Raw genomic sequence first — 56,774 nt, 5'->3', positions numbered from 1 at the left:
AATGGCTCCTCAGCGAAACATAGAGATGGACTCAGCAAGACTGGCTGTGCGCGGGCACTCATGAACTTTCAGCGAGCTGTCGGACCCTGAAATTCCTGACCGGCGGAGCCGCTCGGACCGACATCTCAGCTTCGGTTCCGGCGATCCGGCGGACCTGTGACTTTCTGGTCTGTCGGCCTGTCGAACACTACACCTAGTGTCCGACAGCGAGAAGAGATACAACATGTTCTGAATAACAATTTTGAAATTCCCTGGTCGTAAGCCCTTCGCGCCTCCCCAGCACGGCGTGTCGCATGTCACAACACGCCGGATGCCACCACATGTGCCTAGGTGTACCACCGGGTACCGACATCGCCTGCGCATCCGGCCTCGCAGCACGCCCATACAGCAACCCGGGAATCACGTGGAGTCGCTCAGCCGGTGACCCGCTCGCCGAGCAGTACACAATCCGCCGGGCTGAGCGCGGAAGTGTCGGGCTCCGCCGTTCCCCGTCGCGTGGCCAGCGGGTGGCGCCCTCCGCAATCTCGCCGGCATCCGACGCGGCTCCGCCCAGCGCGCACGCCGCTACCCGCGCAGCCGGGGCGGCGTTCCTACTTGGCTGCATCCCAGTCTGTGTTGGTCATGACCCCACGGTGGACGTTGCCGTAAGGGGAAGGTCAACCCCGGGCGGACGAACCTTCGGAGACGCGCCCCGATGTTGACCTTCCCCCTGGGAGAGGCTTCAGGATGGCCGTGTCCCATCGCACGGGCGGTGCAACGCAGAGGAGGACGGCATGGGCGCTCAGGTCTCGATCGGAGACTTCGCGGTGATGACGAGCTTGAGCCGCAAGGCGCTACGGCACTACCACGACATCGGCATCCTCGAGCCGGCCCACATCGACTCCCACACCGGCTACCGCTACTACGACACCAGCCAGGTCGATCACGCGCACATCATCCGACGGTTCCGATCCCTCGGCATGTCCATCCCGGACATCAAGGCGTTGTTGAGCACCGAGGACGCCGCGGCGCGCAGCGAGATCATCACAAGCCATCTCGCACAGATGGAGGAGCAGCTGCAGCAGACCCGTGACACGGTCGGCGCGCTGCGCGAACTGCTCTCCCCGGTGCGCGTGCCCACCCACGTGGAGGTGCGCCGTGAACGAGCGCTCGCCGTGTGGTCCATCGGCGCCACCATCGAGACCGCGGAGATCGACACCTGGTTCGGGGCGGCGTTGACGACGCTGCGCGACGCGGTGACTGCGGCAGCGGGCGCCGATCGCGCGGTCGTGCCGGGCGGACTCTACGACCGAGCCCTGTTCCTCGAATCACAGGGCACCGCAACCCTGTTCGTCCCGGCGCCGCAATCCACCGACCCTCCGGATGGCATCAGCGCAGAGGTCCTGCCTGCAGCCGAATACGCGGTTCTCACACACCGCGGCGGTCACGACGACGGCATCGACCGTAGTTACGCTGCGCTGGGCACATACGTCAACGAACGCATGATCAGCGACCAGGGGCCAATCCGTGAGCACTACATCGGCAGCACGCCTGCACAGCCGACGACGTTTACCGCTACGGAGATCTGTTGGCCGGTCTTCAGCACCACCCCGCACCCGGACTGACAGCAGCCGTCACGGTCTGATCGCGGACCTCGTCATCGCGCCCTGAACTGCGGTCAGCTCACCTCGGCGGCGAGCTTGCCGACCACGTCGCGCACGGCGGCGGACACCTCGGCGTTCTCCCGCGGATGCTTGCCGTCGAAGGTCTTGGACGGCACCGACAGCTTCAGCGACTCCACGACACGGGGGCCGGCGATCCCGAACGACTTGCGCGTCTCGTCGTGCGCCCACACACCGCCGTACTGGCCCAGCGCCGACCCGATGACGGCCAGCGGCTTGTCCTTCAGCGCGCCGTTACCCCAGGGCCGTGACAGCCAGTCGATGGCGTTCTTCAACACGCCCGGGATCGAGCCGTTGTATTCCGGGGTCACCACCAGTGCCGCATCGGCCTGCGCCGCTGCCGCGCGCAGCGCCGCCACCGCCGGGTGCGCGTCGTCGGTGTCGATGTCCTCGTTGTAGTGGGGTAGGTCGCCCAGCCCCTCATAGACGGTGACCGTGACGCCGTCGGGAGCCGACTCCGCCGCGAGCTCGGCGAGCTGGCGATTGACCGAGGCCGCCCGCAAGCTGCCTACCAGCGCCAGCACGTTGATATCCGCCATGTCCGCAATCCTCTCAGTCGTATGCGATCCTCGCATGACAGAAACGGACCATGGTCCGGTTTATTTCCCGCTGAGCTAAAGTGTGGGAGTGAGTGCGATCTACGGGGCCAATGAGCTGTCCGTTTCCGCGCCGCAAGAACGAGGCGATGCCGCCCGCAATCGACTGCTCCTGCTCGACGCCGCCCGCACCCTGATCGCCGAACGCGGTGCCGACGCGGTCTCCATGGATGACATCGCCGCCGCAGCCGGCGTCGGCAAGGGCACCTTGTTCCGTCGCTTCGGCAGTCGCGCCGGGCTGATGATGGTCCTGCTCGACGAGGACGAGCGCGCCATCCAGCAGGCGTTCCTGTTCGGGCCGGCGCCGCTGGGTCCGGAAGCGCCTCCCCTGCAACGACTTCTGGCCTTCGGCCGCGAACGCCTGCGTTTTGTCCAGACCCACCGCGACCTGCTTCTCGACGCCAACCGCGATCCCGACTCGCGCTACAGCGCACCATTCGCCGTGATGCACACCCACGTTCGCGTCTTGCTGGATGCCGCGGGCAGCTCCGGGGATCTAGACGCACAGGCCGACGCACTGCTGGCGCTGCTGGATGCCGACTACGTCACCCGTCAGCTCCACGAGCGCGGCCACACCCTGGACAGCTTGGGCGACGCCTGGGAGAGCGTCGCGCGCAAGCTGTGCGGGACGTGACCGCACCAACAGCCCGCGACTGGGTGCTGCATGTCGACCTCGACCAGTTCCTGGCTTCCGTCGAGCTGCGCCGCCACCCCGAACTCGTCGGTCTGCCGGTAATCGTCGGTGGCAGTGGCGATCCCACGGAGTCACGCAAGGTCGTGACGTGCGCATCGTATGAGGCCCGCAGCTTCGGCGTGCACGCCGGGATGCCGTTGCGCAGCGCGGCGCGCAAGTGCCCCGACGCGACGTTCCTGCCGTCCGACCCGCCGGCCTACGACGCGGCCTCCGACCAAGTGATGGGATTACTACGGGACCTCGGCCATCCGGTCGAGGTGTGGGGCTGGGACGAGGCGTACGTCGGGGCCCACGTCGAAGACCCGGTCGAGCTGGCCGAGCGGATCCGCACGGTGATCGCCGCCGAGACCGGCCTGGTCTGCTCGGTGGGGATCAGCGACAACAAGCAGCGCGCCAAAGTCGCCACCGGCTTCGGCAAGCCCGACGGTGTCTACACGCTCACCGATGCCAACTGGATGGAGCAGATGGGCGCCCGCCCGGTCGACGCCTTGTGGGGAGTCGGTCCCAAGACCGCGAAAAAGCTTGCCGGCCTGGGTGTCACGACGGTCCGCGAGCTCGCCCACACCGACGCCGAGCTGCTGACCGCCACCTTCGGTCCGCGTACCGGACTGTGGCTTCTGCTGCTGGCCAAGGGCGGCGGGGACACGACGGTCAGCGCCGAGCCATGGATTCCACGCTCCCGCAGCCATGTCATCACATTTCCGCGAGACCTGACCGAACGCGCGGAGATGGACGCCGCGATCGTCGACCTCGCGCAGCAGGCTCTCGCCGATGTCGTCGCGCAGTCACGCATCGTCACCCGCGTGGCAGTCACGGTGCGCACCAACACGTTCTACACGCGGACCAAGATCCGCAAACTCGACGAGCCGAGCGTCGACGGCGAGCTGATCACGGCGGCGGCACTGCGGGTGTTCGACCTCTTCGAGCTCGACCGCCCGGTGCGTCTGCTCGGGGTGCGTCTGGAGCTGGCGCCGGTTTAGTCGGGGCGGGAAACAGCCCCGCGCGGGCGCAGCACCCGGGTGAAGAAGACGTTGACCCGGGTCATCGCCACGCTGTACGGCCACCACGCCAGCCGTTTGAACGCATAGAGCGCGCGGATGTCCGGCGAGGTGTAGATCAGGAAACGGTTCTTGGTGACGCCGGCCAGAATCGCGTCGGCGACCTTCTCCGGCGACACCGCGTGCCCGCCAAACCGCTTGACCCACTTCTGCACCTTCGGGTGGTCGCGATCCACACCGGCGATCTGGACGGTCTGCACCAACGGGGTGTCCACCGCGCCGGGCACCACCAGCGAGACGCCGATGTCGTGGCGGGCGAGGTCGAAGCGCAATACCTCCGAAAGTCCGCGCAGCCCATACTTACTCGCGCTGTAAGCGGCATGCCATGGCAGCGCGACCAGGCCGGCGGCTGAGGAAACATTGACCAGCTGGCCACCTCGGCCTGCGGCCACTATCGGAGGCAACAAGGTTTCGATGACGTGGATCGGGCCCATCAGGTTGACCTCGATCATCGAGCGCCAATGCCGGTGGGTCAGCTGATCAACGGTCCCCCACGCCGAGATCCCGGCGATGTTCATCACGATGTCCATCGCGGGATGTCGGGTGTGGATGTCGGCGGCGAATCCGGCGACCGCGTCGTAATCGGAGATGTCCAAGGCGCGATGCTCGGGCACCTCGGCGCCGAGCGCGCGGGCGTCGGCGACGGTCTGCTCCAAACCCTCGGCGTTGACGTCGGTGAGATACAACTCGGCACCCTCGCGCGCCAGCCGCAGCGCGGTGGCACGCCCGATACCGCTGGCCGCGCCCGTGATGAAAACCCTCTTGCCCGCGAAGCCGTCAGCCATCGATCTACTCGCCGACCTGTCCGCCCCACAGCGCGTGCAGCCACAGCTTTTCCAGGATGAGCACCGCCTCGTCCATCTTCCGCTCGGGACCGACGAACGCGGAGTCACCGGACAGCGTGAAAGCCGTTGTCGCCGCGAGGGTTCGGACCAGTCCGCGGATGTCATCACTGATCGGGGATGCGGTGCGGTTGCGCAGCTCGGCCTCGACGATCGGGACGATCTGGTCGACGACGGCCTCGTTGTAGGCGTCGAGGATCTCGCGGATCTCGGCGTCGGTGTGGCGCGCGGCATTGCAGGCCGACATCACCGGGTCGTTGTGGGCGTAGACGGCAGCGGCACTGCGCACCATGCGTTCGGCGAATGCCGTCGGCGACTCCTGCGGTCCGCGCGGGGCGAACGACTGCGTGAGTTCCTCGAGCTCGTGGGCGGCCGCACCGACGATATGGGCCAGCACGGCGTACTTGGAGTCGAAGTAGAAGTAGAACCCCGAGCGGGCCACACCGGCCCGGTCGCTGATCGTGCTGACGGACAGCTCGGCGAAGGGCTTCTCTTCGAGCAGCTCACGGACGGCTTGGACGATCGCGTGGCGCTGCTTGTCGCCGCGACGACGAGGCGCCTCGACGGGCTCTTGCTGCGCGGTCACCCAAATACCTTGCACCACGCCGGGGCCGAAGTGAAACTTGACATGCGTCAAGAAAGTTGGCGAGGATGGAGTGATCCTGTGGTGCCGGCCACACCGCGGCCGGCACAGATGCCTGTTTTCAAGGAGCGTCGATGGCCACGATCAGCACCCCGCAGTACGTACTGGACCAGGCGAAGCGCCGCGTCACGACGTCACCGATGCTGACGCTGCCCGGCATGGGCCTACTGGAGAAGCGGCTGAATGCCCGGGACTGGCCGCAGCACGAGATGGCTCAGCCGCCCGCCGGCAGCGATCTCAAAGCGGTGATGGGCGACGCCGGCCTGCCGATCATCGGCCATATGGTCGAGATGTTCCGGGGCGGCCCCGACTTCTGGCTGCAGAAGTACCGCAAACACGGCCCGGTCATGCTGCTCGATTCACCGATCATCCCGACAGTGGCCGCGCTGGGCCCCGATGCCGGGCAGGCGATCTACTCCAACCGCAACAAGGACTACTCGCAGCAGGGCTGGACCCCGATGATCGGGGCGTTTTTCAACCGCGGCCTGATGCTGATGGACTTCGAGGAACACATGTTCCACCGCCGGATCATGCAGGAGGCGTTCACCCGGACCCGGCTGGTCGGCTACACCGAGCAGGTCGACAAGGTCGTCTCGCAGGTCGTCGCCAACGACTGGGTCACAAACGACCCGCGCTTCCTGCTCTACCCGGCGATGAAGGAGCTCACCCTCGACATCGCCTCGATGGTGTTCATGGGCCACGAGCCGGGCACCGACCGCGAGCTGGTGACCAAGGTCAACAAGGCGTTCACCGTCACCACCCGGGCCGGCAACGCGATCATCCGCACCGGCATCCCGCCGTTCACCTGGTGGCGTGGCCTGAAGGCCCGCGAGTACCTCGAGAACTACTTCGAGGAGCGGGTGAAGGAGAAGCGCGGCTCCAACGGCTCGGATCTGTTGTCGGTGCTGTGCCAGACCGAGGACGAGGACGGCAACAAGTTCTCCGACGAAGACATCGTCAACCACATGATCTTCCTGATGATGGCCGCCCACGACACCTCGACGTCCACGGCGACGACGATGTCGTACTACCTGGCCGCCAACCCCGAGTGGCAGGAGCGCTGCCGCGACGAGTCCGACCGGCTCGGCGACGGCCCGCTCGATATCGAAGCGCTGGAGAAGCTGGAATCGCTCGACTTGGTGATGAACGAGTCGATCCGCCTCGTCTCACCCGTGCAGTGGGCGATGCGCCGGACCGTGCGCGACACCGAGCTGCTCGGCTACTACCTGCCCAAGGACACCAACGTCATCTACTACCCGGGTATGACCCACCGGCTCGAGGAGATCTACCCCGACCCGTACACGTTCGACCCGGCCCGCTTCGCCGAGCCGCGCAACGAGCACAAGAAGCACCGCTATGGCTTCACCCCGTTCGGCGGTGGCGCCCACAAGTGCATCGGCATGGTGTTCGGCCAGCTGGAGATCAAGACGATCATGCATCGACTGCTGCGCCGCTACCGGCTCGAGCTGCCCCGCCCGGGCTACGAGCCGCGCCAGGACTACGGCGGCATGCCGGTGCCCATGGATGGCATGCCGATCGTGCTGCGTCCGCTGCACTGACGCCGAGATCGACGAATTGCAGGGATTTACTCGGGTGGATTCAAGGTTTGGTTGCAACAGTGGATTCTGTCGCGGCTGACAGTAGCGCGTTGAGGCGGTTGGTGGGGTTGTCCCAGTTGAAGCGTTTGCGGGGGCGTCCGTTGAGTTCGTCGGCGACGTAGGCGAGGTGTTCGGCGGAGTTCACCGAGAGGTCGGTGCCCTTCGGGAAGTATTGCCTCAGTAGACCGTTGGTGTTCTCGTTGCTTCCGCGCTGCCAGGGTGAATGGGGATCGCAGAAGTAGACATCGATGCCGGCCTCGATGCTGATGCGGGCGTGTTGAGCCATCTCGTGGCCTTGGTCCCAGGTCACGGTGCGCCGCAATGTCGCGGGCAGCTCGGTGATCGCGGCGATCATGGCCTCGGCGACGACATCGGCGCTGCGGGTGTCGGGCAGGTGCAGCAGACGCACGTATCCGGTGGACCGTTCAACCAGGGTGCCGATCTGGGAGGCCTGATTCTTGCCGATGATCAGGTCGCCTTCCCAGTGGCCGGGCACCGCACGGTCCTGGGCCTCGGCGTCCCGCTCACTGATGTTGACCATGCCTGGAATGCGGCCCTTGCCCTTGTGCGCCCCGGCTCGCGCGCGAGGCTTGCGCAATGCCCGTCCAGTGCGCAGACAAGCGGTCAACTCACGTCGCAACTCACCGCGTCCCTGCACGTAGAGCGCTTTGTAGATGGTTTCGTGAGACACCTGCATCTCCGGACGGTCGGGATAGGTCGCGGCCAAGATCCCAGCGATCTGTGCCGGGCTGTACCTCTTGACCAACAACGCTTGCACCTCGGTGCGCAGCACCGCACAGCGCCCCAACTTTCCCGTCTTGGGTCGGCGCGCACGCTGTTCACTGCGCCTCTGAGCGACGCGCGCCGAGTACGCCGAGTTCACGTCTCTGGGGGTGGTGTAAGTAGTGGCGGCGTGTCGGTGCTGACGTAAGAGGGCCATCGCGTGAGTCTCTGTGGTGAAACGACCAAGGATCACTACCGAGAGGAACATCGCGATGGCCCTGGACCAGTCTGCCTTGTTGGAGGTGCTTGATGCACTGCGCACCGCCGATGCCGGGGAGCGGATCAAGCAAGCTGCGGAGACGATCTATCAGGCGCTGATCGAGGCGGAGTTGAGCGCGTACATCGGCGCCGAGCCTCACGAGCGCACCGAGACCCGCACCAACCAGCGCAACGGCTCACGGCTGCGCACGCTGTCCACGACGGCCGGGGATCTGGAGTTACGCATCCCCAAGCTGCGCTCGGGATCGTTCTTCCCCGCTTTGTTGGAGCGCCGCCGCCGGGTCGATCAGTGCCTGTTCGCGGTGGTGATGGAGGCCTACCTGCACGGCACCTCCACCCGCAAGGTCGACGATCTGATCAAGGCGCTGGGCGCCGATACCGGGATCTCCAAAAGCGAGGTATCCCGAATCTGCAAAGACCTTGACACCGAGGTCGGCGCCTTCCGAGACCGGCCACTGGGCGAGCAGCGCTTCCCGTATGTGTTCCTCGATGCCACTTACTGCAAGGCCCGGGTCAATCACCGGGTGGTCTCCCAGGCGGTGGTCATCGCCACCGGGGTGGCCGCCGACGGACGGCGCGAAGTGCTGGGCTTTGAGGTCGGCGACAGCGAGGACGGCGCGTTCTGGACGGCGTTCTTGCGGTCGCTGAAGTCCCGCGGCCTGGCCGGGGTGCAGTTGGTAATCTCCGATGCCCACGCCGGCCTGCGCTCGGCGATCGAGGCGGTCCTGATCGGATCGGCCTGGCAGAGATGTCGGGTGCATTTCCTGCGCAACCTGCTGGCCCAGGTGCCCAAGGGATCGGCGGAGATGGTGGCCGCAGCGATCCGCACGATCTTCGCCCAGCCCGACGCCGAGCATGTCCGTGACCAGCTCGACACCATCGCCGGCATGCTCGGCCGCCAGTTCCCCAAGGTCGAGACGATGCTGCGCCAGGCCGCCGAGGACATCACCGCGTTCGCCGATTTCCCTGTGCCGCACTGGAAGAAGATCTGGTCGACCAACCCCCTGGAACGGCTCAACAAGGAGATCAAACGCCGCACCGACGTCGTCGGTGTCTTCCCCAACCCCGCCGCACTGCTACGTCTGGCCGGCTCGGTCCTGGTCGAGGCCCACGATGAATGGCAGGTCGCCGACAAGCGCTACCTCTCCGAAACCACCCTGGCCCTGCTCAACACCAGCAGCGAGGACAACGCCGAAACAGTTGCCGCCACAGCAGCACTCACGGCATAGTGACTACCGCAGAGCCTCACGCGAACACGCGACCGCTCTTACACCACCCCACGGGACGTGACCCTGCGGTTGAGCGATTCGTGGGTTCACACCACCAACTGTGCGAAACCAACGCTCGCCAGTTCCCCGCGACACACCCGCGCCATCAGCAGCATCGGTGGTGGACGCTCCCTCAGCGATCAACTCCCAAAACCGACGCTGCACACACAACAACCACAGCTGACCAGCCATCAACACCCCAAACTATGAAGTGTTGCAACCACCCCTTGAACTCAAGTCGCACTTTCCCTGCGAATCGTGAGTTTGGGCGTCAGGAAAGCAGGCGGTTGGCGCAGGCGATGTGAATCGCACTGGAAATCCCGGAGGCTCCTGACCTTGGAAACGAGGATGCAGGTATGCCCACGGAACCGTCATCGGGAAAGAAGCCGACCAGCCGTCGTTACAGCTCTGAGGAGAAGGCCGCGGCGGTGCGCATGGTGCGTACCTTGCGGTCCGAGCTGGGGGCCGAGCAGGGCACGGTGTCGCGTGTTGCTCGCCAGCTGGGGTATGGGGTGGAGTCGGTGCGCTCTTGGGTGCGCCAGGCCGACATCGACGACGGTTATGCTCCGGGGGTGTCCACCGAGGAGTCGGCAAGGGTCAAGCAGCTCGAGCAGGAGAACCGAGAACTCAAGCGCGCCAATGAGATTCTGAAGCGGGCAGCGAGTTTCTTCGGCGCGGAGCTCGACCGCCAACACAAGAAATAGTCGACTTCGTCGATGCTCACCGCGAGGAGTTCGGGGTCGAGCCCATCATCACCGTCCTGCGTAGCGCAGGGGTGACGATGGCTCCGAGCACCTACTACGACACCAAGACGCGGCGGCCGTCGGCGCGGGAGCGTCGCGACACCGAGATGAGGCCAGCCCTGGTGACGCTCTGGGAGGACAACTACCGGGTCTACGGCGTGCGCAAGCTGTGGAAGGCGGCTCGGCGGGCCGGTCACGACGTCGGTCGTGATCAGGTCGGACGGCTGATGCGGGCCTCAGGCATCGAGGGGGTGCGTCGCGGCAAGCGGGTCCGCACCACCAAGCCCGACCCGGCTACACCGCGGCATCCCGATCTGGTGAAGCGTAAGTTCACCGCCTCCGCGCCGAATCAACTCTGGGTGACGGATCTGACATTCGTACCGACGTGGGCCGGGGTGGGGTATGTCTGCTTCATCACCGACGTGTTCAGTCGGATGATCGTGGGGTGGCGGGTCGCGTCGCACATGCGGACCACCATGGTCCTCGATGCGATCGAGATGGCCCGCTGGTCGCGTGGAAACACGTTGTCGGGCTTGCGATGTCACTCCGATGCCGGGTCTCAGTTCACCTCGATTCGGTACGGCGAACGCTTGGCAGAGATCGGCGCAGCACCCTCCATCGGGACCGTCGGTGACAGCTTCGACAACGCTTTGGCCGAGACGGTCAACGGCTACTACAAGTCCGAGCTGATCTACGGGCCGGCCCGCACCGGTCCGTGGAAGACCGTCGAGGACGTCGAGCTGGCCACCCTGGGTTGGGTGCACTGGCACAACAACCGCCGACTCCACGGCTACCTCGGCGACCTACCCCCGCCGAGTTCGAAGCCGCGTTCTATGCTCCGAAACGGACCGCCCAACCCCTGGTCGGAATCCAATAGTTCGAGCCTCCGGCAGAACCAGTGCGATTCAATGACGGCGCGCAGCGCCGACTGGGTGGCGTCCTCGGACCAACCCATCGCCCATTCCCGGCGACACCCGTCACTGCCCTGCACGAACGTCGCGGTGTGCGGCCCGGATGCCAGTTGGTGGAAGCGGGTCATCTCGACGCCGATCCCGCGCTCGTAAAGCATCGCAGTGAGCGCCGCGACCGGCCCGCTGGCGTGCGCGGTCGCGCTCTCGATGCGGTCGCCGATCGCGAGCGTCGCGCAGAATCGGCGCGGTTGCGGGCCGAGCCGGGCGGCACGGTCATCGCATTCCCACGCCCACAGCTGCACGGGGCCGTCGGTGGCGCTGAAGGTGGCGGTGAAGTCGCTCCACGGCATGGCTTCGGCATGTTCACGCAGCTCAACGGGCAACGGAGCGCAGAAACGGGGTAAAGGTTGGGAAATCGTGCTGGTCATGCGAATCGGTCTTTTCGCTCAAAGGAGGCTGACCGACGTCGTAGTTTGCGACCCACAGCGGGGGGTCGGTCTGGATCAGACCCCGCTGCGGGTGGCTACTACGGCAAGCGCACGATGCATGGACGCCAGGCTAGACCTCGGCGGCCCGGCGATGCAACCGAGTTACTACCGCGGTGGCGACGGTACGAGCTGACGCACGATCTCGTCGGCGTCGCACTTCGGTCCCCGGTTGTACGGCAGCCTGGCTAGCATCATGCCCATGAGGCAGGTATTGGTCGCGGCCGCGCCGGCCAGCCCGATCCCCATCACGAAAGCCACCCACTGCGCCCCGGGAACGAACGCTCCGGCCAGGACGCTGAGCGCCACGATGATCCCGGCCAGAAACCGGACCTGCCGTTCCAACTCCCACCGCGGCGTGCCGCGGTTGACGTCGAAACCAGCTGCCTCCCAGGCATTCATCCCACCGTCGAGGATGTGTAGGTTCACCAGTCCGGCTGAACGCAGCGCCTGTTCGGCCTGCACCGCGCGCTGGCCCGAACGGCAGACCAGGACGACATGCTCGTCGAGACGGCCGCGAATTTCGTCGCGATGTTCGCGCAGCAGATCCAATGGCACGTTATAGGCGCCGCCGATGTGGACGGCCTGGAACTCGCCGGGCGTTCTCACGTCGACCACCCGCGGCGGGTTGACGGAACCCAGCTGACCCCGCAGCGCCGCCGCAGTGACCATCATTGGTGACGTTGTCATGTCAGCCTCTCTGTAGTACCCCAGGGGGTATTTCCCTCTACCGGAATATATACCCCATGGGGTATGTTCTTGGCAATGCACGGCCGTCCGACAGGCCGTCTGACCAACGAGACAAAGGAACCCGAACCATGACGACCGTCAATCTCTCGCTCGACGATTTCGAGTCGACGATCACCAACAACACGGTGGTCATCGTCGACTTCTGGGCGGCCTGGTGCGGCCCGTGCCGCGCGTTCGGTCCGGTCTTCGACAAGTCCGCCCAAGCGCACCCCGACGTCGTTCACGCCAAGGTCGACACGCAGGCCGAGCAGGAATTGGCCGCCGCCCTGCAGATTCAATCGATTCCGACAGTCATGGCTTTTCGGGAGGGGGTCCTCGTCTACAGCCAGCCCGGGGCAATGCCGCCGCAAGCCCTCGAGGAATTGATCACCAAGGTCAAGGCGCTCGACATGGCCAAGGTTCGTGCGACGATTGCCGCCCGTAGGACCAAGGCCGACGCTTAATCTGCCGACCAGAAGGAGTTGGATATGTGTTACCCCGTTGAATGTCCGAACTGCCACAAGACCACCTGGGCGGGTTGTGGCGAGCACGTCGACCAGGTCATGCGTGACGTACCGCCCACCCAGCAGTGCACCTGCGGACAGGGCGGTCAGCCCGGCCGTTAGACGAAGGGGTTCTCCCCCGCCGCGACCCGCACGCCGAGGCCGATCAGCCGGCTCGCCGAATCATGTAGGCGCTCACCGGCTTCGCGATGCGCCTGCCCGGCCAGATACCGCGAGTATGTCCCCTCGATGACGATCGCCAGTTTGAAGCACGCCATCGCGATGTACCAGTCCAGATGGTGGGTGGGCCGGCCGCCGGCGTCGGCGTAGGCGGTGACAAGTTCGGTGCGCGACGGCAGCCCACCCAGTGCGGCCAGCTCCCGGCCAGCGTTGATCGGGTCGGGATCATCGGGCCAGCAGACCAAAATCCACCCGAGGTCGAGCAGCGGATCGCCGATGGTGCACATCTCCCAGTCCACGAACGCCGCGACCTCGGGCACATCGCGACGCAGCAGAACGTTGTTGAGATGCGCGTCGCCGTGCATGATGCCCGGCTCACCGTCGGGCGGCCGGTGCTCATCGAGCCAGTCCGCCAGCCGCCGTACCTCGAGCGCCTCCGGCTGATAACTGTCGTGCCGATAACTGTCGAGCAACTTGAGGAAGTTCGGAACCTGGCGCGCCAGAAAGGATCCCGGCCGGTGCAGCTGCTGCAGTGGGCGGCCCTGCCACGGCGCTGCGCTCAGGCGAGCGAGGTCGGCCGCGTAGTTGAGGCCGACCTGGTGCCGCAGCCGCGGATCGGCGACGTACGCCGACGCCACCTCGGTCGCCGGGTTGAACCCGTCGACATCCTCCATCACATAGAAGACGACACCCAGCACGTCGAGGTCGTCGCAGCCGGCCACGAATTCGGGATGCGGTACCGCGCTGCCGGCCAATGTCTGCAGCACCGCGATCTCGCGCTGCATGGTGCGGTTGCTGTTGGGCCGCGGATGCGGCGGCGGCCGGCGCAGTACGAGCGGACGGCCGTCGACGCGCAGTCGCACCACCACGTTCTGGGTGCCGCCCGCCAGTGGTTCGACATCGCTGACGCCCGAGCCGATGCCCTGCCCGCGCACCCAGGCGCTCAGCGCAGCCACCGCCGTGGTGTCAAGCGTTCCGGGAACTTCGGCGGCCCGGTCGTCGATGTTCGTCACGAGAGAGTAGTTCCCTGGGAGTCGTTGTCCCCCAAGCTGGTTCCGAACCGCACCGCGACCACGCAGACATCGTCGTTACGCGGAGGCGGCGCCACCGTCTGGGTGAGTTCCCGGCAGGCCGACGGCAGCGCCTCGTCACCGCTCCAGTCCGCGACGTACTGCTCCACGCGCTGCATTCCGGATTCGATGTCCTGACCACGCCGCTCGATGAGCCCATCGGTGTACATGACGAAAATGTCCCCTTCGACGACCTCGACATTGCCTTCGCTGTAGGAGGCGCGCGCGATCGGGCCAAGCACCGGGCCGTGCGCCCCGGACAGCCGGATGACCGTGCCGGTCGACGCGCGCCGCAGCAGCGGCGGCGGATGACCGGCCGAGGCGTAGCTCAAGGTGGACGACGCCGGATCCAGCACTGCCACACCCATTGTCGCGAACTTGCCGTTGCTGGCGTGGCGGGTGAACGCGTTGAGCGCCACCAGCAATTGGGCCGGGGGCAGACCCTGCAGGGCCAGTGCTCGCCCCGCGCTGCGCAGTTGCGCCATGTCCTCCACGGCGGGAAGGCCGTGGCCCACCACGTCGCCGACCGCGAGATATGTTCGGCCATGCGGCAATTCGAGCGCGTCGTACCAGTCACCGCCGAGACCTTGCACCAGATCGGCGGGTTCGTAGCTCACCCCGACTTCCACCCCGTCGATCGGGGCCGGGCTGGTCGGCAGCACCGCAGCCTGCAAGACCGCTGCGCGAGCGTGTTCGTCGGCGTAGATCCGCGCGCGCACGAGTGCCTGCGCAATCATGGTGGCCACCGCGGAGGTGTAGGCGAGTTGCGCGGTGTCCAGCGGCTGGGTGTCGGCCCACGCCAACACCAGTGCGCCAATGGCTTTGCCGCCCGCCGTCAACGGCCAACTCACCACAGCCGCGCCGCCGCTGGCGACCATCCACTTGGCATTGGCCGGGTAGCGCCGGCGATACTCGGCGACCGTTCGGATGATCACCGGCTGCCCCGTGCGGACCGCGTCGGTGGCCGCGGTCGGCTCGCCCAGCGCCACACTGTCGTGGAACTGGTAGGCCGCAAAGTCGGGGTAACCGCCCATCGCCAGCCAATCGAGAGCGGTGCCGTCGTCGTTGAGGAGCGCCACCGCGAGTGCCTGTGCGCCCGCCTCGTTGATCACTTGTGAGAGAACGGCGTCACCGATCTGGTTCTGCGTCAGCGCACCGGAGAGCATCTGGCCGAGGTTGGCCAGCGTCTCCAGGCGCTCTCGCTCGCGTCGTTCGGCCTGGCGTTGCTGGACCGCGGTGACCCGGCCCGCGGCCTCCTGGGCGGTCAGCATCGCGACCAGGACGACGACGGCGATGAATGCCTGGGCGATGGCCAGCTGACCAGGGCGGTGCAGGTCGAGGTTCTCGAACGTCGTGTATCCGGCGTTGGCCATGCCGTTGGCGGTGAAGGTCAGCGCCCCGCCACACAGCGCCGCCCCGAGCATGTCGAGCCGCAACGCCGCCCAGGCCATCACGGGCAGCAGGAACAATGCGGGCGGAAGCTCGAGCCGGAACGACACCACCGTCAGAACCGCCATCCCGGTCAGGACGGCCATCGTCTCCAGCATCCGCGACCGCAGGATGTGGGACTGTAACGGCCACAACAGGATCGGCGCGCCGATCAGCAGGACGCCGACGGCGTCACCGGCCCACCAGTGCACTATCGCCATCGGCCAGTCGACTTGGTCGCGCAGCGCAGTGGTCACCCCGCCGATCACACCGCCGACGAGGGGGCCCAGCATCATGGCTCCGGCCACGAACCGGGCCAGGTCCTCGCGTTTACGGAGGTCCGGCGGCCCCTTGCACCAGGCCAGTACCAACGAGGCGCCGACAAGTGGCTCCACCGAGTTGGCCACCGCGAACCCCACCGACGTCTGCCAACCGGCGCCGTAGCGAAGGTCGACGGCAAGCTCCGCGATGACGATCGCGGCCACGATCACCGGCCACATGGTCCGCTTGGTCAGCAGCATGGCCGCGACCGTCACGCCGGCCGCCGGGAAGAACGCGGGCCCGATCCCGCCTCCGAAAGTCTGCCAGGACAACACCGAACCGGCGAGGTAGGGCAATGCGACCCAGCCGAACAAGCCGGCGCCGAATCCGATCCGGTCGCGCACTCTCGAAGCGATCATGCGGCCCCGTCACGTGATCCGTGGATCAGCCGGGCCGCACGCACGTCACGAGCGTAGTCACCCGTCGGCAAACCCGAGCGCTTTCTCAGCGACCCTGACGCTCGCGTCGACGGCGATCGAAGAACTCGACCGCCTCCCGGATCGACTCGTGGACGTCGCGCGGCTGCCAGCCCAGTTCGCGGACCGCCTTGCTGTGGTCCATCGGCGCCATGATGCCCATCAGCCGTACGGTCGTGGGATTCAACGGCAGGTCACGACGGGTTAGCGCGGCGGCGACCCCGCCGAGGACCCCGACCGCCTTCATCACCGGCTTGGGAATGCCCCACCGTGGCGCCGGCCGACCGGCGGCGCGCGCCGCCGTCTCGTATAGCTCCCGGTAGGGCAGATAACGCTCGGAGATGATGTAGCGCTCCCCCACCCGGCCGTGGTCGGCGGCCAGCAGCAGCGCGCGGGCGGCGTCGGTGATGCCGACGACCTCGGTTGCCATTCCGTCCATGTAGAAGGGCAACTTGCCGGCAGCGGCGGCGGCCACCAGCGACCCGTGCGGGGTGGGCTGCCAGTCTCCGGCGCCGTAGGTGTTGGACACGCACAGCGCGACGGCGGGCAGCGCCTTGTCGCGGCAGTAGTCCAGCACCAGCTTCTCGGCCGCGACGCGTGAGCCGATGTAACCGCCGGCCTTGCTGCCCCAGTTGAACGGGGTGTCCTCGTTGACGACTCCGCCGTCCCCCAGCCCGATGGTGCCGATCGTGCTGGTGAACACGAACTTTCGTAGATCGGCATTCACCGCGGCGTCGAGGACATGACGCAGCCCCTCGACGTTGGTGCGGTACAAGGGTGCGGGGTCGCGCAGGTTGGCCCGGGTGTCGACGACGCAGTAGTAGACGACGTCGCAGCCGTCCATCGCTTCCTTCAGCGCTGTGTCGTCGAAGATGTCGCCGTAGAAACGCTGCACGGGCAGGTCGTCGATGCCGCGGGTCGAGCTGCTGCGGCGCAGCATCACCCGGACGTTGTCGCCGCGGTCGACCAGCTGCCGCGTCACATGCGAGCCGAGGAAACCGCTCGCACCCAGAACCAGTTTGTCGGTGCCCGCCACGATCACCGAGCTTGCCCGATGACCGGCGCGCACGACAAGATCGCGGATCTGTTCACTGAGACATGCCGACTCAGCGTCGACGGCCAACGGCGCGAGATCGACGCCATGGTCGTGAATGAGGCGGAACCACGACCATGAGGTAGATCTCGGCTGTTGGCTGGACCGCTCAGTCCTTCAGGCAGGCACCCGCGCCGTCGAGTACGCCGGTGCGGAAGTGCCGGATCCGTTCGAAGCCGGCGCCCTGACGTTCGACATCGCCATCGCCGCGGAACACCAGAAGCGCGGTGATGGCCTCATCGAGGTCGCCAGGCGAGATCCCGAAACTGCTGGTGTCCTTCCGATTCTGCAGCAGCACGCTGGCGGTGTAGGCCCCCGCAAAGCAGTCGCCGCGCAGCGACTGGGTCTTGTCGTCGGACTTGTCGTTGGCCCGGGTCATCGCAGCCAGTCCGAACTGCGTCGCGATCAATGTCGCGACCGCGTAGTCGTGGCCCTTGTTGTACACGGCGCGCATCGACTCGTTGTCCCAGCCGATGTAATCGTCTGGGACGCAATAGAACAGCGCATAGCCCTCGGCGCGGGTGTTGCCACACATCGGCGGGTTGGACGGGTCGAACGGCTCCAGGCCCTTCACCGGCACCCACGCCTCACCGTCGGTGAGTTCGGGATAGACGTGCGCCCAGTAGTCCTCGATGTCGTAGGGCACGTCGTTGACAATCGAGTCGTACGACAGTTCACCGCCGGAGGCCTCGTCCTCAGCGGTCTGGAAGGGCAGCTCGAGAACCACAGGGTCGTCGTCGCGGTACGCCTTGCAGGCGGTGGGGCCGTTGTCGAAGCCGTCCTGGAAGGCGCTGACCCGGTCGAAGCCGCTACCGTGCGCCGATGGGTCGATCTTGCTGCTACCCGGAGAGTCGCGCAGTTCCAAGATGCCGGCGAGGGCATTGTCCATGTCGGCGGCGTTGACCTTGTAGACGCCCGCGTCCTTGGCGTGCTTGGCCCAGCCGCCGGCGAAGCAGTCGGCCTGCAATTCCTTGGTGACCGTGCGCGCGGTGAAATTGGACCGGTCCTGAATGGCGTGTCCCCACTCGTGGGCCAGCACGATCGGGATGACGAAATCGCCGAATCTGGACTGCAAGTCGGGCAGCAGGTTCTCGGAGTCCCACGCCACCACGTCTTTGGACGGGCAATAGAACGCATTGCCGCGGATTTCGTCGGCGTCTGACACACACGGCGGGAGTTTCATCGACGACGGGACCACCGCGTAGAAGCCGCCCGACACCGGCTTGTAGTCGCTGCCGTAGAGCTTCGGGTATTCCTCGGCCCAGTACTTCTGCAGGTCGGCGATCGCCGAGATCGCGAGCTTGTTCACCGACGCGGACGCATCGCCGGTGATCTTGATGTCGTCCGGCACGGTCCCCGCGACCTGCGACCCTTGAGCGAGGTTCTGGGGTTTGTCGGACTTGGGCGCTCCCCCGCACGCAGCCAGGACGACGGCGAGCATGGCCAGTGCCAGACCTCTGATTCGCATGCACGAACATTAGCCATCACCGGAGCTTCCTGCGGTGAATAGCTCAAAAACGGTTTGCCAACGGCGAACCGTCGCGTCAATTACTTGATCAGCGGGTCACGCGGCATACCGAGGATGCGCTCAGCGATCTGGTTGCGGGTGATCTCCGATGTGCCGCCGGCGATGGACAGCGCGCGGGACCCCAGCGCGGTGCGGCCCGCCATCTCACCCTCGCCACCGTCCAGTGCGGCATCCGGACCGACGAGCGCCGCGGCGATGGTGCCCTGCTCCTGAAACTGTTCGGCCAGAATCAGTTTGGTGATGTTGCCTTCCGGCCCGGGTCCGGCACCTTCCAGCGCGCGAACCACCCGGCGCAGGTTCAGCAGACGCAGCGCCTGATCCCTGGCCAGGAACCGACCGACCCACTGGACGGCGCCGGCGACCCGGTCACCGTGGGCCTTGGTCAGCGACACCAGCCAGGCCGCGGCCGGCGCGATCGTGCCCGCGCCGCCGCCGATGCTGACCCGCTCATTACCGAGGGTGGCCCGCGCGACGGTCCAGCCGGCGTTGGGCTCGCCGACCACATCTTCGTCGGGCACGAACACGTCGTTGAAGAACACTTCGTTGAAGTCGGCGCCACCGGTGATCTGGCGCAGCGGCCGCACCTCGACGCCCGGCGCCTCCATGTCGAGGATCACCGTCGTGATGCCGGCGTGCTTGGGGACCTCGAAGTCGGTGCGGACGGTGGCCAGGCCGCGCTTGCAGTAGTGCGCCCCGCTGGTCCACACCTTCTGCCCGGTGATTTTCCAGCCGCCGTCGACCCGCGTGGCGCGGGTCTTGACCGCCGCGGCATCCGAGCCCGCCGACGGCTCGGAGAACAGCTGGCACCAGATCTCGTCTTTGCGCAGCGCCTTCTCGACGAACCGCTCGATCTGCGAGGGGGTTCCGTGCTGAATCAGCGTCAGGATCACCCAGCCGGTGATGCCGTAGTCCGGCCGCTTGATGCCGGCGGCGGCGAACTCCTCCTCGATCAGCAGCTGTTCGACGGCACCGGCGGCGCGACCCCAGGGCTTGGGCCAGTGCGGCATGACGTACCCGCTGGCGATCAGCTCGTCGAGTTGCGCCTTCTCGTCGAGCTTGGCGAGTTCGGCTGCGTCGGAACGGATTTGGGTGCGCAGCTCGTCAGCTTCAGCTGGCAGGTCCAGACTGTTGGCCCGGCTGACGCCCGACTGGGTCAGGGTGAACACATCGGTCACCGGGCCGTCTCCGCCGAGTAGCGCCTGCACGGTCAGTGCGCGTCGCAGATGCAGATGCGCGTCGTGCTCCCAGGTGAAGCCGATGCCGCCGTGCACCTGAATGTTCAACTCCGCGTTGCGAACATAGGCCGGGAAGGCCAGCGCCGCCGCGGCAGCGGCCACCAGTTCGAACTGCTTGTGATCGTCGGTGAAAGCGCGGGCGGCGTCCCAGGCGGCGGCAACCGCGGACTCCGAGCCGACGATCATGTCCGCGCAGTGATGCTTGATCGCCTGGAACGTCGCGATGGTGCGGCCGAATTGCTCACGCACCTTGGCATATTCGACGGCGGTGTCCACACAGTCCGAGGCCCCGCCCGCGGCCTCGGCGGCGAACAGCGTCCGGGCCAAGGCCAGCGCGGTGGTGCGCGCCCCGGCCAGCACGTTGCCGGCCACCGAGACGTTGCGCAGCGAGACCCGCCCGGAGCGCCGGGCCCGGTCGAGGCTGCCCGGCAGGTCGACCGAGACCCCGTCGGCGCCGCGCTCAACCAGCAGCACGTCATCACCGGCGGTGACCACCAACAGATCAGCCAACCCGGCGCCGAGGACCACACCGGCATCGCCACTCGCAGTTTCACCGGAGAGCGTGACATCGCCGCCGAATCCGATTGCCGCAGTGACTGATCCGTCGACCAACCCCGGCAGCAGACGCGCCTTCTGCTCGTCGCTGCCGACCGCCGACACCAACGCCGATGCGACGACGGTCGGCACGAACGGGCCCGGCGCCACCGCGCGGCCGAGCTCGTCGACGACGACCACCAGTTCCGGCAGGCCGAAACCCGAACCGCCGTACTGCTCGTCGACGTGCAGGCCGAGCCAGCCCAAGCCGGCCAGCTCGGTCCAGAACGGCGGACGCGCCTCCTCGGCGTCGTCGGCGAGCAGGGCGCGCGCCGCCGCTCTGGCCTTCTGCGTGGTCAGGAACGAGCGCGCCACCTCGCTGAGTTCACGGTGGTCGTCGGTCAGTGCGATACCCATCGGATCCTCCTCGAGGCGGCGGTGCCTGGTCCCCTAATGCCTTACCACGCCGTGCGTGATCGGCTATTACTTGGGGGCGAAGCGCTGCCCGGCGTCCAGCCGGATGCACTGGCCGTTGAGCATCGGGTTTTCGACGATCGCGGAGACCAGCATGGCGAATTCCTCGGGCCGGCCCAGCCGCTTCGGGAAGGCGGCGTCCTTGGTCAGCGCTTTGGCGAACTCGTCGGGGATGCCCTTGGTCAGACCGGTGGCGAACAGGCTCGGCGCGATGGCCAGCGCGCGGATGCCGACCGGGCCGAGGTCGCGGGCCATGGTCAGGCACATGCCTGCGATGCCGGCCTTGGCGGCGGTGTAGGCGACCTGGCCGATCTGGCCTTCGAACGCGGCGATCGAGGCGGTGTTGATGATGACGCCGCGCTCCTCGTCCTCGGGCTCGTTGTTGGCCATGTGCGCGGCCGCGAGGCGGCTGATGTTGAAGCTCGCGATCAGGTTCAGGTTGATCGTGCTCTGGAAGGTCTCGAGGGCGTGCGGGCCGTTCTTGCCGAACGTCTTCTCCGCGACGCCACCGCCGGCGGTGGTGAGCACGACGTGCAGACCGCCCAGCTCGTCGACTGCCTGCTGCAGGACCTTCTCGGTGCCCGCGAAGTCGGTGACGTCAACTGGGATGAAGGGGCCGCCGACACCGGACGCGACCTCGGGGCCGTCGGTGCCTTCGCGGTCGAGGATCGCCACCTTGGCGCCCTGCGAGGCCAGCCGCTCAGCGCTCGCCCGCCCGAAGCCCGATGCGCCACCGATGACGACGACCTTCTTGCCCGAGATCTCCATCCGATACTCCTGTCAGTTGATGCCGACACGGTTCCCGTGCGGCTTACAGTTCGCTGTTCCAGTCGCGGGGACACCCCGGTGGCGCCCAAGCCGGTACGCACGTTACCGCTCGTCATGAAACGGTCACGACCAAGGGTCCCTACCCAGCGGTAGGTTGGCCGCATGGCCCAAACCACGACCGGTCTGCGGATGGGCGCGGGGGTGGCCGCCGCCGCCGTCGCCCTCGGCGTGGTCCAACTGACCGCCGCGTTCTTCTCGCCGGCCGCCGACGCCCGCACCGCCGTGGGCACCGCGGTCATCAACGCGACGCCCGGACCGGTGAAGGAATGGGCGATCCAGACCTTCGGCACCGCCGACAAACTGTTCCTCTCGGTGGCGGTGATCGCGGTGGTCGCCGTGCTCGCGGCCACCGCCGCGATCTGGGAGCGGTCCCGCATCCCGGTCGGCACCATCGCTTTCCTGCTCGCCGCCATCGCCGGCAGCGTCGCGGTGCTGGCGCGTCCGGGAGCCCGACCCGTCGACATCATCCCCACCCTGCTCGGCGCGGTCTGCGGGATTGTGGTGCTGCGCCTGCTCACCTCCGGCCGGATCGCGGAGGGTCGAGCCACCCCCGCCACCGACGCCGCCGGAGTGGATCCGGGACGCCGGCTTTCACTGGCGACGCTGGGGTTCGTCGCCCTCGGGGTCCTCGGCGGTGTCGCGGGCACGGTGATCAGCCGGCGGCTCCACAGTGTGTCCGGCGATCGGGACAGCTTCGCCCTGCCGTCGGCGGCGCCGCCGTCACCGGTTCCCTCCAACGTCACGCCGGCCGGCGTCCAGCTGCCCAGCTTCATCACGCCCAACGGCGACTTCTACCGCATCGACACCGCCTTGAGCGTCCCGCAGCTCTCGCGCGCCGACTTCCGGTTGCGCATCCACGGGATGGTCGACCGTGAACTCACCTACACCTTCGACGACCTCAAGAAGTTCGAGCCGATCGAGAAGGTCGTGACGCTGACCTGCGTGTCGAATCCCGTCGGCGGTGACCTCATCTCGAACGCCACCTGGACCGGATACCGGGTCCGAGACTTGTTGCGCGACGCCGGAATCCACTCAGACGCGGACATGGTGCTCTCGACATCGGTCGACGGGTTCACCGCGGGTACTCCGGTGGAGGCGCTGACCGACGGCCGCGACGCCATGCTCGCGATCGGGATGAACGGCGTACCGCTGCCGGTCGAGCACGGCTATCCCGCCCGGCTGGTGGTGCCCGGCTTGTACGGCTACGTGTCGGCCACCAAGTGGGTGGTGGATCTGGAGCTGACCCGCTTCGACAAGGTGCAGGCCTACTGGAGCAAGCTCGGGTGGTCCGAGCGCGGCCCGATCAAGACCGAGTCGCGCATCGACGTGCCACGAGACGGTCAGAAGGTCGGCAAGGGGCCGGCCGCGTTCGGCGGGGTGGCGTGGGCGCAGAACCGGGGTGTGAAGGCCGTCGAAGTTCGGATCGACGACGGACCGTGGCAGCCCGCGCAGCTCGGTGCCGCCTACTCAAATGACACGTGGCGGCTGTGGAGCTTTCCGTGGACGGCCACCCAGACCGGCACCCACTCGATCACCGTTCGCGCCACCGACAACACCGGCGCGGTGCAGACCGAGGACCAGGCGCCGCCTGCGCCGGACGGCGCGACCGGCTGGCACTCGGTGTCCTTCGAGGTCGTCTGACGCACATCGGGTTTGTCGGGGTGTCGTGCCAACCTGGAGACATGTTGCTTGGCGATGTTGCGGCGGCCTCGGCGGATGTGTCGGCGACGTCGTCGCGCCTGGCCAAGGTGGCGCGGATCGCCGAGCTGTTGACGGGCGCCGGTGATCCGCGCGTCGTGCAGGTGGTGGTGTCGTGGCTGTCGGGGGAACTGCCGCAGCGCCAGATCGGGGTCGGCTGGGCGGCACTGCGCTCACTGCCCGCGCCGGCCGACGAGTCGTCGCTGACGGTGTCGGAAGTCGATGCGACATTCACCGAGATCGGCGCGGTCGCCGGCAAGGGATCCCAAGCGCGGCGGTCCGAGTTGCTCGGTGGTCTGTTCGGTGCGGCCACCGACACCGAGCAGGTGTTCCTGCGCCGGCTGCTCGGGGGCGAGTTGCGCCAGGGCGCCCTCGCCGGGGTGATGGCCGACGCCGTTGCCAAGGCGGCTGGGCTGCCCGCCGCGACCGTCCGCCGCGCCGCCATGCTCGGTGGTGACCTTCCTGCGGTGGCGGCCTCGGCGCTGACTGGCGGAGCCGAAGCGCTGGACGAATTCACCCTGAGAGTCGGTCGACCCGTCGGCCCGATGCTGGCCCAGACCGCCACCGGCGTAGCCGACGCGCTCGAACGCCTCAGCGGGGACGCCATTTTCGAGGCCAAGCTCGACGGCGCCCGCGTGCAGATTCACCGCTCAGGTGACGACGTCACGGTCTACACCCGCAGCCTCGACGACGTGACCGCCCGGCTGCCCGAGGTGGTGGATGCGGCGTTGGCGCTGCCGGTGACCACCTTGATCGCCGACGGCGAGGCCATCGCCCTGCGCTCCGACAACCGCCCGCACCGCTTCCAGGTCACCGCGTCCCGATTCGGGAGAAGCGTCGACGTCGCCGCCGCCCGCGCGGCGCAACCGCTTTCGGTGTTCTTCTTCGACATCCTGCATCTCGATGGCGTGGACCTGCTCGACGAACCGACGCATGCCCGGCTCGCCGCACTCGACCAGATCGTGCCCGCCGAGCAGCGTGTCGACCGGCTCGCCACCACCAATTCTGTTGCAGCCCAGGAGTTTCTGGACGCGACGTTGGCGGCCGGCCACGAAGGGGTGATGGCCAAGTCACCGTCCTCCCCCTACGAGGCCGGTCGCCGCGGTGCGGGCTGGCTGAAGGTCAAACCGGTGCACACGTTGGACCTGGTGGTGCTCGCCGTGGAGTGGGGGTCGGGGCGGCGCACCGGCAAGCTGTCCAACATCCATCTGGGCGCACGCGACCCGCACAGCGGCGCCTTCGTGATGCTGGGCAAGACCTTCAAGGGCATGACCGATGCCATGTTGGAGTGGCAGACCGAGCGGTTCAGTGAACTCGCCACGGGGCCGCTCGACAACTATGTGGTTCCGGTGCGTCCCGAACAGGTCGTCGAGATCGCGTTCGACGGTGTGCAGGGGTCGAGCCGGTATCCCGCCGGGATGGCGCTGCGCTTTGCCAGGGTGCTGCGCTACCGCGACGACAAGAGCCCAGCCGAAGCCGACACCGTCGATACGGTGCGCAGCTTCTACGAGCGCGACTGAAAAGCTCAGCGAGCCTGTAGGTATCGCGCCGGTTACTCGCACTTCTGCTCGATAACCACAGCCTCGACGCGCCCGGTCGCACCACGCGACGCCGATCAATTGCCGCTACCCAGGTAGCACACCTGCGAGGCGGTGGCGTTTGCACGTTCTGACTACTTCCCGAACCTGTGAATGAAAGGATCAGAACCACAGCCTGGCACTGACACGTCTCGGCAAGGGAGAAACACTGTGGCTGCACCGACCGGCGCGCCGTCGGAACACATCGAAGAGACCAAGGGCGACGTCACCTTTATCCGCACCGAGGCCGACCTGCCACCGGTCGCCATCGTCGACCGATCGCCGATCACCCTTCGACACAAGCTGATCTTCGGCGCCATCGCCGTCCTCGGCGCGATCGCGTGGGCGATCATCGCGTTCTTCCGCGACGAGACGGTCAACGCGGTGTGGTTCGTGATCGCGGCGATCTGCACCTATGTCATCGGATACCGGTTCTATGCCCGGCTGATCGAGATGAAGATCGTGCGCCCGCGCGACGACCACGCCACTCCCGCCGAGATTTTCGAGAACGGGACCGACTACATGCCCACCGACCGGCGGGTGCTGTTCGGTCATCACTTCGCTGCGATCGCGGGGGCCGGGCCGCTGGTCGGCCCGGTCTTGGCCATGCAGATGGGATATCTGCCCGGCACGATCTGGATCATCCTCGGCGCGGTGTTCGCCGGCTGCGTCCAGGACTATCTAGTGCTGGCGATCTCCACCCGCCGCCGCGGACGATCACTCGGGCAGATGGCCCGCGACGAACTGGGCGCCGTTGGCGGCGTTGCCGCGATCGTCGCCGTGCTGGTGATCATGGTGATCCTGCTGGCGGTGCTGGCGCTGGTCGTGGTGAACGCGCTCGACGACAGCCCGTGGGGCGTCTTCTCGATCACGATGACGATCCCGATCGCCATCTTCATGGGACTGTATCTGCGATTCCTGCGACCCGGCCGGGTCTCGGAGGTCTCCCTGATCGGCGTCGTTCTGCTGCTGCTGGCCGTGGTTGCCGGTGGCTGGGTCGCCGAAACCGATTGGGGCGAAAGCTGGTTCAACCTGACCAAGGTCACGCTGTCGTGGTGCATCATCATCTACGGCCTGGCCGCCTCCGTGCTGCCGGTGTGGTTCCTGCTGGCGCCGCGCGACTACCTGTCGACCTTCATGAAAGTCGGCACCATCGGCCTGCTGGCCGTGGGTATCCTGCTGGCCCGTCCGATCATGGAGGCGCCGGCCATCTCGACCTTCGCCGACGACGGCAGCGGACCGGTGTTCGCCGGCGCGTTGTTCCCCTTCCTGTTCATCACGATTGCGTGCGGGGCGCTGTCGGGTTTCCACTCGCTGATCTCGTCGGGCACCACGCCGAAGCTGCTGGAGAAGGAAAGCCAGATGCGGCTGATCGGCTACGGCGGCATGCTCACCGAGTCGTTCGTGGCGATCATGGCGTTGATCACCGCGGCGATCCTCAACCAGCACCTGTATTTCGCCATCAACGCGCCGTCGGCTCAGACCGGTACGACGGCCGAGACCGCGGCCAAGTACGTCAACTCCCTGGGCCTGTCGGGCACACCGATCACACCGGGCGAGATCACCCAGGCCGCCACGGATGTCGGTGAGCGCACGATTGTTTCGCGCACCGGTGGGGCGCCGACGCTGGCGATCGGGATGTCGGAGGTACTGCATCAGGTGTTCGGCGGCCCGGGGCTGAAAGCGTTCTGGTACCACTTCGCGATCATGTTCGAGGCGCTGTTCATCCTGACCACCGTCGATGCGGGCACCCGGGTCGCGCGGTTCATGTTGTCCGATGGCCTCGGCAACTTCGGTGGCCCGTTCAAACGGCTGCGCGACCCGAGCTGGCGGGTCGGGGCCTGGATCTGCAGTCTGCTGGTCGTGGCCGGCTGGGGATCGATCCTGCTGATGGGCGTCACCGACCCGCTCGGCGGGATCAACACGCTGTTCCCGCTGTTCGGTATCGCCAACCAGTTGCTCGCCGCGATCGCGCTCACCGTGGTCACCGTCGTGGTGATCAAGCGGGGGTTGCTGAAGTGGGCGTGGATACCTGCCGTTCCGCTGCTGTGGGATCTGACCGTCACGCTCACCGCATCCTGGCAGAAGATCTTCTCCGGTGATCCCAAGGTTGGCTATTGGACGCAGCACTTCCAGTACCGCGCCGCCGCGGACGCCGGCAAGACCGCCTTCGGATCGGCCAAGAACGCCACCCAGTTGCACGAGGTCGTCCGCAACACCTTCATCCAGGGCACGTTGTCGGTCGTGTTCGCCGTGCTGGTGATCATCGTGTTCATCGCCGGAGTCGTGGTTGCGGTACGGGCGATCCGCGGCGGGGGCCCACCGCTGAGCGACGATCCCCCGCTGCCGTCGAAGATTTTCGGCCCGTCGGGCCTGATCTCCACCTCTGCGGAGAAGGAGGTGCAGAAACAATGGGACGCGCTACCCGCGCCGCACGCCAAATCCGTTGGTACATCGGTGCATTGATGGGTGACAGCCACTACCGCCGCTACCTGGAACACCGGGCCCGCACCCATCCCGGCGAACCCGTGCTCAGCGAGGCGCAGTACTGGCGCAAGCGGCACAGTGACGCGGACGCCAACCCGACCGCGCGCTGCTGCTAGCACCCGTCGACGACCCGATCGCAGAACTGCCGGGTTGTCGCGATCAGCCGGGCGTTGGGCTCGTCGACTGTGTCGACCCAGGCCGCCGCTGCCGCCGCAGCGCGCCCGCCCGCACGATGCCGCGCTATCAACCGTTCGCGCCGCACCGCCACCGGGCAGTCGACGTAATACAGCCTGTCCAGCAGCCCACGCACCGCGAGCCACTCCCCCTGTGGCACACCGAGATAATTCCCCTCAGTGACCACCAATCGGCAGTCGGCTCCGATGACGTGCCCGGCCGCGACCGGCTCGTCGAGGCGACGATCGAAGTCGGGCACGTAGACGTCGCGTCTCCGATAGTCCGACCGCGCGCGGTGCAGAGCGCTGACATAGCCGGCGGCGTCGAAGGTGTCGATCGCTCCTTTACGATCCCGCCGGCCCAGCTGCTCCAGCACCGCATTGGACAGATGAAAGCCATCCATCGGTAGATACGACGCTTCGCCGATTCTGCCGAGCAGTGCTGACGCTGCGGTCGACTTCCCGGCTCCCGGCGGTCCGGTGATCCCGACGACCACTCGGCCGGGCTGAACGTTCAGTGCGGACAGCACCTCGGAAATGAGGAACTCGAGAGAAGTTGCGCCGGCGTAACTGATGGGCCCTTACCTCCGATAGTCAGGTAGGTCGGGTAGGGAACGACTGCAAAGCGGGACTTTCATGCATCAACATCGCAAGATACGCAGTCGGGGGATCATTCGGGCGGCGGTCGCCGCCATCGCGTCGCTTCTGGTGCTCGGTACCGTGACGGCAATGCCGCCGCTCGCCAAGGCCGCCGAGGTCGAAAACCTCAGCGTCCCTTCTGCATCGATGGGCCGCAACATCACCGTCCAGTTCCAGGGCGGCGGGCCCAAGGCGGTGTATCTGCTCGACGGCCTGCGCGCGCAGGACGATCGCAACGGCTGGGACATCAACACCAACGCCTTCCAGCTGTTCGACGGCTCCGGCGTCTCGGTGGTCATGCCCGTCGGTGGCATGTCGAGCTTCTATACGGACTGGTATCGGCCCGCCGTCGGCAACGGCACCACCCAGACCTACAAGTGGGAGACGTTCCTGACGTCCGAACTGCCGGCGTGGCTGGCGGCAAACAAGGGCATCAGCCCCAGCGGCAACGCGGTGGTCGGGCTGTCGATGTCCGGCAGCGCCGCGCTGATCATGGCGGCCTATCACCCCGGCCAATTCGTCTACGCCGGGTCGCTGTCAGGCTTTCTGAACCTGTCGGCGCAGAGCTGGCCGCTGCTGGTCTCGATCGCGATGGCCGATGCGGGCGGGTTCAACGCCCTCGACATGTGGGGCCCGTACGGCGGCCCGGCCTGGCAGCGCAATGACCCGATGCTTCACATCGGTCAGCTCGTCGCCAACAACACCCGCATCTGGGTGTACAGCGGAAACGGCAATCCGACCGACCTCGACGCCGGCCTGGGCAACGCCCAGATTCCCGCGCAGTTCTTGGAGGGCTTGACCATTCGGACCAACCAGCAGTTCCAGAACCGCTATCAGGCCGCAGGCGGCCGCAATGGGGTGTTCAACTTCCCGCCGAACGGCACGCACAGCTGGGGCTACTGGGGTGGACAGCTGCAGGCCATGAAGCCCGACATCCAACGGGTGCTGGGCGCAACGCCCGCCGCCTGACCCCGCACAGACGAAAGGCCCGGTCCCTTGTGCAGGGACCGGGCCTCTCAGTGTCACGTTTTTGGGGGGACGCTCGCCGCGTCCTCGAGACCTGTTCCCCAGGCCTTGGAACCTCAAACCCGAGCGCGCAGAATTAACGACACCCAGCGCACGCCCGCCATCGACGACGGGCTACGGTTACTTCTGAGAACGGCCGTGCGCAGATGGAGGAACAGCAGATGGACCTGTCGTGGTCGGTGAAAGATCTCGAGTTCCGCGACGAAGTGCGGGCGTTCCTCGACGAGAAGCTCACCCCGGATCTGCGGGAGGCGGGCCGACTGATGACCAGCGTGTACGCCGACCACGAGGCCAGCATGGCCTGGCAGGCGATCCTGCACGAGCGCGGCTGGGCCGCGCCCGCGTGGCCGGTCGAACACGGCGGCTGCGACTGGACCCTGACCCAGCACTACATCTTCAGCCGCGAGTCCACCCTGGCCGGGGCGCCGTCGCTGTCGCCGATGGGTATTCGCATGGTCGCGCACGCGATCATCGCCTACGGCACGCCAGAACAGAAAGACTTCTTCCTCCCACGCATCCTGACCGGTGAGGTGTTCTTCTGCCAGGGCTACTCCGAACCCGAGGCCGGTTCGGACCTGGCCGCCCTGACGATGTCCGCGGCCGACGACGGTGACGATCTGATCTGCACCGGTAGCAAGATCTGGACCACCCACGCCACCGAGGCCAACTGGATCTTCGCCCTGGTTCGCACCTCGCGATCGGCCAAGCGGCAACAGGGCATCACCTTCCTGCTCATCGACATGTCCTCACCCGGCATCGAGATCCGTCCGCTGGTGATGACCTCCGGAGAGAAGGTGCAGAACCAGATCTTCTTCGACGCCGTGCGCGTGCCCAAGTCGAACGTGATCGGCGAAATCGACGACGGCTGGACGGTGGCCAAGTATCTGCTGGAGTTTGAACGAGGCGGCGGCGCAACGGCACCCGCGCTGCAGGTGATGGCCGAGTCGATCGCCACCGAGGCCATCACCCAGCCCGGACCGAACGGCGGCGCGCTGATCGACGACCCGGCGTTCGCGGCCAAGCTCGCCGATATCCGCATCCGCACCGAGGTGCTCGAGATCCTCGAATACCGCGTCCTGACAACGGTTGCCGAAGGCCGCAACCCCGGCGCCGCGTCGTCGATGCTGAAGGTTCTGTCCACCGAACTGTCGCAGGCCATCACTGAGCTCGCGATGGAAGCCGCCGGGCCGCGCGGCCGGGCATACCAGCCGCACGCGACCCGCCCCGGCGGTCCGGTCTCGGACTTCGAACCACCCGCCGACGGTTACGTCAGCGGCAAGCCCTGGCAGGCGGTCGCGGCCTTGCGGTACTTCAACGATCGGGCCGGCTCAATCTACGCGGGCAGCAACGAAATTCAGCGCAATATTCTGGCCAAGGCGACTCTGGGGCTGTAATGGACTTCAACCTGAACAAAGAACAAGAGCTCCTGCGCGACGGCTTGGGCAAGTTCCTGGCCACCCGCTATGACCTCGAGAAGAGCCGTACCGCGGCCAAGATCGGACCGGGCTGGCAGCCCGAGATCTGGCGCGGCCTGGCCGACGAGCTCGGCATCCTCGGTGCCGCCTTCCCGGAGTCGGTCGGCGGGATCGGCGGAGGCCCGGTCGAAATCATGGTGATCGCTGAGGAACTCGGCCGCGCCCTGGCGATCGAACCGTTCATCGACACCGTCGTGGTGGCTGGCGGTCTGCTGCAGCGGAGCGACCATCCGGGTGCCGCCGCGCTGTTGGAGCGCATCGCCGAGGGCAGCGCCATCGTCGCCCTGGCCAGTACCGAGCCGGACACCGGTGATCACGCGGTGTCGACGAAGGCGGTACGCGCCGGTGACGGCTGGGTGATCACCGGAGAGAAGATCGTCGTCACCGCCGCACCGTTGGCCACCCACCTGCTCATCGCCGCCCGGACGTCAGGCGAACCCGATGCCGCGCAGGGTGTTTCGCTGTTCCTCACCGAGTTCGACCCCACCGCACCACCGCCGGGTCTGGAGGTCCACAGCTATCGCACCATCGACGACCGGCGCGGCGCCGACCTGACCTTCGACGGCCTCCGCCTGCCCGCCGACGCGCTACTGGCCGAGGACGCGTCCGCGTCGCTGGCCAAGGCCCGCGACGAAGGCGCGGCCGCGGTGTGCGCCGAGGCGGTCGGCGGTATGCGAAAGGTGTTGTCCGACACCGTCGAATACTGCAAACAACGACAGCAGTTCGGTCAGCCGATCGGCACCTTCCAGGTTCTGCAGCATCGCATGGTCGACATGTACATGGAACTCGAGCAGTCCGTTGCCGCGGTCTATCTCGCGGTGTTGAATCTCGAAGCCGAGCCGCAGGTTCGGGCTCGCGCGGTCTCAGCGGCCAAAGCGACCATCGGTCGCGCTGCCCGGTTCATCGGCCAGAACGCCGTCCAGCTCCATGGCGGTATGGGCATGACCGAGGAGCTGGCGATCGGGCACTATTTCAAGCGGCTCACCGCGCTGCAGTACGAGTTCGGATCCACCGATGAGCACCGCACCCGGTACGCCAAACTGACTCGCCCCTAGGGGTTCTGGGCAGCCACCCGGGCGCGCTCGCGCATCGAGGCGATCACGCCTCCGTCATTGAGGATGTCGGTTCCGGTCAGGTAGGTGGCCCGGTTACTGGCGCAGAAGGCGAACAGCTCGGCCATCTCCTCAGCCTTGCCCCATCGGGGCACCGCCGCATTGGCGACCATCGCACCGGCGCCCGCTTCCGCTTCCAGAAGTCCCATCTCGGTGTCCACTGATCCGGGTGACACCGAGACGATGCGCAGACCGCGGCCGTTGAACCGTTCGGCCTGTGCGGAGCTGTACCACCGGACGAAGGTCTTGCTCACGCTGTAGGCCAACCCGGAGCGCATCTCCTCCCCCGCGATGTCGCACGCCGCCAGCATCTCGGCCAGGAACCGGGGTTCGTCGGTGAAGGCCAGGTCGAAATGCTGTGCCGGGACCAGTTCGTCGGGCAGCATGTGCGACGCCATCGAGGCGACATTCACGATCGCCGATCCCTCACCCGCCGCGGCGAAGAACACCTCGTTGACGTTGAGGGTCCCGATCGCGTTGGTGGTCATGACGTAGTCGGCATCACCCATGCTCGGGCTGACGCCCGCGGTGTGGATCACCGAGGCGATCGGCCCGATGCCGGCGGCCGTCTCGAAAAGTCGTGTGACCGCATCCCGGTCGGTGACGTCGCAGTTGACCATCGTGGCTGTGACGCCCAGGCCGGCCAGGGCGTCGGCCGCCGCGTCGAGCCGGTCCTGCCTGACATCGCAGAGCACCAGCGCGTGGTCCTGCCCGACGATCTTGGCCGTCGCCAACCCCATGCCGCCCGCACCGCCGGTGATCACCGAAACCCGAGTCATTCCCGGACCATATATGGACCGGTCGAGCCGGCGGGCTCCAGCCCCGAAAGTGCGTCACAAATAGGTCATCGACTTCCACCTCGCGGACGGGTATGACTGCGAGGGAACGAGGAGGCGGCTGTGTTGAAAACGATTGCCGGAGCGGCGGTGCAGATCGCCGAGGGCGTGGGCAACATTGTGGGCATCCGAGCGGGCACCGAGGAGCCGGCGTTCACCGTCGAACGCACGATCGGCGGAGTCGAGATTCGCCGGTACGGACCCCGCATCGCCGCCGAGACGACCATCGACGCCGACGAGGAAGCGGCCCGCAACCAGGGATTCCGAGTACTGGCCCGCTACATCTTCGGCGCCAACTCCGGCAGCACGAAGATCGCGATGACGGCTCCGGTGGCCCAGCAGTCCAGCGAGAAGATCGCGATGACCGCGCCCGTCGCGACCCAGCGCACGCCGTCAAGGGAATGGGTCATCCGCTTCTTCATGCCCTCGAAGTACACCCTCGAGACGTTGCCGACCCCGAACGACAGCCGGGTGCGCCTCGTGACGGTTCCCGGCGAGACGGTTGCGGTGCTGCGATTCAACGGGAGCATCGGACCGGAGGCGGTCAACGCGCGTACCAGTGAGCTCCTGAAAGCCTTGTACCGCAATGAGATCGAGACCACCGGCGAACCGCTGGCGTGGTTCTACGATCCGCCGTGGACACTGCCCTGCCGACGCCGCAACGAGGTCGTTGTGGGCGTCGCCGAGGACGCATAACCAGCCGATCCGGTAAAAGCACGCCGGATGCGCTGAGGTGCCACAATTCCGGTCGTGTCCACCACACCGCCACCCACCTGGCTGGCCCCGGGTATCCGGCCGTACCGCGCGGGCTGGTTGAAGGCCGACATCCTGGCCGGGCTCAGCACCGGAGCGGTGGTCATCCCGCTGGCGATGGCGTACGCGACCGTCGCGAACATGCCCGTCCAGATCGGCTTGTACACCTGCATGGTTCCGGTGGTGGTGTATGCCTTCATCGGTGGCTCGCGGGTCGCCAGTGTCACCACATCGTCGACGGTGTCGACGCTGACGGCCTCGACGATGCTCGCCGGCGGTGTCCTGATCGGCAGCGACGACCAGCGCGGCGATCTGATCACCCTGACCCTGTTGGTCGGGCTATTCCTGTTGCTGGCCAGAGTCTTTCGTCTCGGCATGCTGGTCGACAACATCAGCGACATGACCTTGGTCGGCATCAAGATCGCCGTCGGGCTCACGGTGATGGCAGCGCAGCTACCCAAATTGCTGGGTGTACCTCCCCATCCGCGTACGACCGGATTCTTCAGGGTGGCATGGGCGGCGTTGACCGACATCCCCAACGCCAGCGTGGTGACCGTGGCTGTGTCCGTGGTCTGCCTGGTGGTGCTGCTGGCACTGACCAAGTTCGCTCCGCAGGTTCCCGGGCCGCTCCTGGCGATCGTGCTCGGGATCGCGGTAAGTGCGATGGTCGCGCTGCCGGCATACGGCGTCGCGCTCATCCCGACGGTGCCGTCGGGGCTGCCGCTTCCCGACATGCCCCGGCTCGATCGCCACATCGTGCCGCTCATTCCGGGCGCGCTCGCGATCGCGGTGATGGCGTTTCTCGAGACGATCGCGGTGGCGCGCACCTCGCGGCACGCCGCCGAGCCCTCGACCGAGCCCGACCGCGAATTGCTCGCACTCGGCATGGCCTCGGTGGCGGGCGCGTTCTTCCATTCACTGCCGCCGGCCGGTGGCTTCGCTCAGACCTCGGTGAACATGCGCTCGGGCGCGCGCAGCCAGATCAGTGCTCTGGTGTTGGTAGTGCTGGCCGTGCTCGTCGCACTGATGGTGGCACCGATCCTGAGCCTGCTTCCGCAGGCGGTCCTTGGCGCCGTCGTGGTCGTCGCGGTCACCCGGCTGGTCGATATCGGCGCACTGCGACGGCTCTACCGCCTCAATCCGCGGGAGTGCTTCGGCGCCATCGGCGTCGCGCTGATCGGGCTCGCCTTCGGCCTCATTCCCGCAGTGGCGGTCGCGGTGGCCGCCACCCTGCTTCTGGTTCTGCACGTCGTCAACGCCCCGCACGTCGTTCAGGTCGTCCGTCAGGACAATCGCGCGTGGGTCGAGCAAGCCGAGAACGCCGAACTGGTTCCCGCCGATCCCCTGGTGTTGCGCTGCCTTGTCCCGCTCTATGCCGCCAACGTGCGTCCCAACGTCACCACGATTCGCAGCGCCGCGCTGGCGTCGCCGACACCGCCGGCGACGGTTGTCGTCGACCTGGTACGGCAGACGGTGCTCGAGTCGACGGTGCTGCACATTCTGGTCGAACTCGACCGCGAACTGTCCGAGGCGGGCGTCCGGTTGATGATCACCGCCGTGCCCGAGCGGACGTTGCGAACGCTTCGACGCGCCGAGTGGTGGCGCGACGTCGAAAGCAGCGGCCGGTATCAACCCGACCTCGACGCGGCGGTGGAAGCAGTCGGGCGTCGCTAGCCGGCCGCAGCCGCACCAGCATCGGCCACAGGCGCAACGGCCGACGTTCCGACCGGACCCGTCGGGGTCGACGACATGCCGGGCGGGGGCGCGGCATTGGCGTCCAGCGGGCGCTGGGTCAGCAACAGCAGCGCGTCGCCGCCCGACACCTGTTGGGTGCGCATGGCATGCAACAGGTCGCGCCAGTAGCCCAGCCGCCCCTGCGGTGGGGCGTCGGTTGACGTCGTGCCGGGGGGCAGGTTGTCCGGGCTGGACAGATGCTGAACCGGTACGGGCGGCGCCGCGGGGGCCGGGGCGTCGACCGGCGGGGCGCCCGCGTCGCCGGCCACCACGGCCGGGAGCGCGGGATCTACGGGTTCGGCCGGGTCGGCGCCCGCCACGGGTGCCGCCAGAAAAGCAGCTGAAACGGCCACTACGCCGAGCCCGAGGCAGGCGCGACGCATCCGAACAGATGTATGCGTGGAAATGTTCACCGTCGTGTCATCCTCGGCTCGCAGGGCGGCGTCCCCGTGCCGTGAACGCCCTGTACCAGTGTTTTCGGCCGGAAATCCGTTTTGTTACACCCGTCACTTGTGTCACCGCAGTCCCACCTGACCGCGTGACACACCGGCACTGGCAAAGCCGCTTGAAAAGACACCCGGTGTCGTAGTACAAAATTTCTGCCCGCAGAACCTGGGATGGCGATGGGTTCTGCCTTCATGGCACTTGTCGCCGTCCAAGCTCCTGCGGCTTTCCTACAAGGAGACAACCAAGAGGTTGTTGGGGCGATGGGGTGTCGATGGTGGCGGACGAGGATCCGGCAACGGGGAGCGACGACGGCTATGACCTAGTCGGCGTACGTCCGCAACAGGTGGGGCAATTCCGGTTTTACTTCGACGACGAGCGCTGGGAATGGTCGGACGCGGTGCAGATCATGCACGGGTACGAGCCCGGCACGGTCTCCCCGACCACCGAGCTGGTCCTGTCGCACAAGCATCCGGACGACTACCAACAGGTCGCGAACACCCTCGACGACGTGCGCCGGCACCACCAGGCCTTCAGCACCCGGCACCGGATCATCGACACCACCGGCCGGATCCATCACGTGATCGTGGTGGCCGACAAGCTGCAGGACGCCAGCGGCGAGGTCATCGGTACCGAGGGCTTCTACGTCGACGTCACGCCAGGTGAAGATCGCAAGCAGAAGCAGTTCAGCGAGGCCATCGCCGAGATCGCCGAGAACCGCGCGACCATCGAACAGGCCAAGGGCATGCTGATGGTTGTGTACGGCATCGACTCGGAGGCGGCATTCGACCTGCTGCGCTGGCGTTCCCAGGAGGCCAACATCAAACTGCGGCTACTGGCCGACCAGGTGGTCGCCGATTTCATCGCCCTCTCCCGGGCCGAGGCGTCGCCACCGCGCGCGGCATACGACAACCTGCTGCTCACCGCCGACCGGCGAATCGGGAGCCCGCAGCAGACGCAGTCGTCCTGACGTGAGAATCCTCCCCGGCCTACTGACCGTCTTGACGGCCTTCGCGACCGCCACGGGGGCGGCGGCACCGGCCGGTGCGGTTCCCGGCGCCGATGTCGCGCCGGTCAGTCCGCAGGCCGCCGCGGCCGGGTTCGTGGACGTGCGAACCTTCGTCCCCGACGCTGTCATCGACTTGCGCTACGCGACGCCGCGCAACTTCGTCGGCGTGCCTTTGTATCCGGCCGACGCACGCTGTCTGGTTCACGATTCGATGGCGCCGGGGCTGGCGAAGGCCGCGGAATCTCTTCGGGCCCAGGGTGATGTCTTGGTGTTCTGGGACTGCTACCGCCCGCACGATGTCCAGGTCCGGATGTTCCAGGCGGTGCCCAATCCGGCCTGGGTGGCCAAGCCCGGCCCGTACGCGCGCAGCCACGAGGCGGGACGATCCGTCGACGTGACAATCGCCGAGCACGGCCAACTGGTCGATATGGGCACGGATTTCGATGACTTCTCCGCCCGCGCACAGGCCTACGCCACCGACGGGGTAAACGCCGCGGCGCAGGCGAACCGCGCTCGTCTGCGCACCGCGATGGCCGACGGTGGCCTCGCGGTCTACTCCGGCGAGTGGTGGCACTTCGATGGCCCCGGGGCCGGGGTCCAGCGGCCGATTCTCGACGTGCCGGTCAACTAGCGGGCTGGTCCTGCCGCGACCGCAGCAGGACGGCGAGTCCCACCAGCAGTAGCGGTGCCGCGATGATCGCCAGTATCGTGCCGATCCCGCCGCCACTACTGAAACCGTTGCGCTGCATCACTTCCAATGATGTGCCGGCCACCGCTACCCCGACGCCGGCGATCGTGACGAGAAAGGTCAGCGTCACCCCGGCGGCCTCGCCGGCGCGTTGCGGCGCCACCACGGTCTGCGTCGCGACCGTCGTGAAGGCATAGACCAATCCCATCGTGAAGCCGCACGCGGTCAGCGCCACGACGTACACCGCCGGGTTGGTCGCGGCGGCCAACACCGTCAACGCCACCGCCGCGGCCGCGCATCCGATGCCCATCACCGCGGCCGGCGCATGACGCGTCGCGAGGCGACCCGAGATTACACCGCCCAAGGCCGCACCGGCCGACGGGCCGAGGAACATGAGGCCGGCCGCCAGCGGCGTGAGTCCGCGCACCTGTTGGAGATTGAGTGTCGACAGGAAGACCGTCACCGCGTAGGCGACGTTGGCCACAGTGCCCGCGGCCACCAAGACCACGAACCTCCCGTTGCACAGCAGCGAAAGATCCAACAGCGGCCAACGAATGCGGCGTTCGACGACCGCGAAGACGCCGAGTAACGCCACCGATGCGATCGCGGCACCGATTGTGGTCGCCGACGTCCATCCCCAGGAGGGCGCACGGTCGACGGTCAGCGTGAAAAGGCCTACCCCGGTGACGATCAGCGCGAGACCCGCCACATCCAGGCGGCGCGGAACGGTGGGGTCGAACGACTCCGGAATCGCCAGGGCACCAAGGATCAACGACACGAGAGCGAACGGGACCAGCAGCCAGAACACCGCTCGCCAACCCAGGGTGTCGGTCAGAATGCCACCGGCGACCGGCCCGGCCGCATTCCCCAGGCCCGCGATTCCGTAGGCCAGACCAATTGCCCGACTGGCCTTTTCGGACGAGTATGCATTCGTCAGAACACTGACGGAGACCGGAAAGATCAAGGCCGCACCGATTCCCTGCGCGGCGCGGGCGGCGATCAGTACCGCGGCACTGGATGCCAGCGCACAACAGACCGACGCGACCCCGAACAGGGCGATACCGGTCAGCAGCGCGCGCCGCCGGCCGAAGATGTCGCCAATGCGCCCGGCGGGCACCATGAATGCCCCCAGCGTGAGCATGTACACGCTGATCACCCATTGGAGGTCGGTCGTGGTCGTATGCAGGTCGGCGGCGATCCTCGGCAGCGCCAGGTTGACGGCGAAATAGTCGATCTGGACGCAGAACAGAGCAATCGACACCGCGGACAATATCCAGCGGGAGCCCCATTGGTTCACCGCATCACGATACGACCGATCAGCGGTACCGTTAGCCAGTCGTCGCAAGGACCTTCAGACAGGAGTCGCCGTGCACTCGGAGTGGAGTAGGCGGGGTTTTCTCGGACTGGCTGCCACGACCGGGCTTGCAGCCGCCTCCGCGGCAACCGCATCAGCGGCACCCGACGGCGTCACCGTCACTCACGCCTTCGGCAGCACGCACATCGCGGCGCCACCGCGACGCGTCGTCAGCGCCGGCTTCACCGAGCAGGACGACCTGCTCGCACTCGGTGTCGTCCCGGTGGCGACCACCGAGTGGTTCGGCAATCAACCCTATGCGGTCTGGCCGTGGGCACAACCGCGACTCGGTGGAGCGCAGCCGACGATTCTGAGCCTGGCCAACGGCATTCAGATCGACCGGATCGCCGCCCTGCGCCCCGATCTCATCGTGGCCACTAACGCCGGTGTCGACGCCAAGTCCTATGAACGCCTCTCGGCGATCGCCCCGACCATCCCCCAGTCCGGCACGGTGCCGTTCTTCGAACCGTGGAAGCAACAGGCGACCGCCATCGCCCAGGCGGTCTTTCGGCCCGAGGCGATGAAGTCTCAGATCGACGCGATCGACACCGCGTTCGCCAATGTCGCCAGAACGTTTCCGCAGTTTCAGGGCAAGTCGATCGCCTCCCTGCAGGGCTCGACGCGCTGGCAAGACAGCGCCATCGCGTCGCGAGCCGGCTGGAAGACCGAATGGCTCTCCCAGATGGGCTTCGTCATTCCCGCCGCACTGGACGCGTTCGGCCGCCCCGGCGATGATCGCGCCTATATTCCGGTCGACCAGATCGAGGCGGCGCTCGTCGGTGTCGACGTGCTGTTGTGGCGCACCGAGAGCGAGGCGGATATCGCTGCGCTACAAGCCGTTCCCGCCATCGCTGCGTTCGGCAACCGCAATGTCTTCACCACCCGGGAGCAGTCCGCCGCCATCGCGTTCACCTCGCCGCTGTCCTTCCCGGTCGTGGTCGATCAGCTACCGCCGCTGCTGGCCAGGGCCGTGAGCTAACGCGGGGCGAAGACCGGCACCGCGTCGAGCACCTCGGACAGGGTTCGGCCTGCCGTCAGCACTGTTCGGTCGGGTCTCACCACCGCGGCGCTGGCCCGCCCAGTCCGCAGCCACTGCGCCAATGTCGTCCCGGGAGGGGCCGTAATCACCACCGCGCCTGCGCGATCCACGTCATCGCGTTGAGAAGGGTTGAGTGGCACTGCGGTCACCACCGCGAATCGCTGGCCCACGATCTCGTCGAATCGCTTGCCGTCAAGCATGAGCGGATTCGGACACAGCGTTCCGGCCAGCTGCCGGAGCCGCAGCGATCGGATCACCAGTTCACTGCCGCGCAACGGCGGGGTCGCACTGTCCACGATCTTGTCGCGCACGCCGGGTATCAGATGCAACCGGGGCACCACGATGCGGCGCAGCAGGTCACCAGCACGCCCTCCGGCCGTCATCGCCGCGCCGACAGCGAGCGCGAATCGAATCAGGTTGCGTGCGTGCGGCTTCCTCTCGGCCTCATAGCTGTCGAGTACTGCCTCGGCTAGCCAGCCGTTGATCACGCCGGCCAGTTTCCACGCTAGATTCACCGCATCACGAAGGCCGGCGCAGAGTCCTTGTCCGATGAATGGCGGCGTCAGATGCGCGGCGTCGCCGAGGATGAACATATTCGACTGGCGCCAATGGGTGGCGACCTGAGCACGGAACGTGTATCCGGCGACCCGGACGAGTTCCAGTTCGTCGACGGCCACCTGTTCCACCCACGGTCGAATCAGCGGATACAGCGCCGAGAGCGTGCCGTAGGTGTCGGCGGTTTCGTCCTCGCGCAGCCGGAACTCCCAGCGATAGCGATCCGCCCCGATCCGCATATACGTGGCGGCGCGGTCGGGATCGCACACCTGGTGTACGCCGTCCCACTGGCGCAGGTCGGCATCGGTCGCCACGTCGGCGACCAGCCAACGCTGCTGAAACTTCAAATCGTTCATGTGGGCGCCAATAGCCTTGCGCACCAAACTGTTCGCCCCGTCGCAACCGAGTACGAAGCGAGCCTGCACGCTGTGCTGCTCGCCACTGAGCCGGTCTTGTACGGTGACCCGGGCGCGGTCGGTGCTGATCTGGACGGCTTCGACCACCTCGGCGTTGCCGCACAACACGGCTTCCGGATACTTCTTCAGGTTGTTCCGCAACAGCCGCTCGAGCTCCGGTTGGTCGAACATGTTGGCCTGCGGGTAGCCGTTGGCGGTCTCATCACCCTCGCGGCGGAATTCGGCGAGCACCCGCATGCTCGGATCGCGGAGCTGCAGCCCGCGGGCCGGCCGGGAGATCGCCGCGAACTCCTCGGCGATACCCAACCCCGCCAGAAGTCGGAACACCTCGTCGTCGAGGTGCACGGCGCGCGGTTGCGGATAGACATCGACCCAGCGGTCGAGCAGCAGGCACTGAATGCCGTACTGCGCCAGCTTTGTTGCCGCCGCGATGCCTGTCGGTCCCGCGCCGACGATTACCACAGGCACGAAGCCGGGCAGAGCGCTCATGCGAATCTGATTCGATTGCGCTGGGTGCCCAGTGCGATCTTGCCGTCGTCGGTTCCCACCGTTGCCTCAACGACGTCGCCGTCGCGCAGGTAGTTGGGATTCTTGGCCTGTCCCTTGAAGAACAGCTTCCACTTCAGGTCGTCGGGCAGTAGCCCGCTCACTTTCTGGACCACCTTCGGGGGTGCCGACAGCGCCGTCCCGACCGGGGTGCCGGTCAGGACCAGGTCGCCGGCAGCGAGCGTTTGGAACCGGGCCAGCGCCGTGAGCGCCTGAACCGGCTGATAGATCATGTCGGTCTTGACCGTGCTGTCCTGACGCGGCTGGCCGTTGACCTTGAGTTGCAGGCGCAGTTCGTCGAAGCGACGCATCTCGTCGGCGTCCAACAGAACCAGCGCCGGGCCCACCGGGGTGAAGCCCGGGTAGGACTTGGCCTCGTAGAACTGCGTTTTGGTCAGCTGCACATCGCGTGCGGACACGTCGTTGGTCACCACGATTCCGCACACATAGTCGGCGAGATTGTCGGCGGTGATGGTGGTGCCGACGGGAACGTCGCGACCGATCACCAGGCCGATCTCCACTTCGTAGTCCAGCAACCGGACGTGGGCGGGTTTGACGATGTCGCCGTATGGTCCGGTGATCGACCCCGATGCCTTGCGAAAGAAGGTCAGCGGCACCGTTTTCGGGTCACCGCCGGTATCGAGGACATGGGAGGCGAAGTTCGTCATCTGCGCAATCACACGACACGGCGCGGTGACCGGAGAGAGCAGCTCGAGCGTCGCGGTTGCCACCCTGTTTGAGCTGGTGACCGCGCCCTCGATGGCCGCGCGGTCGGCCAGTAGCGCAGCGGTTGTCGTTGCCGTGGTCTCGACTCGCGCGACGGAGTCGGACGAACCGGCCCACCATCCGTCGATGGTGCGATAGACCGAAATGCTCATGAGCGTGTCACTTTCAGGAGTCCGCGCAGGCGGGTGAGGTCGAATTCGTTGTCGTCGCGGATGGCGGTCATCATTGAGCGCATCTCGCGTAGTGATTCCTTGGTCGGGGTGATGCCGAGGAAGTCCTTGGTCACCGGCGGACCCCACTGGGCAAGTCCGGACGCCGTCATCGGCGCCCAGCCGGGTTCGAGGGTGTTGTCGAACATGTCACCGTCACTGAAGTGCTCGACCAGGAAGCCGTCCGGGTCGCGCCAGTAGTCGAAGATCTGACTGCCCTGAATGTGGCGGCCGATACCCCACGAGCGCTGGAATCCGTTCTCCCGGAGATATTCTCCGCCGGCCGCAACGGCGTCGAGGTCGCATACCTGATAGGCGGAGTGGACGTAACGATCCGAAGGACCCAGCACCAGGGCCAGCGTGTGATGGTCGGTGGGGGTCGCGCCACGGTCGCCGCGGATGAAACTCATGGTCGGTCCGCGCTCCCGTTGGCCCGGGTAGTACAGGAAGTCGCTGACGATCAACCCCAGGTGGTCGAGGTACCAGTCAAGCGACCGTCGGTAGCGGGTGCGCTGCAGGACGACATGCCCCAGCCGCTGGATACGCGCAGGCTCACGCGGTGGGCGCTGAGTGTTGTTGATGCGCACCAGTTCTCGTCCGAAGTTGAATCGATGCGGTTGCTGGGCGGGTAGTTCGGCCAGGTCGCGCGTCCCGGCCACGACACGTACCGGCATGCCACCCGGGTCGGCGAGCTCGACCACGAGACCGCCGATGGCCTCCGGTAGAGAACTGGTCGGCCTGCCGGTCGCGGCGGCAAGCCGCTTCACGTCGGCTGCGTCATCCGCGGCGAACGCCGGTCCGACGAATCGCGACCGCGGACCGCGCCGAATGATCACGCACGCCGAACCCGCGTCGGTGCCGCGCAGTGCAAGCTCATGTTCGGTACGCAGCACCGTGGTGAAGCCGAACGCTCGCGCGAACCTCTCGGCACGCTCCAGATCCGGCTTCTCGAACTCCAGCCAGGCCAGGTCGCGCACTTTGATGACGGGGTTAGTCGACCGACCGGGATGCTCGCCCCGCACTGCGCCGTGCTCGCTGTGCAGGCCTTTGTGTGTATCGAGGTGTTGTGCCACCGCGGCCCCTTTCCCTAACTGACGAAATCATCACTTACGAGAGCATCCTCAGTCAATACTTCTGACGAAATCCTCAGTAATGAGTTGGACTGCTAGTATCTGCGCATGGCAGGTGCCGAGGTTCCAGCGGGGAACCGCCTCGAACGACGCAAGATGCAGACCCGGGCCGCGCTCGTTCGCGCCGCTCAGGGCTTTATTGCCGCCGGAAACCTGAATGCGCCGGTGCTGGAGATCACCCAGGCCGCCGACGTCGGAATGGGATCGTTCTACAACCATTTCGAGAGCAAGGAAGAGCTGTTCGAAGCCGCCGTCAACGACACTCTCGACCAGCTCGGCGCCCTCCTAGACAAGCTCAGCGTCGACGGTGAGGATCCGGCCCTGACCTTCGCGCGCAGCTTTCGGATCGTCGGCCGCTTGTTTCGCCACCTCCCCGAAACGTCGCGGGTGCTACTCAACACCGGGTTGACGCTGATGCACTCCGACCGTGGGCTCGGTCCGCGGGCCCTGCGAGACATCACCGTCGCAGCGGAGGCCGGACGATTCACCGTGGCCGATCCGGAGTTGGCCTTATCGGTGGCAGCCGGGGCGCTGATGGGCTTGGGTCAGCTGCTGCGCACTCAACCCGAGCGTGATGGGGCCGAGTCATCGGATCACGCCACTCGGGGCGTGCTCGTCATGCTGGGACTGTCCGCCGAGGAAGCCGACGAGATCTGCGCGCAGCCCCTCCCCGACCTCGACGAGCTCATCGGAACCGACGCCGGCTAACCGCCTTGCGCGGTGAGGTCCAAGGCTATGCCGACGAGCATGTCTTCCTGCCCACCGACCATGCCCCGACGGCCCGCTTCCTCCAACAACATTCGGACATCGACGTCATAGCGCGCCGCCGCCACCTCGGCGTGCCGCAAGAAGCTCGAATACACACCCGCGTAGCCGAGCGTCAGGGTCTCGCGGTCGACGCGGACCGGGCGATCCTGCAGTGGCCGCACCAGATCGTCGGCCGCATCCTCGACTGCGTGAAGGTCGCACCCGTGGCGCCAGCCCAGCCGGGCGGCCGCAGCGATGAACACCTCGAGTGGTGCGTTACCCGCACCGGCACCCATACCGGCCAGCGAGGCGTCGACCCGGTGTGCTCCGTGTTCGACCGCCGCGATCGAATTGGCAACGCCCAGTGACAGATTGTGGTGGGCGTGGATGCCGATCTCGGTGGCGGGCAACAGGGTTTGTCGCAGCGCGTCAACCCGGTCGGCGATGTCACGCATGAGCATCGCGCCACCGGAGTCCACCACGTACACGCACGTGGCGCCGTAGCTTTCCATCATCTTGGCTTGCCCGGCCAGGGCAGCGGGTGTGGTCATGTGGCTCATCATCAGAAAGCCCACGGTGTCCATGCCCAGTTCCCTTGCGGCGGCGATGTGCTCGGCGGCGATATCCGCCTCCGTGCAGTGGGTGGCCACCCGCACGACCGTGGCACCCGCCCGCTTGGCGTCTTTGAGATTGTGCACCGTTCCGATGCCGGGCAGCAGCAGTGTGGCGACCCGTGCCCTTGTCACCACAGCGGCGACCGCTTCGATCCATTCGAGGTCGGTGTGTGCGCCGAAACCGTAGTTGCACGTCGAACCGGCCAAACCGTCGCCGTGGGCCACCTCGATGGAGTCCACACCCGCGGCGTCCAGCGCGGCGGCGATGGCGCTCACCTGCTCGAGGCTGTACTGGTGGCGGATCGCGTGCATACCGTCGCGCAGCGTGACATCACTGATGTAGAGGTCATGTGTCATGCGGGTGCGCCCGCGGTTCGCTTGGCATGCAGCGCGATTCGTTCGGCAGTGGTGATGGCCGCGGCGGTCATGATGTCGAGGTTGCCGGCGAAGGCCGGTAAGTAGTCCGCCGCGCCGGTGACTTCGAGCAATGCGGTGACCCGGGTGCCGGCGAACTTGCCAGTCTCCGGGATGAACAGTGGACTCTCGGCCGTGAAGGTCTCGAACTGCACCCGCTGCTTGAGCCGGTAGCCGGGAACGTACGCCCTGACCCTGCCCACCATCTCCTCGACGGACTGCTCGATCGCGTCGTGGTCGGCATCGCCGTCGACCAGACAATAGACGGTGTTGCGCATCATGATCGGCGGGTCAGCCGGGTTGAGGATCATCACGGCGCGGGCCCGCGCAGCACCACCGACCGCGCACAGTGCCGCAGAGGTGGTCTCGGTGAATTCGTCGATGTTGGCCCGTGTCCCCGGACCAGCCGACTTCGACGCGATCGACGACACGATCTCGGCGTAGGACACGAAGCCGACCTGACCCACGGCGGCGACGATCGGTACGGTGGCTTGCCCGCCGCAGGTCACCATGTTGAGGTTGGGCGCGTCGAGATGATCGTCGAGATTGACCACCGGAACGCAATACGGACCCACCGCTGCCGGTGTGAGGTCGAGGGCACGGACATCGGTGCCGACCAGCTTGGCCCAGTTCGCTCGGTGCGCCGAGGCAGACGTGGCATCGAAAACCAGCTTGATATCGGCGAATTCGGGCATTGCCAGCAAGCCGTCGATGCCTGTGGCCGTGGTGGGCACGCCCATCCGCTTCGCGCGCGCCAAACCGTCGGAGTCGGCATCGATGCCGACCATCGCGCCCATCGTCAACGGGCCGTCACTGCGTAGCACCTTCATCATCAGATCGGTGCCGATGTTTCCGGAGCCGACGATGGCAACCGGCCAGTGGTGGTGTGATGTCATGGTTTCCTCAGGTGAAGGTCAGCGACACGTCGCCCAGACCGGTGATGGTGGCGGACGCGATATCGCCCGGCTGCACGAACGACGCGGCGGTGAACGAGCCCGACATGACGAACTGCCCTGCCTCGATGTCCGTTCCGAACGCGCTGAGTGCGTTGGCAAGCCAGGCCACGGCCGCCGCCGGATCGCCCAGGACCGCCGCGCCGAGCCCCGCGGCGACCTCGATCCCGTTCACGGACAGCGACGCTCGGGAGGTCTGCAGATCGACGTTGTGGTCGAAGGGAATCCACTCACCGATGACTGCGGCGCCCGAACTGGCGTTGTCGGCGACGGTGTCGCGCAGGGTCAGCTTCCAGTCACGGATACGGCTGTCGACGATTTCCAGGGAGACGGCCACCGCCTCGGTCGCGGCGCGGACGTCCTCGACGGTCACGTTCGGACCCCGCAGCGCGGAGCGCAGAAGAAACGCCACCTCCGGCTCCACCCGCGGCGCGCAGAATCGTTCGGCCGCAACGGATGCGCCGGCGGCAAGCACCATATCGTCGAGGATGTAACCGAAGTCGGGCTCGTCGACGCCGAGCAGCGCCTGCATGGGTTCGGAGGTCAAGCCGATCTTGTGACCCACCAGCACCCGACCCCCGGCCAACCGGCGGCGCAGGTTTACCTGTTGTATCGCGTACCCATCGCCGATATCGATGCCGGGATAGCGCGTGGTGAGCTGGTCCACGGGTGTGACGTTGTCGGCGGCGGTGGCGAGCGCCTCGGCAGCTTCCTCGATCTCGGTGCGGGTCAGCGTCATCGGGCGTCGTTTTCTTCGACCATGCGCATCGCGGTCTCGTACAGGGCCTGGCCGTGGAGGGTGAACAAGGCAATCAGGTCGACGGCGTCGCCACCGATCTCCTTGGCGATGAACAATCCGTCCGCGCCGGCGATCGCGTAGGTGGCGAGCTGGCTCACCTGCGCTTCGGAGAGTCCCAGGCCCATATCCCGGATGCTGGTGGACAGCGCCTCGAAAGCCTGGTGGCGCACCTGAACGAACATGGCCCGAGCTCGCGGCTCTTGCGGCCTGCGTTCCAGGGCCAGCATGAGACCCAGCCGGAGGAAGTCCGGCGAGTCGAGCAGCGCCTTGGCGGTGCCGACTGCCACTTCCCGCAGGCGGTCTCGCGCCATGACGTCTTCGGGAAGCTGCCAGACCTTGAGCCAGTTCTCGAAGCTTCGTTCGATGACCGCGGCGATCAGGTCGTCCTTGTCTTTGAAGTGCCAATAGATGGAACTGGCCGGCAACCCGCACTTGGTGCTGACCGCACCGATGCTGGTGCCCTCGTAGCCCCGTTCGGCGGCGATTTCGGTGGCGGCGTCGAGGATCCGGGTGCGCGACAACTCACCATCGGCTCGCCGGGTGCGGCGCTTTCCTTCATCGGCTGCAGCCATTTTCTTCCTGCCTCTTGACTCTGTAGCGATCACTACATTACCGTATCGATCACTACAGAACAAGTCCCCGGTCGACGAGGACCCGGCAGACGAATGCGAGACGCAATGAGTCACACCTCCACGTATGACGTGGCGATCGTCGGATACGGTCCGGTGGGGGCCACTGCGGCGAACTTGTTGGGGCAGATGGGTTTACGAGTCGTCGTCATCGAACGTGACCCCGACATCTATTTCCGGGCGCGTGCCATCTCCATCGACGAGGAGGTGCTGCGGATCTGGCAACAGGTCGGACTGGCCGACCGCCTCGGCGCCGACATGCAACCGGGCGCCGGCGCCGACTTCGTCGACACCAACGGCGTGAGCATCGCCAAGCTGCTACCCGCGGATCGCGGTAACGGCCATCCCCCGCAGCAATTCATCTACCAACCGGCAGTCGAAGGGGTTCTCCGCCGTGGCGTGTCCCGGTTTCCGAACGTCTCGCTACTTCTTCAACACGAGTGCCTGCGTCTTACCCAGCGCTCCGACTCCGTCGAGTTGATGCTTGCCGACCTCACTCACGACGAGTTCAAACGCATCCGGGCCTCCTATGTCATCGCCGCCGATGGCGGATCGAGCGCAATCCGGGGGCAACTGGGGATCGGCTTCACGGGTCGCACCTACTCCGAGCGCTGGATCGTGATCGATACCAAGGTCATCGACGAATGGCCGGGCCACGATCGGCTCCGCTTTCACTGCAACCCCGAACGCCCAATGGTCGATTGCCCTACCCCGTTGGGACACCATCGCTGGGAGTTCCCGGTGCGCGCCGAGGAGAACGAAGACGACCTCCTCAACGAGGACGCCATTTGGAACGTGCTCAGCCGCCAGGGCATTACACGAGCGAACGTTCAGATCATCGGCTACGCGTGCTACAGCCATCACGTCCGATTCGCCGACCGCTGGCGGGTCGGACGAGTCTTCCTCGCCGGTGATGCGGCGCACGCGATGCCTCCGTGGATCGGCCAGGGTATGTGCGCAGGTGTGCGTGACGTCGCCAACCTGTGCTGGAAACTGCACGCCGTCGTCTCGGGCAGTCTTGCCGAATCGGTTCTCGACTCCTACCAGGACGAGCGCCTTCCCCATGTCAAAGAGGTCACCAACCGCGCCGTCAAAGTGGGACGAATCATCGTCGAGCGGAATCGAATTCGTGCCGCTATCCGCAATCGATTCTTCCGTACCGCCGGCCACGTTCCGGGCTTCATGACCTGGCTTCGCAACCATCGCTGGTTGCCTGACGCCCGATACCACCACGGGCTGCTGGCGCGCAACGGCAACCCGGCCGCTGGCTGGCTGATTCCTCAGCCGTGGGTCATCGACGAGAACGGCGACCGCGTGCGCCTCGATGACATCATCGGTGGCACGTGGGCGGTGTTGCACATCGGACCTGCGCAGGCAGCACATTCCTGGCGGCTGGCCGGCGTGCCGGTCCTCCAGATCGCAACCGCAGGCAGCCCTTCAAGCGCTGACCGGATCGTCGACCGCGACGGTGTGCTGACCGATTGGCTGGCCCGCAGGAAGGCAGTAGTCGTGGCTGTGCGGCCAGACGGATTCATCTACGCCGGCGCGGCCGCCGGCCAGCAGTTAGCCCCTCCCCCGGCCGAATTCACCGCGCCGATCACCCGAGTCAAGGACCACGCATGACCACACTCGAATCCGAATACACCGTCCGTGTCCGGGGCGCCGACATCTTCACCACCGACACCGGTGGGGACGCGCCCGCGGTGGTCCTCCTGCACGGCGGCGGGCCGGGGGCGTCGGGACTCTCGAACTACTCACGCAACATCGAGGCACTGGCGCGCAACTTCCGCGTCGTGGTACCCGACATGCCCGGGTACGGCCGGTCCAGCAAGTACGTCGACCATGACGACCCGTTCGGCTTTCTGGCCGACCGGGTGCGCGGCCTTCTCGACGAATTGAATTTGCCGACAGCGCATCTCGTCGGCAACTCCTACGGGGGCGCCGCAGCCCTGCGATTGGCCCTGGACACGCCGCAGCGCGTCGACAGGTTGGTGTTGATGGGACCCGGCGGCATCGGCACCACGCGAGGCCTGCCCACCGACGGTCTCAAGAGATTGTTGGCCTACTACGGCGGCGACGGACCGAGCCGCGACAAGCTTGCCGAGTTCATCCGCACCTATCTGGTGTACGACGGCGCTGCCGTTCCCGACGAGCTGATCGATCTGCGGTATCAGGCGTCGATCGATCCGGAAGTGGTGGCCAACCCCCCGCTGCGCCGGCCGTCCGGACTTCGCACGCTGTGGCGGATGGACCTGACCAGAGATAGCCGTCTGCGCGGGCTTCGTACGCCGACACTGGTGCTGTGGGGCCGCGACGACAAGGTGAACCGGCCCGCAGGCGGCCCGTTACTGCTGAAGATGATGCCCAACGCCGAACTCGTCATGACATCTCATACCGGGCATTGGATGCAGTGGGAACGCGCCGACCTGTTCAACCGGCTCGTCACCGAATTCCTCTCCCCCGACTCGACGTTGGCGATGTCATGACCGACGTCTTCGGGAAAGTCCATCTCGGCTACCTCGTCATCGAGACCGAGAAGTTCTCCGACTGGCGCAGATTCGGTCGCGATGCCGTCGGAATGCATCTCGACGAAGCGTTACCCGACGTCCTGCGTTTCCGGCTGGACCACAACGAGTGCCGCTTCCTGCTGCAGCGCGGTCCGGCCGAGGACACCACCGCACTGGGCTGGGAAGTGGACGACCACACCACCTTTGATGTCATCGCGTCCCGGATCCGTGACCACGGGGTGCCGATGACGACGGGGACCGAGGAGGAGGCTGCCCTGCGTGGGGTCGAGCGGTTCCTCCGTTTCCCCGGCCCCAACGGGCTCGACCAGGAGATCTACGTTCAGGCCACCAGAAGCAGTGACCCGCTGCACTTGGCCGCCACCGGCGGATTCGTCACCGGGGTCGACGGTATGGGACATGTGGCCATTGCGACCCGCAAACCGCACCAGATGCGCGGCTACTACAGCACCGTGTTCGATGCGCGACTGTCCGACTACATCGACGAGACCATCAGCGGGCTGAAGTTCAAGATCCGGTTCCTGCGGGTCAACCAACGCCATCACAGCGTCGCTATCGCGTCGGTGAATCGGCTGCCGCTCAATCCGATTCGCACGAGAATTCAGCACTGCAACATTCAGGTCGCCGAACTAGACGACATGACGCACGCCTACCAACGCGTTCGCGATCTCGGCTTCGACATCGCCCTGTCCATAGGACAGCACACCCAACGACAAGGAGTTGTCGTTCTATGCCGTCTCCCCGTCAGGCTTCGAGTGGGAGGTGGGCTGGAATCCGATCGTCGTTGACGAATCCACCTGGCAACCCACCACGCACCAGGGCATCAGCATCTGGGGCCACACGCCGGAGGGCAACACCATCGTGCAGCTGATGGAGCGATTCAAGACCGGCGCACAATCGGTCCTGCGCACCGAAGCAGCCGTGCCTGCGTTGGCCGGAGCCGGTATCGCCGATGACTGACACGGAACATCAGTCGAGCACCGATGACACGCGCACCGGCCCGTCACGTCGCGCCTTCCTGGCGCTGGCCGCCGGCGGTGCCGCAGCCGTGCCGTTGCTGACATCCTGCGGATCGGGTACCACGACCACGCCCGCCGCATCGACGCCGGCACTCACCAAACCACCTGCTCCGCAACGTGGTTCGCGTCCCAACATCGTGTTCGTGTTCACCGACCAGGAACGCTACTTCCGATCCTGGCCGTCCGGAATGTCGCTGGCCGCCCGGGAGCGTCTGGCCGAGGAGGGCGTGACCTTCCACAACCACTACACCTCGGCGGTGATGTGCACCAGCTCGCGTGCGGTAATGCTGACCGGACTGCAGACTCCCGACAACGGGATGTTCGAAAACGCCGACCTTCCCTACGTGAACGCCATGAGCACCACAGTCCCCACCATCGGGCATCTGCTGCGCAAGGCCGGGTATTACACCGCATACCAAGGAAAATGGCACCTGGACGCCGCGTTCGACCGCGAGCCCGTCCAGCACGTGCTCACCGACCGGATGGATGCTTACGGCTTCTCAGACTTCGGACTACCGGTCGACTCACTGGGCCATGACCTCGGTGGCTACACCACGGACTCAGTGATCGCCGCCGGTGCGCAATCATGGCTGCGCAACACCGGCAGGCCGATGGCCGACGACGGCAAGCCATGGGCGTTGTTCGTGAGTCTGATCAACCCGCACGACATCATGTACTTCAACACCGACAAACCGGGTGAACAGGTGCAGGACACCGGCAAGCTGCTGATGCACGCCGCACGGGCGCCCCAGCAGACCCTGTACCAACAGCATTGGGACAGCGCGCTGCCGGCGAGCCTGGAACAGCCGATGCAGGAACCGGGCCGCCCCCGCGCCCACGGCGAATTCCTCAAGGCCTGGGGGTACACCCTGGGCACGATCCCGCCCGAGCCGGACCGCTGGCAACGCTTCACCGACTTCTACCTGAACAGCATCCGGTCGGTGGACCATCAGATGTCACTGCTGCTGGGCGAACTCGACGATCTCGCCCTGCGCGGCAACACCATCGTGGTCTTCACCTCCGACCACGGCGAGATGGCCGGGGCGCACGGCCTGCGCGGCAAGGGCCCGTTCGCCTACGAGGAGTCCATTCACCTGCCCATGCACGTCCTACATCCGGACGTCAACGGCGGACAGCACCTGAACGCACTAACCAGCCATATCGATCTGGTGCCGAGCCTGCTGGCGTTGGCCGGCGTCCCCCCGGCCAACGTCGACGAACTGGCCGGCCGGGCGCTGCCCGGCAAGGACTTCAGCGCAGCGCTGTCCAACCCCGGCAACGCCGACGTGCATTCCGTTCGAGACAGTGTGCTGTTCACCTACAGCGGGTTGGCGACGAACGACAGCGACGCGGTGAAGCTCTTCGCTGAAGCCAAGGCGGCAGGCCAGGATCCACGGCAGCTCATGCAGGCCAACGGATTCCGGCCGGATCTCACTAAACGTGGCAGCCTCCGAACAATGTTCGACGGGCGGTACAAATTCAGCCGGTACTTTGCGCCCGCGCAGCGCAACGTGCCGACCAATCTCGACGACCTGTACCGGTTCAACGACGTCGAGTTATACGACCTGCAGTCCGATCCCGCAGAAATGACCAACCTCGCCGCGAACAAGGGCGAGCACAGCGATCTGGTGCTCTCGGCCAGCACCAAGCTCGAGGCGGTGATCAAGTCCGAAATCGGTGTCGACGACGGGCGCGAAATGCCCCAGTTCGGCGACATTGATTGGCAGATCGACCGGATGGATCTCTGATAGGGACGGAAGATGACCCGCATCGACACTCATGCCCACGCCGTTCCGGCCGATTACCGTGCGGCGCTGACGAAAGCCGGGGTCGCCGATGCCGGCGGCCGGGAACTGCCGGCCTGGAGCCCGGAGCAGGCGCTGGCCGCAATGGCGGAGCTGGACGTGTCCACTGCGATCCTCTCGGTGTCGGCGCCGGGCGCCACCTTCCTGCCCGCACCGGCCGATGCCGCGGCGCTGGCTCGCGATGTCAACGACTACACCGCCTCGGTGGTCACCGCGAACCCCGACAGGTTCGGGTTCTTCGCGACGCTGCCGATGCCGCACATCGACGAATCGGCTGACGAGGCAGTCCGCACACTCGACGATCTGCGCGCCGACGGCGTGGTGCTGCTGGCCAACAATGCCGGCGTCTACCTCGGTGAGGACGGCCAGGACGATCTGTTCGCGGCACTCGAACAGCGGTCGGCAGTGGTGTTCGTTCATCCCGCCGAGTTGCCCGGACCCGAGGTGCCAGGCGTGCTGCCCTGGGCGACCGACTTCCTGCTCGACACCACCAGGGCCGCATACCTACTGGTACGCAACGGCATTCGACGCCGGTATCCCAATATCAAGTTCATCCTCAGCCACGCCGGCGGCTTCGTGCCCTACGCGGCGCACCGGATGGCGATGGCGATCATGAGCGATACCGGCCGCAGTGTCGCCGACAGCCTCGACGAATTCTCCAGCTTCTACTTCGACACCGCGCTGTCCTCGAGTGCGGCCGCGCTGCCCACTCTGCTGGCCTTCGCCCAACCCGGCCACATCACCTTCGGGTCCGACTTTCCCTTCGCCCCAGTGGTGGCCGGCAAGATGTTCGCCGCGGGTTTGGAGACCTATCCCGGCCTGGACGCCGCGGCACGAACGGCGATCGAGCGCGGCAATGCGTTACGGCTCTTGCCCCGACTGGGCGCCGCGAGTCCGATTCCACCACCGTCGCTGCCGGACCGGATCAAACAAGCAGCGAGCCGGCAGGTGATGCGCACTGCGACGCGGCTGATCAACACACGCTGACGCCAGCCGCGGTAACGTACCGCTATGGCCGCCAGACAGGTGCGCTGCTGGAAGTGCGACACGCCGTTCTACGGTCGCGCTGACGCTCGCTACTGCAGTAACGCGTGTCGACAGAAAGCCCACCGCGAGCGCACGCGCGCGGCGTCGCCGAGGAGCACGTCACCGCGCCGGATCTGAGCGAAGTTGTCATGCAGGCTCGTGCCACGCGTCAGCGCGCCCGCCAAGCCCGGGAAGCAGCCCTCACGGCGCGTCGGGCGGCGGCCGAGTCACTGGCCCGCATGAAGCGACGCGGCAACTAGGCGTTCTGCACCGCGGCAGCGGCCCGGGCTGTGTTCGCGCGCGCCAGGAATGGCACCAGCAGGTCGGCGAACCGCTTCGGGCATTCGATCTGCGGCATATGCCCCACACGGTTGAGCAGGTGCACCTCGGCGTGGGGATATACCCGCATCGCCTCACGGATGTGGTGCGACGGCAGGATGCGATCTCGCGTGCCCCACATGATCAAGGTCGGACGTGGCGTCCGGGCGACTCCGGCGGCGAGTTCACGGCGCCACTCCGGCCGCACCCCGCGCGGCGTGCCGAGCGCGAGCGCGGTCTCGAGCATCACCGCCCCGGCATCGGGTTGTGAGCCCACTGCGAACGCGTGGTCGATGCGCTGCCGGGTGGCAATTGCCTTGTCCGCGTGGATCAGCCGCTCCATCAGCGCCGAACTCATGCGAGTCGGCCGGCGCATGCTCATCGCGCCGAGTACCGGCACGGTGAGCATCCGCAGCAGCATGGTCACCTCACTGCCGAAACCCGCGCTGTTGATCAACGAGAGGCTCGCGATCCGATCGGGCTGTTCGACGAGTAGCTGCTGCGCGATCGCGCCGCCGAGCGAATTACCCACCACATGCACGGGCCGATCCTCGCCGAGCGCATCGAGCGCGCCGACGACTCCTTCAGCTAGCAGCGGCAAGGTGATGGTCTCTTTGGGGCGCTCGGAAAAGCCGAAGCCGGGGACGTCCAGCGCGATCGTCCGATACGACTGGCCCAGCCGCTCGTACTGGGTGGACCAATCCTCCATGCTGCGACCGATGCCGTGGATCAGCAGGACGGGCGGATTGGCTGGGTCGCCGCCGACGCGGACCCGTGTGCGCCGACCGTCCACCTCCACGAAGGTGGGTCTAGTCATGCCGAGGCCACGCCCGAGACCACGCCCGAAATTGCCTGGGCCCCAACCGCTGTGCTGAATCGCAACGCGGGATCTTCGACCGGGCCCTTGCGCAGCCGGTTGTGATCCGCCCAATAGTCCATCTCGACCGTCCAGGGGCCGGTCGCGCCCTGCTGCGGGAACAAGTCCACCGACCGCTGGACGTAGCCGGCCGAGAAGTCGAGCATCGGACGCTTTTCGATGTGTGGGTCATCGACCACCGGAACCACCGTCGTGTAGCCATGCCGGTCCATGTAGGCCAGCAGGCGGCACAGGTGCTCGCACACCAGACCGACCTTCAGCGTCCACGACGAGTTCGTGTACCCAAAGGCGAAGGCGAGGTTCGGAATGTCGGAGATCATGAAGCTCTTGTAGAGCAGCGACTGGTGCGGATCCTTGACATCACCGTCGACCGAAATCTGAATTCCACCCAGCGGAAGCAGCTTCAAACCTGTTGCGGTGACGATGATGTCGGCGTCGAGGGTCTTGCCGGACTCCAGCAGGATCCCGGTCTTGGTGAAGCGCGCGATGCGGTCGGTGACCACCTCGGCCTTGCCCTTGGCGATCGACCGAAACAGGTCGGCGTCCGGCACCGCGCACAGACGCTGGTCCCAGGGGTTGTACTTGGGATTGAAGTGGGTGTCCACCTCGAAACCCTCCGGCAGCGCCTTGACGTTGATCCCCCGGATGATCCGGCGCGCGAGCTTGGGATGGCGCTGGCACAGGTTGTAGATGAATCGGCCCTTGCCGATGTTGAAGCGCCGGGTCGCAGCATAGGCGGCTTTGGCCGGCAACACCTTTCGCAAGGTGTTGGCGATCGGGTCCTTACGCGGCAACGGCATCACGTAGGACGGCGAGCGCTGAAGCATGGTGATGTGCTCGACATCGCCGGCCATCGCGGGAATCAGGGTGACCGCCGTGGCACCACTGCCGATGACGACGACCTTCTTGCCCGTGTAGTCGAGGTCCTCGGGCCAGAACTGCGGGTGCACGATCGCACCCTCGAAGTCCTCTTCACCCTCGAAGTGGGGCCGGTGTCCGCTGGCGTAGTCGTAGTAGCCGGTCGCCCCGAACAACCAGTCGCAGGTCACCTCGAACTGTTCGCCGTCCCGCTCCAGCGTGACGGTCCATTGCGCGGTGCCGGAGGAGAAGTCGGCCCGTAACACCTTGTGATGCAGATAGATTCGCCGCGCGAGGTCGTCCTCGTCGATGACCTCGTGCAGGTAGTCGAGAATCTCGTGCGCATCGGCGATCGCGTTGTCAGAAGTCCACGGCTTGAACTCATAGCCGAAGGTATGCAAATCAGAGTCCGACCGGATGCCGGGATAGCGGAACAGGTCCCAGGTGCCGCCGATCGCGTCGCGACTGTCCACGATCGCGAAGCTCTTACCGGGCTGCAGGGTAGCCAGGTAATGACCCATCCCGAGGCCGGAGATGCCGGCACCGACGATCAGCACATCGACGTGGCCACGCAGCGGTTGGCTCGGGCGGGCCTGGTGGAGGGAGCTCACAGTCATCGGGGCACTCTCTGATCGTTCCTGGAAACTGTAACGTGAATAGTGTTATAGTTTTGCGGTTCGGTGTCAAGGGTTCGAGGGGGTTGGCGATGACCACGGTGAACATT

49 protein-coding genes, 4 pseudogenes and 1 other annotated feature (1 of these 54 running past the window's edge) are annotated in these 56,774 nt (G+C 66.5%); of the genes and pseudogenes, 28 read left to right on the top strand and 25 right to left on the bottom strand.

What is annotated here, in order from left to right:
* Positions 1-773 precede the first annotated feature (773 nt).
* On the top strand, positions 774-1,604 hold the full coding sequence (locus tag K0O64_RS09215) for a MerR family transcriptional regulator (protein ID WP_096310898.1): 831 nt from the start codon (positions 774-776) through the stop codon (positions 1,602-1,604).
* 53 nt (positions 1,605-1,657) lie between these two features.
* On the opposite strand, the gene K0O64_RS09210 is transcribed toward K0O64_RS09215, so the two are convergent.
* The gene (locus K0O64_RS09210; protein WP_096310897.1) at positions 1,658-2,200 is read right to left on the bottom strand and encodes an NADPH-dependent FMN reductase; all 543 of its coding nucleotides are present in this window, start codon (positions 2,198-2,200) and stop codon (positions 1,658-1,660) included.
* Between the two features lie 82 nt (positions 2,201-2,282).
* Here K0O64_RS09210 and K0O64_RS09205 point away from each other — a divergent pair, with 82 nt between their 5' ends.
* Positions 2,283-2,891: a TetR/AcrR family transcriptional regulator gene (locus tag K0O64_RS09205; protein ID WP_164520042.1), complete on the top strand. Its 609-nt coding sequence runs from the start codon at positions 2,283-2,285 to the stop codon at positions 2,889-2,891.
* The gene (locus tag K0O64_RS09200) at positions 2,888-3,931 is read left to right on the top strand and encodes a DNA polymerase IV (protein WP_096312767.1); all 1,044 of its coding nucleotides are present in this window, start codon (positions 2,888-2,890) and stop codon (positions 3,929-3,931) included. Before K0O64_RS09205 ends, K0O64_RS09200 begins: the two co-directional genes overlap by 4 nt.
* Here the strand turns inward: K0O64_RS09200 and K0O64_RS09195 are convergent.
* Both K0O64_RS09195 and K0O64_RS09190 read right to left on the bottom strand, forming a co-directional pair.
* A complete protein-coding gene (locus K0O64_RS09195; protein WP_096310896.1) occupies positions 3,928-4,794 on the bottom strand; it encodes an SDR family oxidoreductase in 867 nt (288 codons plus the stop codon). The genes K0O64_RS09200 and K0O64_RS09195 overlap by 4 nt on opposite strands.
* Before the next feature lie 4 nt (positions 4,795-4,798).
* Positions 4,799-5,437 carry a TetR/AcrR family transcriptional regulator gene (locus K0O64_RS09190; RefSeq protein ID WP_096310895.1) on the bottom strand — a complete coding sequence of 213 codons (639 nt, stop codon included), beginning with the start codon at positions 5,435-5,437 and terminating at the stop codon, positions 4,799-4,801.
* Positions 5,438-5,568: 131 nt separating this feature from the next.
* On the opposite strand from K0O64_RS09190, the gene K0O64_RS09185 reads away from it, so the two are divergent.
* The gene (locus K0O64_RS09185) at positions 5,569-7,053 is read left to right on the top strand and encodes a cytochrome P450 (protein ID WP_096310894.1); all 1,485 of its coding nucleotides are present in this window, start codon (positions 5,569-5,571) and stop codon (positions 7,051-7,053) included.
* A 40-nt stretch (positions 7,054-7,093) separates the two neighbouring features.
* Here the strand turns inward: K0O64_RS09185 and K0O64_RS09180 are convergent.
* Positions 7,094-7,963, bottom strand: a pseudogene (locus K0O64_RS09180) (IS30 family transposase); the annotation flags it as partial.
* 124 nt (positions 7,964-8,087) lie between these two features.
* Between K0O64_RS09180 and K0O64_RS09175 the strand changes: the two are divergent.
* Together K0O64_RS09175 and K0O64_RS09170 are read left to right on the top strand one after the other, a co-directional pair.
* Positions 8,088-9,323 (top strand): IS256 family transposase, encoded by a 1,236-nt coding sequence (locus K0O64_RS09175; RefSeq protein ID WP_071942680.1) that lies wholly within the window; start codon positions 8,088-8,090, stop codon positions 9,321-9,323.
* 395 nt (positions 9,324-9,718) lie between these two features.
* Positions 9,719-10,982, top strand: a pseudogene (locus K0O64_RS09170) (IS3 family transposase).
* Positions 10,021-10,152: a sequence feature (AL1L pseudoknot), on the top strand. Its footprint overlaps the pseudogene before it by 132 nt.
* A 30-nt stretch (positions 10,983-11,012) precedes the next feature.
* Here K0O64_RS09170 and K0O64_RS29860 read toward each other — a convergent pair.
* Both K0O64_RS29860 and K0O64_RS09165 read right to left on the bottom strand, forming a co-directional pair.
* Positions 11,013-11,444, bottom strand: a pseudogene (locus K0O64_RS29860) (homocitrate synthase); the annotation flags it as partial.
* Between the two features lie 165 nt (positions 11,445-11,609).
* Positions 11,610-12,191: a rhodanese-like domain-containing protein gene (locus tag K0O64_RS09165; RefSeq protein WP_096310892.1), complete on the bottom strand. Its 582-nt coding sequence runs from the start codon at positions 12,189-12,191 to the stop codon at positions 11,610-11,612.
* Between the two features lie 128 nt (positions 12,192-12,319).
* On the opposite strand from K0O64_RS09165, the gene trxA reads away from it, so the two are divergent.
* Positions 12,320-12,694, top strand: coding sequence for a thioredoxin (trxA, locus tag K0O64_RS09160; RefSeq protein WP_096310891.1), 375 nt, complete (start codon positions 12,320-12,322; stop codon positions 12,692-12,694).
* Between the two features lie 24 nt (positions 12,695-12,718).
* A complete protein-coding gene (locus K0O64_RS30420; protein ID WP_240179598.1) occupies positions 12,719-12,856 on the top strand; it encodes a DUF8730 family Cys-rich protein in 138 nt (45 codons plus the stop codon).
* On the opposite strand, the gene K0O64_RS09155 is transcribed toward K0O64_RS30420, so the two are convergent.
* The 6 genes from K0O64_RS09155 to K0O64_RS09130 all read right to left on the bottom strand — a co-directional run bounded on the left by K0O64_RS09155 (position 12,853) and on the right by K0O64_RS09130 (position 21,780).
* Positions 12,853-13,917 (bottom strand): phosphotransferase family protein, encoded by a 1,065-nt coding sequence (locus K0O64_RS09155; protein WP_096312766.1) that lies wholly within the window; start codon positions 13,915-13,917, stop codon positions 12,853-12,855. The two genes, K0O64_RS30420 and K0O64_RS09155, sit on opposite strands and share 4 nt — an antisense overlap.
* Before the next feature lie 5 nt (positions 13,918-13,922).
* Positions 13,923-16,091, bottom strand: coding sequence for a SpoIIE family protein phosphatase (locus tag K0O64_RS09150; RefSeq protein ID WP_096310890.1), 2,169 nt, complete (start codon positions 16,089-16,091; stop codon positions 13,923-13,925).
* 85 nt (positions 16,092-16,176) lie between these two features.
* A complete protein-coding gene (locus tag K0O64_RS09145) occupies positions 16,177-17,184 on the bottom strand; it encodes an NAD-dependent epimerase/dehydratase family protein (RefSeq protein WP_096312765.1) in 1,008 nt (335 codons plus the stop codon).
* Positions 17,185-17,350: 166 nt separating this feature from the next.
* A complete protein-coding gene (locus tag K0O64_RS09140; RefSeq protein WP_164520041.1) occupies positions 17,351-18,709 on the bottom strand; it encodes a neutral zinc metallopeptidase in 1,359 nt (452 codons plus the stop codon).
* Between the two features lie 80 nt (positions 18,710-18,789).
* On the bottom strand, positions 18,790-20,955 hold the full coding sequence (locus K0O64_RS09135) for an acyl-CoA dehydrogenase family protein (protein WP_096310889.1): 2,166 nt from the start codon (positions 20,953-20,955) through the stop codon (positions 18,790-18,792).
* Between the two features lie 66 nt (positions 20,956-21,021).
* The gene (locus K0O64_RS09130) at positions 21,022-21,780 is read right to left on the bottom strand and encodes an SDR family NAD(P)-dependent oxidoreductase (protein WP_096310888.1); all 759 of its coding nucleotides are present in this window, start codon (positions 21,778-21,780) and stop codon (positions 21,022-21,024) included.
* 162 nt (positions 21,781-21,942) lie between these two features.
* Here K0O64_RS09130 and K0O64_RS09125 point away from each other — a divergent pair, with 162 nt between their 5' ends.
* The 4 genes from K0O64_RS09125 (at position 21,943) to K0O64_RS09110 (ending at position 27,718) form a co-directional block, all read left to right on the top strand.
* Positions 21,943-23,481, top strand: a complete 1,539-nt coding sequence (locus K0O64_RS09125; RefSeq protein WP_096310887.1) for a molybdopterin-dependent oxidoreductase — start codon at positions 21,943-21,945, stop codon at positions 23,479-23,481.
* Between the two features lie 41 nt (positions 23,482-23,522).
* Positions 23,523-25,058, top strand: a complete 1,536-nt coding sequence (locus K0O64_RS09120) for an ATP-dependent DNA ligase (RefSeq protein WP_096310886.1) — start codon at positions 23,523-23,525, stop codon at positions 25,056-25,058.
* A gap of 228 nt (positions 25,059-25,286) precedes the next feature.
* Positions 25,287-27,581 (top strand): carbon starvation CstA family protein, encoded by a 2,295-nt coding sequence (locus K0O64_RS09115; protein ID WP_096310885.1) that lies wholly within the window; start codon positions 25,287-25,289, stop codon positions 27,579-27,581.
* On the top strand, positions 27,581-27,718 hold the full coding sequence (locus K0O64_RS09110) for a CstA-like transporter-associated (seleno)protein (protein WP_425574827.1): 138 nt from the start codon (positions 27,581-27,583) through the stop codon (positions 27,716-27,718). The genes K0O64_RS09115 and K0O64_RS09110 overlap by 1 nt, the downstream gene beginning before the upstream one ends.
* On the opposite strand, the gene K0O64_RS09105 is transcribed toward K0O64_RS09110, so the two are convergent.
* Positions 27,715-28,305, bottom strand: coding sequence for a nucleoside/nucleotide kinase family protein (locus K0O64_RS09105; protein ID WP_225933670.1), 591 nt, complete (start codon positions 28,303-28,305; stop codon positions 27,715-27,717). The genes K0O64_RS09110 and K0O64_RS09105 overlap by 4 nt on opposite strands.
* Before the next feature lie 106 nt (positions 28,306-28,411).
* Between K0O64_RS09105 and K0O64_RS09100 the strand changes: the two genes are divergently transcribed.
* The 3 genes from K0O64_RS09100 to K0O64_RS09090 all read left to right on the top strand — a co-directional run bounded on the left by K0O64_RS09100 (position 28,412) and on the right by K0O64_RS09090 (position 31,970).
* Positions 28,412-29,383: an esterase family protein gene (locus K0O64_RS09100; protein ID WP_096310881.1), complete on the top strand. Its 972-nt coding sequence runs from the start codon at positions 28,412-28,414 to the stop codon at positions 29,381-29,383.
* A 218-nt stretch (positions 29,384-29,601) separates the two neighbouring features.
* Entirely contained in the window at positions 29,602-30,834 is a 1,233-nt protein-coding gene (locus K0O64_RS09095; protein WP_096312763.1) for an acyl-CoA dehydrogenase family protein, read from the top strand.
* On the top strand, positions 30,834-31,970 hold the full coding sequence (locus tag K0O64_RS09090; RefSeq protein ID WP_096310879.1) for an acyl-CoA dehydrogenase family protein: 1,137 nt from the start codon (positions 30,834-30,836) through the stop codon (positions 31,968-31,970). Before K0O64_RS09095 ends, K0O64_RS09090 begins: the two co-directional genes overlap by 1 nt.
* Here K0O64_RS09090 and K0O64_RS09085 read toward each other — a convergent pair.
* Positions 31,967-32,806 (bottom strand): SDR family oxidoreductase, encoded by an 840-nt coding sequence (locus K0O64_RS09085; RefSeq protein ID WP_096310877.1) that lies wholly within the window; start codon positions 32,804-32,806, stop codon positions 31,967-31,969. The two genes, K0O64_RS09090 and K0O64_RS09085, sit on opposite strands and share 4 nt — an antisense overlap.
* A gap of 120 nt (positions 32,807-32,926) precedes the next feature.
* Here K0O64_RS09085 and K0O64_RS09080 point away from each other — a divergent pair, with 120 nt between their 5' ends.
* Both K0O64_RS09080 and K0O64_RS09075 read left to right on the top strand, forming a co-directional pair.
* Positions 32,927-33,559 (top strand): SOUL family heme-binding protein, encoded by a 633-nt coding sequence (locus K0O64_RS09080; RefSeq protein WP_096310875.1) that lies wholly within the window; start codon positions 32,927-32,929, stop codon positions 33,557-33,559.
* Positions 33,560-33,613: 54 nt separating this feature from the next.
* Entirely contained in the window at positions 33,614-35,290 is a 1,677-nt protein-coding gene (locus K0O64_RS09075; RefSeq protein WP_096310873.1) for a SulP family inorganic anion transporter, read from the top strand.
* On the opposite strand, the gene K0O64_RS09070 is transcribed toward K0O64_RS09075, so the two are convergent.
* Positions 35,287-35,703 (bottom strand): hypothetical protein, encoded by a 417-nt coding sequence (locus K0O64_RS09070; RefSeq protein WP_125477412.1) that lies wholly within the window; start codon positions 35,701-35,703, stop codon positions 35,287-35,289. The two genes, K0O64_RS09075 and K0O64_RS09070, sit on opposite strands and share 4 nt — an antisense overlap.
* Before the next feature lie 365 nt (positions 35,704-36,068).
* On the opposite strand from K0O64_RS09070, the gene K0O64_RS09065 reads away from it, so the two are divergent.
* Both K0O64_RS09065 and K0O64_RS09060 read left to right on the top strand, forming a co-directional pair.
* On the top strand, positions 36,069-36,764 hold the full coding sequence (locus K0O64_RS09065; RefSeq protein WP_096312762.1) for a PAS and ANTAR domain-containing protein: 696 nt from the start codon (positions 36,069-36,071) through the stop codon (positions 36,762-36,764).
* A gap of 1 nt (position 36,765) precedes the next feature.
* Positions 36,766-37,434, top strand: a complete 669-nt coding sequence (locus tag K0O64_RS09060; RefSeq protein WP_425574828.1) for a M15 family metallopeptidase — start codon at positions 36,766-36,768, stop codon at positions 37,432-37,434.
* Here the strand turns inward: K0O64_RS09060 and K0O64_RS09055 are convergent.
* A complete protein-coding gene (locus tag K0O64_RS09055) occupies positions 37,427-38,788 on the bottom strand; it encodes an MFS transporter (RefSeq protein ID WP_225933669.1) in 1,362 nt (453 codons plus the stop codon). The two genes, K0O64_RS09060 and K0O64_RS09055, sit on opposite strands and share 8 nt — an antisense overlap.
* A gap of 70 nt (positions 38,789-38,858) precedes the next feature.
* On the opposite strand from K0O64_RS09055, the gene K0O64_RS09050 reads away from it, so the two are divergent.
* On the top strand, positions 38,859-39,824 hold the full coding sequence (locus tag K0O64_RS09050) for an ABC transporter substrate-binding protein (protein ID WP_096310869.1): 966 nt from the start codon (positions 38,859-38,861) through the stop codon (positions 39,822-39,824).
* Here K0O64_RS09050 and mhpA read toward each other — a convergent pair.
* Genes mhpA through K0O64_RS09035 form a run of 3 tightly spaced genes read right to left on the bottom strand, consistent with a single transcriptional unit; the run spans position 39,821 to position 43,409 of the window.
* Positions 39,821-41,344 carry a bifunctional 3-(3-hydroxy-phenyl)propionate/3-hydroxycinnamic acid hydroxylase MhpA gene (gene mhpA / locus K0O64_RS09045; RefSeq protein ID WP_164520040.1) on the bottom strand — a complete coding sequence of 508 codons (1,524 nt, stop codon included), beginning with the start codon at positions 41,342-41,344 and terminating at the stop codon, positions 39,821-39,823. The two genes, K0O64_RS09050 and mhpA, sit on opposite strands and share 4 nt — an antisense overlap.
* Positions 41,341-42,279 carry a fumarylacetoacetate hydrolase family protein gene (locus K0O64_RS09040; protein ID WP_096310867.1) on the bottom strand — a complete coding sequence of 313 codons (939 nt, stop codon included), beginning with the start codon at positions 42,277-42,279 and terminating at the stop codon, positions 41,341-41,343. Before K0O64_RS09040 ends, mhpA begins: the two co-directional genes overlap by 4 nt.
* On the bottom strand, positions 42,276-43,409 hold the full coding sequence (locus K0O64_RS09035) for a VOC family protein (protein WP_096310865.1): 1,134 nt from the start codon (positions 43,407-43,409) through the stop codon (positions 42,276-42,278). Before K0O64_RS09035 ends, K0O64_RS09040 begins: the two co-directional genes overlap by 4 nt.
* Before the next feature lie 105 nt (positions 43,410-43,514).
* On the opposite strand from K0O64_RS09035, the gene K0O64_RS09030 reads away from it, so the two are divergent.
* Positions 43,515-44,174: a TetR/AcrR family transcriptional regulator gene (locus tag K0O64_RS09030; protein ID WP_096310863.1), complete on the top strand. Its 660-nt coding sequence runs from the start codon at positions 43,515-43,517 to the stop codon at positions 44,172-44,174.
* On the opposite strand, the gene dmpG is transcribed toward K0O64_RS09030, so the two are convergent.
* The 4 genes from dmpG to K0O64_RS09010 are packed head-to-tail and all read right to left on the bottom strand — an operon-like array spanning position 44,171 to position 47,565.
* On the bottom strand, positions 44,171-45,184 hold the full coding sequence (gene dmpG / locus K0O64_RS09025; RefSeq protein WP_096310861.1) for a 4-hydroxy-2-oxovalerate aldolase: 1,014 nt from the start codon (positions 45,182-45,184) through the stop codon (positions 44,171-44,173). The two genes, K0O64_RS09030 and dmpG, sit on opposite strands and share 4 nt — an antisense overlap.
* A complete protein-coding gene (locus K0O64_RS09020) occupies positions 45,181-46,137 on the bottom strand; it encodes an acetaldehyde dehydrogenase (acetylating) (RefSeq protein WP_096310859.1) in 957 nt (318 codons plus the stop codon). Before K0O64_RS09020 ends, dmpG begins: the two co-directional genes overlap by 4 nt.
* A 7-nt stretch (positions 46,138-46,144) precedes the next feature.
* Complete coding sequence (locus K0O64_RS09015; RefSeq protein ID WP_096310857.1) at positions 46,145-46,933, bottom strand: 2-keto-4-pentenoate hydratase; 789 nt, start codon at positions 46,931-46,933, stop codon at positions 46,145-46,147.
* Positions 46,930-47,565 (bottom strand): TetR/AcrR family transcriptional regulator, encoded by a 636-nt coding sequence (locus tag K0O64_RS09010; protein WP_096310855.1) that lies wholly within the window; start codon positions 47,563-47,565, stop codon positions 46,930-46,932. The genes K0O64_RS09015 and K0O64_RS09010 overlap by 4 nt, the downstream gene beginning before the upstream one ends.
* A 105-nt stretch (positions 47,566-47,670) precedes the next feature.
* On the opposite strand from K0O64_RS09010, the gene K0O64_RS09005 reads away from it, so the two are divergent.
* The 6 genes and pseudogenes from K0O64_RS09005 (at position 47,671) to K0O64_RS08980 (ending at position 54,257) form a co-directional block, all read left to right on the top strand.
* Positions 47,671-49,245, top strand: a complete 1,575-nt coding sequence (locus tag K0O64_RS09005) for a bifunctional 3-(3-hydroxy-phenyl)propionate/3-hydroxycinnamic acid hydroxylase (RefSeq protein ID WP_096310853.1) — start codon at positions 47,671-47,673, stop codon at positions 49,243-49,245.
* The gene (locus tag K0O64_RS09000) at positions 49,242-50,108 is read left to right on the top strand and encodes an alpha/beta fold hydrolase (RefSeq protein ID WP_096310851.1); all 867 of its coding nucleotides are present in this window, start codon (positions 49,242-49,244) and stop codon (positions 50,106-50,108) included. Before K0O64_RS09005 ends, K0O64_RS09000 begins: the two co-directional genes overlap by 4 nt.
* A pseudogene (locus K0O64_RS08995) lies at positions 50,105-51,107 on the top strand (VOC family protein). The gene K0O64_RS09000 and the pseudogene K0O64_RS08995 overlap by 4 nt, the downstream one beginning before the upstream one ends.
* Entirely contained in the window at positions 51,100-52,914 is a 1,815-nt protein-coding gene (locus K0O64_RS08990; RefSeq protein ID WP_096310847.1) for a sulfatase family protein, read from the top strand. The pseudogene K0O64_RS08995 and the gene K0O64_RS08990 overlap by 8 nt, the downstream one beginning before the upstream one ends.
* A 12-nt stretch (positions 52,915-52,926) precedes the next feature.
* A complete protein-coding gene (locus K0O64_RS08985; protein ID WP_096310845.1) occupies positions 52,927-53,958 on the top strand; it encodes an amidohydrolase family protein in 1,032 nt (343 codons plus the stop codon).
* Between the two features lie 104 nt (positions 53,959-54,062).
* Entirely contained in the window at positions 54,063-54,257 is a 195-nt protein-coding gene (locus K0O64_RS08980; protein WP_125477411.1) for a hypothetical protein, read from the top strand.
* Here K0O64_RS08980 and K0O64_RS08975 read toward each other — a convergent pair.
* Positions 54,254-55,132: an alpha/beta fold hydrolase gene (locus K0O64_RS08975; protein WP_096310843.1), complete on the bottom strand. Its 879-nt coding sequence runs from the start codon at positions 55,130-55,132 to the stop codon at positions 54,254-54,256. The two genes, K0O64_RS08980 and K0O64_RS08975, sit on opposite strands and share 4 nt — an antisense overlap.
* Positions 55,129-56,667, bottom strand: coding sequence for a flavin-containing monooxygenase (locus K0O64_RS08970; RefSeq protein WP_096310841.1), 1,539 nt, complete (start codon positions 56,665-56,667; stop codon positions 55,129-55,131). The genes K0O64_RS08975 and K0O64_RS08970 overlap by 4 nt, the downstream gene beginning before the upstream one ends.
* Positions 56,668-56,756: 89 nt before the next feature.
* Here K0O64_RS08970 and K0O64_RS08965 point away from each other — a divergent pair, with 89 nt between their 5' ends.
* Positions 56,757-56,774, top strand: partial view of a TetR/AcrR family transcriptional regulator gene (locus K0O64_RS08965; RefSeq protein WP_096310839.1) — the 5' end (the start) only. 606 nt of this gene lie beyond the right edge of the window; the window shows 18 of its 624 coding nt (coding positions 1-18); its start codon is at positions 56,757-56,759; its stop codon lies off the right edge, out of view.

Origin of the sequence: Mycolicibacterium pallens (genome assembly GCF_019456675.1) — a bacterium.
GTDB lineage: Bacteria > Actinomycetota > Actinomycetes > Mycobacteriales > Mycobacteriaceae > Mycobacterium > Mycobacterium crocinum.
Note: the sequence above shows the minus strand (reverse complement) of the source record. Positions and strands in the feature narration are given on the sequence as shown.

Bases quoted from the DNA above. Each gene is read 5' to 3' on its own strand.
- K0O64_RS09215 (WP_096310898.1), top strand. From the start codon at position 774: ATGGGCGCTCAGGTCTCGATCGGAGACTTCGCGGTGATGACGAGCTTG.
- K0O64_RS09210 (WP_096310897.1), bottom strand. From the start codon at position 2,200: ATGGCGGATATCAACGTGCTGGCGCTGGTAGGCAGCTTGCGGGCGGCC.
- K0O64_RS09195 (WP_096310896.1), bottom strand. From the start codon at position 4,794: ATGGCTGACGGCTTCGCGGGCAAGAGGGTTTTCATCACGGGCGCGGCC.
- K0O64_RS09185 (WP_096310894.1), top strand. From the start codon at position 5,569: ATGGCCACGATCAGCACCCCGCAGTACGTACTGGACCAGGCGAAGCGC.
- K0O64_RS09175 (WP_071942680.1), top strand. From the start codon at position 8,088: ATGGCCCTGGACCAGTCTGCCTTGTTGGAGGTGCTTGATGCACTGCGC.
- K0O64_RS09165 (WP_096310892.1), bottom strand. From the start codon at position 12,191: ATGACAACGTCACCAATGATGGTCACTGCGGCGGCGCTGCGGGGTCAG.
- trxA (WP_096310891.1), top strand. From the start codon at position 12,320: ATGACGACCGTCAATCTCTCGCTCGACGATTTCGAGTCGACGATCACC.
- K0O64_RS30420 (WP_240179598.1), top strand. From the start codon at position 12,719: ATGTGTTACCCCGTTGAATGTCCGAACTGCCACAAGACCACCTGGGCG.
- K0O64_RS09150 (WP_096310890.1), bottom strand. From the start codon at position 16,091: ATGATCGCTTCGAGAGTGCGCGACCGGATCGGATTCGGCGCCGGCTTG.
- K0O64_RS09140 (WP_164520041.1), bottom strand. From the start codon at position 18,709: ATGCGAATCAGAGGTCTGGCACTGGCCATGCTCGCCGTCGTCCTGGCT.
- K0O64_RS09135 (WP_096310889.1), bottom strand. From the start codon at position 20,955: ATGGGTATCGCACTGACCGACGACCACCGTGAACTCAGCGAGGTGGCG.
- K0O64_RS09130 (WP_096310888.1), bottom strand. From the start codon at position 21,780: ATGGAGATCTCGGGCAAGAAGGTCGTCGTCATCGGTGGCGCATCGGGC.
- K0O64_RS09125 (WP_096310887.1), top strand. From the start codon at position 21,943: ATGGCCCAAACCACGACCGGTCTGCGGATGGGCGCGGGGGTGGCCGCC.
- K0O64_RS09120 (WP_096310886.1), top strand. From the start codon at position 23,523: ATGTTGCTTGGCGATGTTGCGGCGGCCTCGGCGGATGTGTCGGCGACG.
- K0O64_RS09110 (WP_425574827.1), top strand. From the start codon at position 27,581: ATGGGTGACAGCCACTACCGCCGCTACCTGGAACACCGGGCCCGCACC.
- K0O64_RS09100 (WP_096310881.1), top strand. From the start codon at position 28,412: ATGCATCAACATCGCAAGATACGCAGTCGGGGGATCATTCGGGCGGCG.
- K0O64_RS09095 (WP_096312763.1), top strand. From the start codon at position 29,602: ATGGACCTGTCGTGGTCGGTGAAAGATCTCGAGTTCCGCGACGAAGTG.
- K0O64_RS09090 (WP_096310879.1), top strand. From the start codon at position 30,834: ATGGACTTCAACCTGAACAAAGAACAAGAGCTCCTGCGCGACGGCTTG.
- K0O64_RS09085 (WP_096310877.1), bottom strand. From the start codon at position 32,806: ATGACTCGGGTTTCGGTGATCACCGGCGGTGCGGGCGGCATGGGGTTG.
- K0O64_RS09065 (WP_096312762.1), top strand. From the start codon at position 36,069: ATGGTGGCGGACGAGGATCCGGCAACGGGGAGCGACGACGGCTATGAC.
- mhpA (WP_164520040.1), bottom strand. From the start codon at position 41,344: ATGAGCGCTCTGCCCGGCTTCGTGCCTGTGGTAATCGTCGGCGCGGGA.
- K0O64_RS09040 (WP_096310867.1), bottom strand. From the start codon at position 42,279: ATGAGCATTTCGGTCTATCGCACCATCGACGGATGGTGGGCCGGTTCG.
- K0O64_RS09030 (WP_096310863.1), top strand. From the start codon at position 43,515: ATGGCAGGTGCCGAGGTTCCAGCGGGGAACCGCCTCGAACGACGCAAG.
- dmpG (WP_096310861.1), bottom strand. From the start codon at position 45,184: ATGACACATGACCTCTACATCAGTGATGTCACGCTGCGCGACGGTATG.
- K0O64_RS09020 (WP_096310859.1), bottom strand. From the start codon at position 46,137: ATGACATCACACCACCACTGGCCGGTTGCCATCGTCGGCTCCGGAAAC.
- K0O64_RS09015 (WP_096310857.1), bottom strand. From the start codon at position 46,933: ATGACGCTGACCCGCACCGAGATCGAGGAAGCTGCCGAGGCGCTCGCC.
- K0O64_RS09010 (WP_096310855.1), bottom strand. From the start codon at position 47,565: ATGGCTGCAGCCGATGAAGGAAAGCGCCGCACCCGGCGAGCCGATGGT.
- K0O64_RS09005 (WP_096310853.1), top strand. From the start codon at position 47,671: ATGAGTCACACCTCCACGTATGACGTGGCGATCGTCGGATACGGTCCG.
- K0O64_RS09000 (WP_096310851.1), top strand. From the start codon at position 49,242: ATGACCACACTCGAATCCGAATACACCGTCCGTGTCCGGGGCGCCGAC.
- K0O64_RS08990 (WP_096310847.1), top strand. From the start codon at position 51,100: ATGACTGACACGGAACATCAGTCGAGCACCGATGACACGCGCACCGGC.
- K0O64_RS08985 (WP_096310845.1), top strand. From the start codon at position 52,927: ATGACCCGCATCGACACTCATGCCCACGCCGTTCCGGCCGATTACCGT.
- K0O64_RS08975 (WP_096310843.1), bottom strand. From the start codon at position 55,132: ATGACTAGACCCACCTTCGTGGAGGTGGACGGTCGGCGCACACGGGTC.
- K0O64_RS08970 (WP_096310841.1), bottom strand. From the start codon at position 56,667: ATGACTGTGAGCTCCCTCCACCAGGCCCGCCCGAGCCAACCGCTGCGT.